The organism is Oceanicella sp. (assembly GCF_056449545.1).
Map to the genome: position 1 here is coordinate 1 of NZ_JBWOMN010000112.1, position 48213 is coordinate 48213.

43 protein-coding genes are annotated in these 48213 nt (G+C 68.8%); 14 read left to right on the plus strand and 29 right to left on the minus strand.

Features of this window, described 5'->3' with window-relative positions; translation table 11 throughout:
* On the plus strand, window positions 1-726 hold a 726-nt coding region (locus AC1HC7_RS14445; protein ID WP_479499162.1), incomplete at its 5' end, for a peptidoglycan-binding domain-containing protein.
* Window positions 727-857: 131 nt separating this feature from the next.
* Here AC1HC7_RS14445 and AC1HC7_RS14450 read toward each other — a convergent pair.
* From AC1HC7_RS14450 to AC1HC7_RS14480, 7 genes are read right to left on the minus strand one after another with little or no spacing between them, the layout of a single operon-like run.
* The gene (locus AC1HC7_RS14450; RefSeq protein WP_479495146.1) at window positions 858-2129 is read right to left on the minus strand and encodes an ABC transporter substrate-binding protein; all 1272 of its coding nucleotides are present in this window, start codon (window positions 2127-2129) and stop codon (window positions 858-860) included.
* Window positions 2126-3103 (minus strand): branched-chain amino acid ABC transporter permease, encoded by a 978-nt coding sequence (locus AC1HC7_RS14455; RefSeq protein ID WP_479495145.1) that lies wholly within the window; start codon window positions 3101-3103, stop codon window positions 2126-2128. Before AC1HC7_RS14455 ends, AC1HC7_RS14450 begins: the two co-directional genes overlap by 4 nt.
* Entirely contained in the window at window positions 3100-4014 is a 915-nt protein-coding gene (locus tag AC1HC7_RS14460; RefSeq protein ID WP_479495144.1) for a branched-chain amino acid ABC transporter permease, read from the minus strand. The genes AC1HC7_RS14455 and AC1HC7_RS14460 overlap by 4 nt, the downstream gene beginning before the upstream one ends.
* Window positions 4011-4742, minus strand: coding sequence for an ABC transporter ATP-binding protein (locus tag AC1HC7_RS14465; RefSeq protein ID WP_479499163.1), 732 nt, complete (start codon window positions 4740-4742; stop codon window positions 4011-4013). The genes AC1HC7_RS14460 and AC1HC7_RS14465 overlap by 4 nt, the downstream gene beginning before the upstream one ends.
* Window positions 4735-5508: an ABC transporter ATP-binding protein gene (locus tag AC1HC7_RS14470; RefSeq protein ID WP_479495142.1), complete on the minus strand. Its 774-nt coding sequence runs from the start codon at window positions 5506-5508 to the stop codon at window positions 4735-4737. Before AC1HC7_RS14470 ends, AC1HC7_RS14465 begins: the two co-directional genes overlap by 8 nt.
* Window positions 5501-6598, minus strand: a complete 1098-nt coding sequence (locus AC1HC7_RS14475) for an aldo/keto reductase (protein WP_479495141.1) — start codon at window positions 6596-6598, stop codon at window positions 5501-5503. Before AC1HC7_RS14475 ends, AC1HC7_RS14470 begins: the two co-directional genes overlap by 8 nt.
* Window positions 6595-7005 (minus strand): TIGR04076 family protein, encoded by a 411-nt coding sequence (locus AC1HC7_RS14480; protein WP_479495140.1) that lies wholly within the window; start codon window positions 7003-7005, stop codon window positions 6595-6597. The genes AC1HC7_RS14475 and AC1HC7_RS14480 overlap by 4 nt, the downstream gene beginning before the upstream one ends.
* Window positions 7006-7154: 149 nt before the next feature.
* On the opposite strand from AC1HC7_RS14480, the gene AC1HC7_RS14485 reads away from it, so the two are divergent.
* Together AC1HC7_RS14485 and AC1HC7_RS14490 are read left to right on the plus strand one after the other, a co-directional pair.
* Entirely contained in the window at window positions 7155-7820 is a 666-nt protein-coding gene (locus AC1HC7_RS14485) for a GntR family transcriptional regulator (RefSeq protein ID WP_479495139.1), read from the plus strand.
* A gap of 54 nt (window positions 7821-7874) precedes the next feature.
* Window positions 7875-9344, plus strand: a complete 1470-nt coding sequence (locus AC1HC7_RS14490; protein WP_479499164.1) for an aldo/keto reductase — start codon at window positions 7875-7877, stop codon at window positions 9342-9344.
* A 13-nt stretch (window positions 9345-9357) separates the two neighbouring features.
* Here AC1HC7_RS14490 and AC1HC7_RS14495 read toward each other — a convergent pair whose 3' ends face one another.
* The 15 genes from AC1HC7_RS14495 to AC1HC7_RS14565 form a co-directional block, all read right to left on the minus strand.
* Complete coding sequence (locus AC1HC7_RS14495; protein ID WP_479499165.1) at window positions 9358-10551, minus strand: cytochrome P450; 1194 nt, start codon at window positions 10549-10551, stop codon at window positions 9358-9360.
* An 8-nt stretch (window positions 10552-10559) separates the two neighbouring features.
* The gene (locus tag AC1HC7_RS14500) at window positions 10560-11237 is read right to left on the minus strand and encodes a DsbA family protein (protein ID WP_479495136.1); all 678 of its coding nucleotides are present in this window, start codon (window positions 11235-11237) and stop codon (window positions 10560-10562) included.
* A gap of 120 nt (window positions 11238-11357) precedes the next feature.
* Window positions 11358-12308 carry a sugar kinase gene (locus AC1HC7_RS14505; RefSeq protein WP_479495135.1) on the minus strand — a complete coding sequence of 317 codons (951 nt, stop codon included), beginning with the start codon at window positions 12306-12308 and terminating at the stop codon, window positions 11358-11360.
* A 357-nt stretch (window positions 12309-12665) separates the two neighbouring features.
* Window positions 12666-14954, minus strand: a complete 2289-nt coding sequence (locus tag AC1HC7_RS14510) for an adenosylcobalamin-dependent ribonucleoside-diphosphate reductase (RefSeq protein WP_479495134.1) — start codon at window positions 14952-14954, stop codon at window positions 12666-12668.
* Window positions 14955-15104: 150 nt separating this feature from the next.
* On the minus strand, window positions 15105-16691 hold the full coding sequence (locus tag AC1HC7_RS14515) for an FMN-binding glutamate synthase family protein (protein WP_479495133.1): 1587 nt from the start codon (window positions 16689-16691) through the stop codon (window positions 15105-15107).
* A gap of 202 nt (window positions 16692-16893) precedes the next feature.
* Window positions 16894-18534 carry an acetolactate synthase large subunit gene (locus AC1HC7_RS14520; RefSeq protein WP_479495132.1) on the minus strand — a complete coding sequence of 547 codons (1641 nt, stop codon included), beginning with the start codon at window positions 18532-18534 and terminating at the stop codon, window positions 16894-16896.
* A 217-nt stretch (window positions 18535-18751) separates the two neighbouring features.
* Window positions 18752-20251 (minus strand): sugar ABC transporter ATP-binding protein, encoded by a 1500-nt coding sequence (locus tag AC1HC7_RS14525; protein ID WP_479495131.1) that lies wholly within the window; start codon window positions 20249-20251, stop codon window positions 18752-18754.
* Window positions 20248-21297, minus strand: a complete 1050-nt coding sequence (locus tag AC1HC7_RS14530; protein ID WP_479495130.1) for an SMP-30/gluconolactonase/LRE family protein — start codon at window positions 21295-21297, stop codon at window positions 20248-20250. Before AC1HC7_RS14530 ends, AC1HC7_RS14525 begins: the two co-directional genes overlap by 4 nt.
* Window positions 21298-21301: 4 nt before the next feature.
* Entirely contained in the window at window positions 21302-23455 is a 2154-nt protein-coding gene (locus AC1HC7_RS14535) for an ABC transporter permease (RefSeq protein WP_479495129.1), read from the minus strand.
* A gap of 173 nt (window positions 23456-23628) precedes the next feature.
* On the minus strand, window positions 23629-24624 hold the full coding sequence (locus tag AC1HC7_RS14540; protein WP_479495128.1) for a sugar ABC transporter substrate-binding protein: 996 nt from the start codon (window positions 24622-24624) through the stop codon (window positions 23629-23631).
* 43 nt (window positions 24625-24667) lie between these two features.
* Entirely contained in the window at window positions 24668-25639 is a 972-nt protein-coding gene (locus AC1HC7_RS14545) for an ABC transporter permease (RefSeq protein WP_479495127.1), read from the minus strand.
* A 165-nt stretch (window positions 25640-25804) separates the two neighbouring features.
* Window positions 25805-26581, minus strand: a complete 777-nt coding sequence (locus tag AC1HC7_RS14550) for an ATP-binding cassette domain-containing protein (protein ID WP_479495126.1) — start codon at window positions 26579-26581, stop codon at window positions 25805-25807.
* Entirely contained in the window at window positions 26578-27576 is a 999-nt protein-coding gene (locus AC1HC7_RS14555; protein ID WP_479495125.1) for an ABC transporter permease, read from the minus strand. Before AC1HC7_RS14555 ends, AC1HC7_RS14550 begins: the two co-directional genes overlap by 4 nt.
* 76 nt (window positions 27577-27652) lie before the next feature.
* Complete coding sequence (locus AC1HC7_RS14560) at window positions 27653-28642, minus strand: sugar ABC transporter substrate-binding protein (protein ID WP_479495124.1); 990 nt, start codon at window positions 28640-28642, stop codon at window positions 27653-27655.
* A gap of 54 nt (window positions 28643-28696) precedes the next feature.
* Window positions 28697-29758 (minus strand): LacI family DNA-binding transcriptional regulator, encoded by a 1062-nt coding sequence (locus tag AC1HC7_RS14565; protein WP_479495123.1) that lies wholly within the window; start codon window positions 29756-29758, stop codon window positions 28697-28699.
* A gap of 101 nt (window positions 29759-29859) precedes the next feature.
* Between AC1HC7_RS14565 and AC1HC7_RS14570 the strand changes: the two genes are divergently transcribed.
* Window positions 29860-30891: a hydroxyacid dehydrogenase gene (locus AC1HC7_RS14570; RefSeq protein WP_479495122.1), complete on the plus strand. Its 1032-nt coding sequence runs from the start codon at window positions 29860-29862 to the stop codon at window positions 30889-30891.
* Window positions 30892-31020: 129 nt separating this feature from the next.
* Here the strand turns inward: AC1HC7_RS14570 and AC1HC7_RS14575 are convergent, their stop codons facing one another.
* The 7 genes from AC1HC7_RS14575 to AC1HC7_RS14605 form a co-directional block, all read right to left on the minus strand.
* Window positions 31021-31653, minus strand: coding sequence for a nucleoside/nucleotide kinase family protein (locus AC1HC7_RS14575; RefSeq protein WP_479495121.1), 633 nt, complete (start codon window positions 31651-31653; stop codon window positions 31021-31023).
* Window positions 31654-31700: 47 nt separating this feature from the next.
* A complete protein-coding gene (locus tag AC1HC7_RS14580) occupies window positions 31701-32549 on the minus strand; it encodes a sugar phosphate isomerase/epimerase family protein (protein WP_479495120.1) in 849 nt (282 codons plus the stop codon).
* A 300-nt stretch (window positions 32550-32849) separates the two neighbouring features.
* A complete protein-coding gene (locus tag AC1HC7_RS14585; RefSeq protein WP_479499166.1) occupies window positions 32850-33926 on the minus strand; it encodes an ABC transporter ATP-binding protein in 1077 nt (358 codons plus the stop codon).
* A gap of 10 nt (window positions 33927-33936) precedes the next feature.
* On the minus strand, window positions 33937-34758 hold the full coding sequence (locus AC1HC7_RS14590; protein WP_479499167.1) for a carbohydrate ABC transporter permease: 822 nt from the start codon (window positions 34756-34758) through the stop codon (window positions 33937-33939).
* Window positions 34758-35612: a carbohydrate ABC transporter permease gene (locus tag AC1HC7_RS14595; protein ID WP_479495117.1), complete on the minus strand. Its 855-nt coding sequence runs from the start codon at window positions 35610-35612 to the stop codon at window positions 34758-34760. The genes AC1HC7_RS14590 and AC1HC7_RS14595 overlap by 1 nt, the downstream gene beginning before the upstream one ends.
* Before the next feature lie 65 nt (window positions 35613-35677).
* Window positions 35678-36919, minus strand: a complete 1242-nt coding sequence (locus tag AC1HC7_RS14600; RefSeq protein ID WP_479495116.1) for an ABC transporter substrate-binding protein — start codon at window positions 36917-36919, stop codon at window positions 35678-35680.
* A 52-nt stretch (window positions 36920-36971) separates the two neighbouring features.
* On the minus strand, window positions 36972-37733 hold the full coding sequence (locus tag AC1HC7_RS14605) for an SDR family NAD(P)-dependent oxidoreductase (protein ID WP_479495115.1): 762 nt from the start codon (window positions 37731-37733) through the stop codon (window positions 36972-36974).
* A gap of 118 nt (window positions 37734-37851) precedes the next feature.
* Here AC1HC7_RS14605 and AC1HC7_RS14610 point away from each other — a divergent pair, with 118 nt between their 5' ends.
* The 10 genes from AC1HC7_RS14610 to AC1HC7_RS14655 form a co-directional block, all read left to right on the plus strand.
* On the plus strand, window positions 37852-38676 hold the full coding sequence (locus AC1HC7_RS14610; RefSeq protein ID WP_479499168.1) for a DeoR/GlpR family DNA-binding transcription regulator: 825 nt from the start codon (window positions 37852-37854) through the stop codon (window positions 38674-38676).
* A complete protein-coding gene (locus AC1HC7_RS14615; RefSeq protein WP_479495113.1) occupies window positions 38673-39476 on the plus strand; it encodes a BtpA/SgcQ family protein in 804 nt (267 codons plus the stop codon). Before AC1HC7_RS14610 ends, AC1HC7_RS14615 begins: the two co-directional genes overlap by 4 nt.
* Before the next feature lie 2 nt (window positions 39477-39478).
* The gene (locus AC1HC7_RS14620) at window positions 39479-40990 is read left to right on the plus strand and encodes an FGGY-family carbohydrate kinase (protein ID WP_479495112.1); all 1512 of its coding nucleotides are present in this window, start codon (window positions 39479-39481) and stop codon (window positions 40988-40990) included.
* Window positions 40991-41359: 369 nt separating this feature from the next.
* Window positions 41360-42808 (plus strand): hypothetical protein, encoded by a 1449-nt coding sequence (locus AC1HC7_RS14625; RefSeq protein ID WP_479495111.1) that lies wholly within the window; start codon window positions 41360-41362, stop codon window positions 42806-42808.
* Window positions 42808-43614 carry a hypothetical protein gene (locus AC1HC7_RS14630; RefSeq protein WP_479495110.1) on the plus strand — a complete coding sequence of 269 codons (807 nt, stop codon included), beginning with the start codon at window positions 42808-42810 and terminating at the stop codon, window positions 43612-43614. The genes AC1HC7_RS14625 and AC1HC7_RS14630 overlap by 1 nt, the downstream gene beginning before the upstream one ends.
* A 17-nt stretch (window positions 43615-43631) precedes the next feature.
* Complete coding sequence (locus AC1HC7_RS14635; RefSeq protein ID WP_479495109.1) at window positions 43632-44717, plus strand: ATP synthase subunit B family protein; 1086 nt, start codon at window positions 43632-43634, stop codon at window positions 44715-44717.
* Complete coding sequence (locus tag AC1HC7_RS14640) at window positions 44714-46099, plus strand: OmpA family protein (RefSeq protein ID WP_479495108.1); 1386 nt, start codon at window positions 44714-44716, stop codon at window positions 46097-46099. The genes AC1HC7_RS14635 and AC1HC7_RS14640 overlap by 4 nt, the downstream gene beginning before the upstream one ends.
* Window positions 46100-46165: 66 nt before the next feature.
* Window positions 46166-46771: a thymidine kinase gene (locus AC1HC7_RS14645; protein ID WP_479495107.1), complete on the plus strand. Its 606-nt coding sequence runs from the start codon at window positions 46166-46168 to the stop codon at window positions 46769-46771.
* 210 nt (window positions 46772-46981) lie between these two features.
* Window positions 46982-47452 carry a transcription elongation factor GreA gene (greA, locus tag AC1HC7_RS14650; protein WP_479495106.1) on the plus strand — a complete coding sequence of 157 codons (471 nt, stop codon included), beginning with the start codon at window positions 46982-46984 and terminating at the stop codon, window positions 47450-47452.
* Window positions 47453-47537: 85 nt separating this feature from the next.
* Window positions 47538-48213: hypothetical protein (locus tag AC1HC7_RS14655; protein ID WP_479499169.1), on the plus strand; the 676-nt coding region annotated here is incomplete at its 3' end.

The following is a 48213-nucleotide window of genomic DNA, read 5'->3' on the forward strand; positions in this document are numbered from 1 at the left end:
CGGCCCGCCGCCACGCGCCCGGCGAAACGGCCCGCCGCCACGCGCCCGGCGAAACGGCCCAACGGCAATCGCCCGAACCGGCCCGACAGGCCCGGGATCAACCCGCCCAACGGCAATCGCCCGAACCGGCCCGACAGGCCCATCGCGGGGCATCCGGGCGGCAGACCGCCGAACTGGCGCCCGCCGGGGCATCGCCCGCCGAACTGGCGCCCGCCCTACTACCGCCCGCCCTATTACCGCCCGCCGCACAATCACTGGGGCGACTATTACTGGGGGCCGACCTGGGGCTGGTATTTCACCGGCGCCGTCGCCGGGGCGACGCTGGTCTACATCGTCACCCTGCCCGAGGACAAGACCTGCGAGGAGGTCAAGTCCGGGGATGAGACGCTCTTTGTCTGCGACGGCGTGCTGTACCGGGCGACCTATTATCAGGATGAACTGGTGTATGAGATCGTCTCGGACGATGACGACGCGGGCGCGGCCCCTGCGGCCGCTGGGGATGACGCGGCCGGGGGCGGCGCGCTGCGCCTGACCTCGCCGCTGATGAAAGGCGACGCGGTGCGCGACCTGCAGAACGCGCTGATCGCCAAGGGACTCGATGTCGGCGGCGCCGACGGGGTGTTCGGAGGCGGCACCGACAAGGCGCTGCGCCAGTTCCAGGACAGCATCGGCCTGCCGGTCACCGGCGAGCTCGACCCCGCCACGGCAGCGGCGCTCGACCTCTGACGCCGCGCCGGGGGCAAGCCCCGCCCCGGCGCCGCAAAACCCGAAAAAAACGCCCCGCGCCGGGAAATCGGCGCGGGGCGTTCCGTTTGGCGCGGGCGCAGCCAGCCTGCGCCAAACCCGATGGGCGGGGCCTAGTTCACCGAGGCCATGAACGCGTCCACTTCCTCAAGCGTGATGTATTGCTTCTCCTCGATGCCGTCGGCGGTGAACGCCCAGGTCACCGCCGGGGCCGACACGTCGCCATTGACGTCAAAGCGCACATTGCCGGTGGCGCCCTGATACATCACCGAGCCGCCGCCCTTCAGCACCTCGGCCGCCTGCGCAAAACCGGCGGCGTCGGCGGAGACCGGCGTGCCCGCGGGGTCGGTGACCCGGCCCACATTGGCGGCGATGTCCGCGCCCTTGGCGCCGGGGCCGGCGGCCTCCATGGCCAGCAGCGCGATCATGGTCGCGTCATAGCTGTTGGACAGGCCCGGCCCGTTGGGCGGCCCGCCGAAACGCGTCGTGTATTGCGCAACGAACGCATCCGCGGACTCGCTGCGCGGCGAGGCGGTGTCGGTGCCCAGCGTCTCGCCCAGGTATTTCAGCCCCACATTGTCGCGGAATTCATCGGATTTCAGCGAATTGGCCACGATCATCTTCTGCGTGCCGCCCAGCGACAGCCATTCGCGAACCGCGGCGACGCCTTCCTTGGGATAGAGCGCCAGATACAGCGCCTCGGGCTGGCCCTTCAGCGCCTCGGTGACCTCGGCGCGATAGGACGGCTGGCCGTCATTGAGCGCCACCGAGGCGGTGACCTCGATGCCCAGCGCCTTGAGATTGCCGGCGGTCAGCTTGCCGATGTCCTGCCCCCAGTCATCGTTCTTGTAGATGATCGCCACCGACTTGTAGCCCTGATCGCGGGCCACCATGGCCCCCACGGCGGCCTGCACGCCGCTGGTGGCGAAGGTGCGGAACCACAGCCCCTTGGTCTTGCCCTCCTCGGCCAGCACGGTGAAGGCGGTGGAGGACGAACAGCAGGACATCTGCATCACCCCCGACGGGGCGGTGACCGAGGTCAGGATCGGCATGGACACGCCGCTCGACACCGCGCCGAGCAGCAGCTGCACCCCGTCGAGATCCACCAGCGCCTTGGCGGCGTCGACGCCGACCTTGGGGTCGACCTGGGAATCGCGCAGCACCATCTCGATCTTGCAGCCCGCCGCGCCGCCGGCCTCGTTGACCTGATCGACCGCGTATTGCGCGGTCTCGGCGATGGGCCGCCCCCAATCCACCGAGGTCGGCAGCACCGCGCCGATCCTGGTGGTGCATTCCTGCGCCGCGGCGCCGCCGCCCATCCCCGCAAGCCCGACCGCGAGACCCAAGGCAAGGCCGCGGCGTTTCAGCATGTTGGTCCGTTTCATCCTGTTCTCCCTGTTGGATCGGTTCTTTCGGGTCGCCCCGATTGCGATACGACAAGCTTTTCCGGGAACAGCCCCTGGGGCCGCCACAGCAGCATGCCGACGATGACCAGCCCGATCAGAATGAACTGAAGCGACCCGGTGTAAAGCTGCAAGTCCAGCGGCGCGAAGCGCGACAGCGCCCAGCCGCTGGCGCTCCACGCCCCCCATATGAGAAACGCCCCGAAGACGGCGCCGCGATTGTTGCCGGCGCCGCCGACGATCAGCATGGCCCAGATCTGGAAGGTGAGGATCGGCAGCACGTCCTGGGGGCTCATGAAGGCGTAGAACGTGGCGTAGAGCCCTCCCGCCAGCCCCATGATCGCCGACCCGGCGACAAACGCGGTCAGCCGCACCCGCGACGGCGCCTTGCCCAGCGACCGGGCGGCGATCTCGTCTTCTCGGATGGCCCGCAGCAGCCGCCCGAAGGGCGACCGGATCAGGCGTTCGAGAAACAGGTAGACCGCGATCAGCGCAACCAGCGTGAAAGCCAGGAACAGCGCGTTGTAGAGAAACCCGTCGCCCAGCGCCGCGCGCAGCGGGCGCTCGAAACCGCGAAACCCCTTGGCGCCGCCGGCGAATCCCTCGGCGTTGCGCATGACGTTCTCGAACGTCACGGCGACGCCGAAGGTGGCGATGGCGAGGTAGTCGTGACGCAGGCGCAGCGTCAGCATCCCCACCACCCAGGCCAGCGCCGCCGCCGCCAGCACCCCCCCCGCCAGCGCCAGCGGATAGGCCAGCCCGAAGCCGCCCAGATGGCCCGATTGCGGCGCGCCGCCCAGCATCAGCGCGCCGTAGCCCCCGGCCCCGAAAAACGCCACCACGCCGCCGTTGAACAGCCCGGTGTTGCCCCATTGCAGGTTCAGCCCCATGACCGCGATGGCCAGGATCGACGCGATGGTGGCGAAGAACACCAGATAGGACATCGCGCCGATCACGCGCGGTCCTCCCCGAACAGCCCGTTGGGGCGGATCATCAGCACGATGATGATGATCAGGAACGGCATCGACGGGCTGTAGCCCGAAGGCAGGACCGCCAGCGCCAGATTCGACGCCACCCCCACCAGGAACCCGCCCAGCGCCGCGCCGTAGACGCTGCCGATGCCGCCGACGATGGTGGCGGCGAAGATCGGCAGCACCAGATCGCGCCCGATCACCGGGCTGATCTGGTTGGAGAGCCCGTAGAACACCCCCGCCGCCGCCGCCAGCCCGCCGCCGATCAGCCAGATCAGCGTGACCATCCGCGACAGGTTGATGCCGGACACCTGCGCCAGCGCCGGATTCTCGGCCACCGCGCGCAAGGCGAAGCCGAAAGTGGTGCGCGACAGCGTCAGATGCAGCGCGCCCATGATCGCCAGCGCCGCGATCAGCGCGAACACCTGATCGGGCTTGACCAGCAGCATCGGGTCGCGGCTGAGCGCCACCGCGAACACGATGTCGTCGGAGTAAAGCTGCGAACGCAGCCCGAAGATCAGCCCGATCACGTTGCGGATCACCATGGCCACGCCGAAGGACGCGAACACCATGGACAGCTCGCCGCCCTTTTCGCGCACCCGGCGAAACACAAGCCGGTCGATCGCCGCCGCCGAGCCCCCCGCCACCGCCATGGCGGCGATTGTGGCCAGCGCCAGCGCCCAGGTGAGGCTCAGCGGCGCGATGGCGGCGGCCAGCGGCGGCAGCATCCCCGCGAACAGCGCGTCGAAGACCAGCGCCGCATAGGCCCCGATCGACAGCAGCTCGGCATGGGAGAAATTGGCGAAGCGCAGCATGTGCATGCTCATGGTCAGGCCGATCGCGCCCAGCGACAGGATTGCGCCCACCAGCACGCCGTCCATCAGGTTCTGGATCATGCGACCGCCACCCGCTTGCCGCCGAGATAGATCTGCCCGACCACCGGATCGGCCAGCAGATCCGCCGCCGCGCCGTCGATCTGATTGCGCCCGTCGGCGAGGATGTAGCAGTGATCCGCCAGCCGCAGCGCCTGCTTGACGTTCTGCTCCACCAGCAGGATGGTCACGCCCTGTTCGGTCAGCTGGCGCGTGTGCTCCAGCACCGCCTGCGCCGCCTTGGGGGACAGTCCGGCCGAAGGTTCGTCCATGAGGATCACCGAGGGCCGGATCGCCAGCGCCATGGCCACCGCCAGAAACTGCCGCTGCCCCCCCGACAGCGCCCCGGCCTTTTCGCGCTGCTTTTGCGCCAGCGGCGGGAAGCGCGCGAACAATTCGTCAAGCCGCGACGGCGCCGCGCGCCCGGCCCGGCGCAGCACCAGTTCAAGGTTCTGGCGGATGGTCAGGCTGCGGAACACGTTGTCCGATTGCGGCACATAGGCGACGCCGCGCGCGCCCATCGCGTCGGGGCGCGGGTTGGTGATGTCGCGCCCGTCGAGCAGCACCCGCCCGGCGCTGACCCGCGCCAGCCCGGCGACAGCCTTGATCAGCGTCGATTTGCCCGCGCCGTTGGGGCCGATGATCACGGTGATCTCGGCCTTGCGCGCCGTCAGCGACACCTCGCGCAGGATCGGCAGGTCGGGGGTGTAGCCCGCCGACAGCCCCGCGATGCTCAGCGCCGGCTCAGCCATCGGCCTGCGCCCCCAGATAGGCGTCGAGCAGCACCGGATTGGCCTGCGCCTCCTGCGCCGTGCCGGTGAACATGATCTCGCCCTGGGCCAGCGCGATCACCGGGTCGCAGTGGCGCATGACGAAATCCATGTCGTGCTCGATGATGACGAACGTCTTGCCGTCGCGGTTCAGCGCCTCGATCCGCTCGATCAGGATCCGGGTCAGCACCGGGTTCACGCCGGCGGCGGGTTCGTCGAGCAGGATCACCGCCGGATCGCCCATCAGCACCCGGGCCAGTTCCAGCAATTTCATCTGCCCGCCGGAGATCTTGCCCGCGGCGCTGTCGGCGAGCCGCTCGAGCGTCACGAAATCCAGCACCTCCATGGCCCGGGCGCGGATCGCCGTTTCCTGCGCGCGCATCCGCGCGGGGCTGAAGAACGGCCCCGACAGGCGCTCGCCGATCTGGCCTCTGGGGGCCAGCATCAGGTTTTCCAGCACGCTCATGCGCGCGAAGGGGCGCGGGATCTGGAAGGTGCGCCCGAGCCCCAGCCCGAACAGCCGGTCCGCCGACAGGCCCGTCACCTCGCGCCCGTTCAGAAAAACCTGCCCGGCGCTGGGTTTCAGATGCCCGGTCAACAGGTTGAACAGCGTCGACTTGCCGGCGCCGTTGGGGCCGATCAACCCGGTGATCGACCCGGGCCGGATGTCAAGCGACACCGCGTCCAGCGCCCGGAACGGCCCGAAATCCCGCGTCAGGCCGCGGGTGGAGAGGATCGGCTCATCCATCGCCGCCGCCAAGCGTCTTCGCGTGCACCGGGTCGTCGGGCCGGGCGTTGAGATTGTATTTCATGATCCGCCCGTGGCGGCTGCCGCGGTCCCGCTCCAGCCCGAAAACCGGGCCCTGCGGACCGCCGGCGCCGGCGAGCGCCGCGTCGATCCCGGCGCGATCCGCCGCGTCCAGCGACAGGGCGAAAACCTCCAGCGTCTTGGGCAGGTGGCTTGCATAGCGGGCGCCGACGATGGCGGCGCCGACTTGCGTCTGATCCAACACCCAGCGCGTCGCCACCGAACTCAGCGAAACCCCGTGACGATCGCCCACCGTTTTCAGCGCGCCCAGCAGCGCCTGAAACCGCGCCCAGGGGCCGAATTCGTCGATGATCAGCCGGTATTTGATCAGCGAGCGGTTTTGAAACGCGAATCCCGGATCGGGCTGGCCGAGCCAGCGCTCGGTCAGAAACCCGCCCGCCAGCGTGCCGTAGCACAGCAGCGTCATGCCGCGTTCGGCGGCCCAGTGCGCCAGCCCCCGGGCCGGGCGGCGGTCCAGCAGCGAATACTGCACCTGCGCCGACACGATGTCGTATCCGGCGTCAAGAAACGGCGCGATGTCGTCCCGGTCCCAGTTGGTGACGCCGAGATTTCGTATTTTACCTTGTTCTTGCAGCGTCTTGAGCGCCTCCAGCGCCGCAACGGCGTCGCCCGCGCCCAGATCCCACCAGTAGAACTGCACCAGATCCAGGCGTTCGACCTGCAGGCGCTTCAGGGATCGATCGATGATCGCCGTCACTTCAGCCGGGCGCAGATCGCCGAGCCGGGACAGGTCCGGCACCAGCTTGGTGTGAATGCGGACCCGATCGGCCACGCCGCCGCCGCGGCGGCGCCGGAGATCGGCGATGAATTCGCCGATCATCTCCTCGACGCCGGTGTAGATGTCGGCGCAGTCGAAGGTGGTGACGCCGGCGTCGAGAAACGCCTCCATGTCGCGGATCGCCGCGTCGCGATCCACGGCGCCGTGATCCCCGGCCAGTTGCCAACCGCCCTTGATGACGCGCGAAATCCGGTGGCCGGGGCGCAGATCGGCGGTCTCGACCGGGGTCATGCGCCCCCCTCCCCGGTGTCCGCGTCCTGCCAATACGGCGTATCGCGCGCATCGGGCAGGCCGGTGGTCCGCGCATGGGCGAACCAGCGTTTTTCAAGCCGCGTCACCCGGAATCGCCCGCCGCAATGGGGATCGGGACAGGCGATTTCCGCGTCGGTGGTCATCCAGTCATGGGGCGAGGTCTCGCGCTGCTTGGCGGGCAGCAGCGGCAGCAGCGCCGCCAGCGCGTACATCGACACCCGCTGCATGTTGTCAAACACCAGCGTCTCGCCCTCGACGCGAAAGCTTTCGCCTTCGACATGGCGGCACACGGCGGCGCGATCCCCGATCACGGTCTCGACGCGCAGATCATGCAGCCAGAAGCCGGCCTCGCCGCCCGGCCCCCGCGCATCGCCTTCCCCCTGCATGTCGCGCCTTTCCAAATCGAACTGGACTCGATCCTGAAATATCTGTGATATGTTATCTTAGGTATGTTACACCTTATGTCAATCACCCGCCGCCAGACCGCGCGGCGCAGGGAAAAGCCCGGACAAGGCCCACCAGGACAGACAGCAGCATGAACGCCCTCAAGATCACCAGAATCGACCAGACAAAGCTGCGCGAAAACGTCTACGAAGAATTGCGCGGCGCTTTCACGCGCGGCGAATTCGGCCCCGGCGACAGGGTCAGCCTGCGCGCGCTCGCCGACATGCTCGGCACCTCCATGACCCCGGTGCGCGAGGCGGTGCGCCGGCTGGTGGCGGAGGGCGCGCTGGTGGACACGCCGAGCCGCACGCTGGCGGTGCCGCCCTTCGACGCCCGACGGGCGCTGGACCTGAAGCGCGCGCGCGTCGCGCTGGAGACGCTGGCGCTCGACATCGCCATGGACAGCGTGGATGACGGCTTCATCGACGGGCTGGAACGCATTCTCGACCGCGGCGACCTCATGGCGGGCGGCGCGCCGGACCTGCAGCAGAATTACGATTTCCACCTCACGCTCTATCGGCGCAGCGGCTCGCAGGTGCTGCTGCCCCTGATCGAGGCCCTGTGGCTGCAATACGGCGCCTATCTGCACCTGATCATCAACCATCAGGACGTGGCCAGCATCGCCCAGCACACCCATCACCGCGAGATCATCGCCGCCCTGCGGCGCGGGGACGGCCCGGCGGCGCAGGCGGCGCTGAAACAGGACATCGAACGCAGCTTCAACGTGCTGGTCCCCGGGCTCGCCGACGGCGTCTGATCCGGACCGCCCCCTCTCTCGACAAACCCTGGCGAACAACATGGCGCAAACATCATGACCCGACCCCGTCCCGACCGCATCCGACTCGGCGACAGGCTGGAAATCAGCCGCGCCCTGACCGGGCTCTGGCAGGTCGCCGACATGGAGAAGGACGGCGCGGTCATCGACCCCGAAACCGGGGCCGATCATCTGGAGGCCTATCACCGCGCCGGGTTCTCCACCTTTGACATGGCCGACCATTACGGCAGCGCCGAGATCATCGCCGGGCGGCTGCTGGCGCGCCGTCGCGGCGCCGACGCGCCGGTGATCTGCACCAAGTGGTGCCCCGAGCCCGGCCCCATGACCGCCGACGCGGTGCGCCGCGGCGTCGAGGCGCGGCTGACCCGCCTCGGGACCGATCGGGTCGATCTGCTGCAGTTTCACTGGTGGAGCTTCGAGCATCCCGCCTGGCTCGACGCGCTGCATGAACTGACGGCGCTGCGCGAGGCGGGGCTGATCGGCGAGATCGGCGTCACCAATTTCGACGCCGCGCATCTGCATCTGGCGCTGGCCGACGGCGTGCCGGTGGTCAGCAACCAGGTGTCGTTCTCGCTGCTGGACCGGCGCGCCGCGGGGCCGCTGTCGATGCTGTGCGCCGACGCCGGCGTGCGGCTGCTGGCCTACGGGACGCTGTGCGGCGGGTTTCTGTCCGACCGCTGGCTCGGCAAGCCGGACCCGGCGGGCGTCGCCGACTGGAGCAAGATGAAATACCGCCGCTTCATCGACGTCGCGGGCGGTTGGGACGCCTATCAGGCGGTGCTGCAGGCGGCGGCGCGAATCGCCGCGAAACACGGCGTGTCACTGTCCAACGTGGCCACTCGCTGGGTTCTGGACCAGCCCGCCGTCGCCGGGGTGATCATCGGCGCCCGGCTGGGCGAGGCCGAGCACATGGCCGACAACGCCCGGCTGTTCGGCTTCGCGCTCGACAACGACGACCGCGCCCGGCTCGACGCCGCCTTCGCCGGCACGCGCCCGATCCCGGGCGATTGCGGCGACGAATACCGCAAGCCGCCCTTTCTCACCGCCTCGGGCGATCTCAGCCATCACCTCGGCGAGATGCCGTCGTCAGTGTCCGTCGCCCCGGTCCCCGGCCGCCCCGGCGCGCGCCGCGCCCTGTCCGGCAGCAAATGGGAGGATATCGCCGGCTATTGCCGCGCGCAGCGGATCGGCGACCGGGTTCTGGTGTCGGGCACCACGGCGATCGCGGGCGCGGACCGCGCGGTGGCGCCCGGGGACGCGGCGGCGCAGACCACCTTCATCCTCGACAAGATCGCCGCCAGCCTGACCGCGCTCGGCGCCTCGCTCGAGGACGTGGTGCGCACGCGGGTGTATCTGAGCGACGCGGCGGACGCGCTGGCGGCGTCCCGCGCGCATGGGCGGGCGTTCGGCGACGTGAAGCCCGCAAACACCCTGCTGGCGGTGGCGCAGCTGATCGGCGAGCACAGGGTCGAAATCGAGGCCGAGGCGCTGATCCGCGCGCCCTGAGGCCGGCGCGGCGTCAAGGCGCCGCCTTCAGCCGCTCAAGCCCATGAAAATGATAGCGATCCGCATAGCGCGGCGGCTCGGTCAGGCGCAGTCCCGGCAGGCGTTCGAACAGCACGCGGAGCGCGATTTCGATCTCCAGCCGGGCCAATGGCGCACCGATGCAGAAATGCAGCCCGGCGCCGAAGCTCACATGCGCAGAGGCGTCGGCCCGGTCGAGCCGCAGCGCCCCGGGATCGCCGAACCGCGCCGGGTCGCGATTGGCGGCGCCCAGCAGCAGCCCCACCACCTGGCCCTTTTTCAGCGCCAGCCCATGCCAGTCGAGATCCTCCAGCACGTATCGCGTGAACATGTGCAGCGGCGGGTCGTGGCGCAGGGTCTCGTCGACGCCGTTCGGCGTCGCCAGCGCGGCGCGCGGCAGGTCCAGGACCAGCGCCGCGCGGATGGCGTTGCCGATGGCGTGGACCGTGGCCTCGTGCCCGGCGTTCATCAGCAGGATGCAGGTGGTGACCAGTTCGTCATGGCTGAGCCGCTCGCCATCCTCCTCGGCGGCGATCAGCGTGTCGATCAGCGCGTCCCGCGGCGCGCGGCGGCGGCGCGCGATGACCCCGGTCATGAAGTCGGAAAACGCCAGCGTCGCGGCGACGGCCCGGTCCTCGACGGCGCGGGATCGGTCGAACTGATACATGGCCACCATGTCGTTGGACCAGGCGCGCATCTGCGGCGCGGCGTCGAGCGGCGCGCCGAGCAGCTCGGCGATCACCGTCACCGGCAACGGTTCGGCATAGGCGGCGAGCAGGTCGCATTCGCCGTCCATGCCATCGATCAGCCGATTGCACAGCGCGGCGATGCGCGGCGCCAATCCATGTATGGCCCGTGACGTGAAGGCCCGGTTGACCAGCTTGCGCAGGCGGGTGTGGGTCGGCGGTTCGCGATCCAGCAGCGAATGGCGTTCGAAGGCGTGGAACGGCGCCAGCCGCGCGGGGATCGGCGGCCAGCCCAGGTCCTCGCGACTCGCCACATGCAGGATCTCGCGCCCGAAACGGCGGTCGCGCAGCAGCGCCGCCACATCGGCGTAATGGGCAAACACCAGATGGCCGTAATCGCGCCACTGCACGGCGCGCCCCTGCGCCCGCATGCGGTCATAGGCCGGATACGGGTCCTGCACGAATGCCGGGTCGGTCGGGGATTGACTGAATTCCGGGGTCATGGGGCCGCCTAGGCCGGTTCGGGCGCGGGCGCGAGGCCCTTCTTCTCCATGGTCCAGATCGCCAGGTCGATGCGATCCTGCCCGAAAAACGGTTCGCCGTCATAAAGCAGGCAGGGCACGCCCCAATGCCCGGCTTTGGCGTGCGCCGCCTGATTGGCCTCGATCTCGGCCTCCATCTCCGCGTCGCGCCCGGCGATGTCGGCGTCGAGATCGGCAAGGTCCAGCCCGGCGCGCGCGGCGATGCCCGACAGGTTTTCGGGCCTGTCCCAGTCCTTGAGCCCGCCCCATATGGCGCGCGAGGCCTCGTCGATGAAAGCCAGCCCGCGGCCCCGGCGCGCGGCGGCCTGGCCCAGCCAGGTGATGCGGCGGATATGGGGCTGCTCGGGCGCGATTTCGCGGGTCTGCATGTTCATGACCACCGGGTCGGGGTCCGGAAAGGCCAGCGGCAGCCCATGGAACGCCGCCAGCCGCTGGATGTCGCGCAGCAGGTAGGGGATCCACAACGGATTGGCGTGCTTGAAGAAATCCGGGTCGCGGATGGCGATCGGATAAACCGGGCGCACCAGGATGTCCACATCCCGGGTTTCGGCCAGCTTGCGGTAGCGGCTTGCGGCGAAATAGGAATACGGGCTGCGAAATGACCAGAACAGTTCGGCTGAATGGGCGATGTCCGGGCCCTCCGTCATCGGCCGGACTGCGTTGTTCCGGCGCCGTGGCCGGGGCGGCCCCCCGGGCGCGTCCGGCATCGGCGCGCGGGCGAAGTCTGCGCCATTGCCCGACGGCAATGCAAGGGCTGGGGGATCAGGTCACGAGGCGATGTCTTGGGCGTCGTCCCGCGTCTGGCTGCTGCGGGCGAGAAACGCCTCCACATCGGCGCGGCGCGGCATCGGGGCCACGGCGCCGTAGCCCTCGGTGGAATGCGCCGCGGCGGCGTTGGCGTAGAGCGCGGCGGCGAACGGGTCGCGCCCCGCCGCCATTTCCGCCAGAAACGCGCCGTCGAACACGTCGCCGGCGCCGGTGGCGTCGACCGCGACCACGTCGAAGGGGGCGATGCGGCGGCGTTCGGCGCGGGTCGCCACCAGCACGCCCTCGCCGCCCATGGTCAGGGCGACGATCGACGGCCCCAGCGCCAGATAGAAATCGACGATGGCGTCCGGCGTTTCCAGCCCGGTGAGCATCACCGCGTCGTCAAACCCCGGCAGCGCGATGTCGGCGCGCGCCATGCCCGCGTGGATCACCTTGCGCGCCTTGTCCAGCGACCACAGCGGCAGGCGCAGGTTGGAATCGTAGGAGACCAGCACGCCCGCGTCGCGGGCCACGCCGATGGCCTCGCTCACCATGTCCGCGGCGCTGTCGGAAATGCCCTGGCTGATGCCCGAGACATGCAGGATTCGCGCCCCGGAGATGGTCTCGCGCGGCAGATCGGCCGGCGACATGCGGCTGGCCGCCGAGCCGGCGCGAAAATAGTTGAACTGATGATCGCCTTCGCCGTGATGCACGAAATAGACGGCCGTGTAGGCCTCGGGGTCGCGGGTCACATGGCTGGCGTCGACGCCCTCCGCCGCCCACAAATCCATGAACCCGTCGCCAAACGCGTCGGCGCCGATGCGGGTGACATATCCCACCGACGCCCCCTGCCGCGCCGCGGCGATGGCGCAATTGGAGGTGTCCCCCCCGTGGCCCGACACGAATCGCCCGTCGGGTTGCTGATTGAATTCGAGCATCGGCTCGCCAAGGCAGATAATGTCTGGCTGCATGACCGGGCATTCCATTTCTTTGCGCATTTCAATGCGCCATGTTCGTGTCGAATCGCGTCGCAGCGCGCCGAATTCGCCTCTGGACGCGGTCTGACGCGAGGCATTCGCCGCCAGACGCGCATTGTCGCGCCGCTTCCGCGCAACCCTTCCGCGCTCCGCCGCCGATGGGCCGGCAAAGCGCCTGTCGCCGCCAACCGCCGCCATCGCGACGCAGTGCGAGACATGGGCCGTGGCCCGGGCGGAATCGATTCGCTGAGCGATTCGCCAGACAAACCTAGAACGCGCGTGTCACCCGATTGTTAAAACCACGAGCTTCCAGCGGCAAGCGGCGTGATAAATTCATAAAATCCGCCCATGTCAGGCGCATTTCGAGAACCCGCATTCCGCGCAGATCAGGCAGCCTTCCTGCATGCGCATGGCGAACTGGCCGCAATTCGGGCAGGCCGGGGCGCGCGGGCGGGCGGTGGATTGCGCCCCGGCCTCGGGGTCGGATTTCAGCCCCTGTCCGGCGCCGGCGATGAAGCCGATATCGATCATGTGCCGTTCGATCACCCCGCCGATGGCGGCGAGTATCGAGGGCACGTAGCGCCCCTCCATCCACGCCCCGCCGCGCGGGTCGAACACCGCCTTCAGCTCCTCGACCACGAAGCTCACGTCGCCGCCGCGCCGAAACACCGCGGAAATCATCCGGGTCAGCGCCACGGTCCAGGCGTAATGCTCCATGTTCTTGGAATTGATGAACACCTCGAAAGGGCGCCGGCGGCCGCCGGCGATCACGTCGTTGACGGTGATGTAGATGGCGTGCTCGGATTCCGGCCACTTGATCTTGTAGGTCTGGCCGTCGAGGGTCTCGGGGCGATCCAGCGGTTCGGCCAGATAGACCACCTCGCCGGCGTGGCCGGAGGCCTCGGTTTCGGGCAGCGCCGTGACCTCCTCGACCGCCGGCGCCTCGGCCGCCGCGGTCAGCACCGACCCGGTCACCGCGTTGGGCCGGTAGGTGGTGCAGCCCTTGCAGCCGCTGTCATAGGCCGCCTGATAGACCTGCTTGAAATCCTCGAACGAGATGTCCTCGGGGCAGTTGATGGTCTTGGAAATCGACGAATCCACGTGTTTCTGCGCCGCCGCCTGCATGCGCACATGGTCAAGCGGCGCCAGGGTCTGGGCGTCGGTGAAATGATCGGGCAGCGGCGCGTCGCCGAATTTTTCGCGCCAGAGCGCGACGGCGTAATCCACCACCTCCTCCTCGGTGCGCGAGCCGTCATTCTGCAGCACCTTGCGGGTGTAGGCGTAGGCGAAGACGGGCTCCACGCCCGAGGACACGTTGCCCGCGAACAGGCTGATGGTGCCGGTGGGCGCGATCGAGGTCAGCAACGCGTTGCGGATGCCGTGCTTGGCGATGGCCTCGCGCACCTCCGGGTCCAGGCCGGCCACATGCGGCGCGGCCAGAAAGGCCGCCGCGTCAAACAGCGGGAAGGCGCCCTTTTCACGCGCCAGCCCGGCGCTGGCGAGATAGGCCGCGCGTTCCAGCGCCGCCAGCCAGCTTTCGGTCTGCGCCGCCGCCGCGTCCGACCCGTAACGCAGCCCCAGCATCAGCAGCGCGTCGGCGAGCCCGGTCACCCCGAGCCCGATGCGCCGCTTGGCCTTCGCCTCCTCCGCCTGTTGGGGCAGCGGAAAGCGCGAGACGTCCACCACGTTGTCCATCATCCGCACCGCGACGGCGACCAGATCGGCAAGCTCCGCCTCGTCGAGCCGGGCGTCGGGCTCGAACGGCGCCTTCACCAGCCGCGCGAGGTTGATCGAACCCAGCAGGCAGGCGCCGTAGGGCGGCAGCGGCTGCTCGCCGCAGGGATTGGTGGCGGCGATGGTTTCGCAGTAATTGAGATTGTTGAGCGCGTTGATGCGGTCGATGAAGATCACGCCCGGCTCGGCATAGTCATAGGTGGCGCGCATGATCTGATCCCACAGCGCCCTTGCGCGCAGGGTGCGATGGGTCTTGCCGCCGAATGTCAGGTCCCACGGGCCGTCGGATTTCACCGCCGCCATGAACGGGTCGCTGATCAGCACCGACAGGTTGAACATGCGCAGCCGCGCCGGATCGCGCTTGGCGGCGATGAATTTTTCGATGTCGGGATGGTCGCAGCGCATCACCGCCATCATCGCGCCGCGTCGCGAACCGGCCGAGATGATGGTGCGGCACATGGCGTCCCAGACATCCATGAAACTGACCGGGCCGGAGGCGTCGGCGCCCACGCCCTTCACCGGCGCCCCCGCCGGACGGATGGTGGAGAAATCATAGCCGATGCCGCCGCCCTGCTGCATGGTCAGCGCGGCTTCCTTGAGCATCTCGAAGATGCCGCCCATCTCGTCGGGGATCCGGCCCATGACGAAGCAGTTGAACAGGGTGACGGCGCGCCCGGTGCCCGCCCCGGCCAGAATCCGCCCGGCGGGCAGGAAGCGGAACCCGTCGAGCGCCGCGAGGAACCGGTCCTCCCAGTGCTTCGGCTCGGTCTCGACGGCGGCCAGCGCGCGGGCGACTCGTCGCCAGCTGTCCTGCAGGGCGCCATCCAGCGGCGCGCCGTCCGGGGACTTGAACCGGTATTTCATGTCCCAGATCTGTTCGGCGATAGGCGTGGTGAAAGGGGGCATGCCTAGGGGGTCATCCCGAATTGAGCACTAGATGTGGAAGCGATACAAGATAATGCATCTCGGACTGACGTCAACGCCGAAAGCTGTATCCCGCCATGAACCGCGCCACGCCGGTCGCCTGACCCGGGTTCGGGCTTTCCGGGCCGACGCTCACAGAAAACTGTCGGCGCGGGCCCGCTCCATCACCCGCGCGAACCGTTCGGGACAGGGGGAATCGAGCAGGCGCCCCGGCGCCTCCATGCCGGGGTAGATCTGGTCATAGCTGCGCACCTCCTCGGCGCTGACGCGCCGGTTGATATGGCTGCGCGACAGCTTTTCGGGGTCCGCGAGCCCGGCGGCGGCCAGCAGCTCCGCCACCGAATGCACCGTCGCCCGGTGAAATCCGGCGACGCGACCGATCTTGTCCGCAGGCGCCAGGCCTTTGTAAAAGCGCGGGTCCTGGGTCGCGACCCCGGTCGGGCAGGTGTTCTTGTTGCACTCCAGCGACTGGATGCAGCCAAGCGCCAGCATCATGCCTCTGGCGCAGTTGCACATGTCCGCCCCCAGCGCGAGCAGGCGGATGACGTGAAACCCGGTGAGCACCTTGCCCGCGGCGATCACCTTGACGTCCTTCTTCAGATCGAACCCCACCAGACAGTCGACAACGAAGGCAAGGCCCTCGCGCAGCGGCATGCCCACCGAATTGGAATATTCCAGCGGCGCGGCGCCGGTCCCGCCCTCGCCGCCGTCGACGGTGATGAAATCCGGCCTGACCCCGGTTTCGATCATCGCCAGACACAGCGCGACGAATTCGCTGCGCCGCCCGATGCACAGCTTGAAGCCGATGGGCTTGCCGCCGGACAGATCGCGCAGCTGCGCGATGAAGCGCATCATCTCCAGCGGCGTGGAAAAGGCGCTGTGCCGCGGCGGCGAATTGACGGTGGTGAACGGCTCGACGCCGCGGATCCCGGCGATTTCCGGCGTGTTCTTCACCGCCGGCAGGATCCCGCCATGCCCGGGCTTGGCGCCCTGGGACAGCTTGATCTCGATCATCTTGACATTGGGCCGCGTGGCGTTGCGGGCGAATTTCTCGGCCGCGAAGCCCCCGTCCTCGTTCCGGCAGCCGAAATAGCCGGCGCCGATCTGCCAGATCAGATCGCCGCCGCCCTCCAGATGGTAGGGGCTGAGGCCGCCCTCGCCGGTGTTATGCGCGAAATTCCCCAGCTTGGCGCCGCCGCTGAGCGCCAGGATGGCGGTCTTGCTCAGCGCCCCGAAGCTCATGGCGGAGATGTTGATGACGCTGGCGCTGTAGGGCTGCGCGCATGACGGGCCGCCCACCTGCACGCGCAGATCGGTCGCCGCCTCGTCGGGATTCAGCGCCGCCATCGAATGATCGATCCATTCATAGCCGATGCGATAGACATCCATCTTGGTGCCGAGCGGCACCGTGTCCAGTTCCCCCTTGGCCCGCTGATAGACCACCGAGCGGAACATCCGGCTGATCGGCGCGCCGTCGATCTCGGATTCGACGAAATACTGCTGGATCATCGGCCGCAGCCCTTCCATGAGCCAGCGGCCCCGGCCGATGACCGGAAAATTGCGGAAGATCGAATGCCGGGTTTGCCGGAGATCATGGACCCCCACCAGCGCGAGCCCGACGACGACGCCCAGCAGCGCGACGGCCGGCGCCCACAGCCAGGTCAGGCCGGCGGCGATCAGAATGCTGACGGCGCAAAGCAGATAGAAACGTTTCGACATGGCAGGGCCCCTGATGTGGTCGGTTCTTGCGTTCGTTTTTTCGGCGTGACGGCGGTTCACGGCGCCGGAGACCGGATCGCCGGCGCCTTTTCGACCCGGGTTTCGCGACCGGCGCGCGGCATGCCGCCAACCCCGCATCCCGACTGGCGCGCGCCGGTGAACGGCGTCCAGTCGGCGTGAAACGCCGTGTGGTCGCTGAGCGTCAATCCGGGCAGACCAGGCGCCCGAGCCTCTCGGTCAGTTTCATGTTCTCGCGGTAATCCACCGGCACGTCGATCACCACGACGGTGTCGTCGGCGAAGGCCCGTTCCAGGGTCGGCAGCAGGTCGTCGGCCCGTTCGACCCGATAGCCTTTCGCGCCGAAGGATTCCGCGTATCTGACGAAATCGGGGTTGGAGAAGCCGATATCGCCGCTGCGCCCGAAACGCCGCTGCTGATGCCACTTGATCAGGCCGTATTCGCTGTCGGTCCAGATCATCGCCACCAGCGCCAGCTTGTGACGCAGCGCGGTTTCGATCTCCTGCGAATTCATCATGAACCCGGCGTCGCCGGTGATGGCGAGCACGCGACGGTCAGGGTGGACCAGCTTGGCCGCCAGCGCCCCCGGCAGGGCGATGCCCATGGCGGCGAAGCCGTTGGAGATGATGCAGGTGTTGGGCCGCTCGCAGCGATACAGCCGCGCGATCCACATCTTGTGGGCGCCCACGTCCGACAGCAGGATGTCGTCGTCGCCCATTGCGCGGCGGGTGTCGTGCAGGATCCGCTGGGGCTTGATCGGAAAGCCGTCATCCCCGGCGTAGTCGTCCAGTTCGGCGATGATGCGGCGGCGCAATCCGCCGATCTGCGGATCGGGGCGCGGGTCGGCCGCCTGCCCGACGCGCGCCAGCGTCTCGCCGATCTCGCCGATGACGCCGACCTCCAGCATGTAGTTGGCGTCCACCTCGGCATAGGTCTGGTCGATGTGGATGATCTTCTTGTCGGCGTCGGGATGCCACAGCTTGGGGTGATATTCGACCATGTCAAAGCCGACGCAGATCACCATGTCGGCCTGGTCAAAGCCGAAATTCACGTAGTCATGCGCCTGCAGCCCCACGGCCCCGAGGCTGAGCGGATGCGAGAACGGAATGCAGCCCTTGGCCATGAAGGTCTGGGCCACGGGAATGTTGAGCCGTTCGGCGAAACGGGTCAGCGCGGCGCCGGCGCCGGCGCGAATCACGCCGTTGCCCGCCAGCACGATGGGGCGGCGCGCCCGGGAAATCGCCCTCGCCGCCTGCGCGACCTTCGCCGGCGACGGGTGGGGCGGCGCGGCGCTTTGCGCCTTCAGCGGGCGCAGGTCGTCGGGCGCCGGCGCCCCGGCGATGTTTTCGGGAAAGCTGATGAAGGCCCCGCCGGGCTTTTCCGCCTGCGCGTCCTTGAACGCCTTGCGGATGATTTCGGGGATGATTTCGGGGGCCGGGATCTCGACGCTGTATTTGGAGATCGGCGCGAACAGATTGACCAGATCGAGGATCTGGTGGCTTTCCTTGTGCATGCGCGTGGTCGCGCCCTGCCCGGCCAGCCCGACGATCGGCGCGCGGTCCATGTTGGCGTCGGCGAATCCGGTGATCAGATTGGTCGCGCCGGGGCCAAGGGTCGCCAGGCAGACCCCCGCGCGCCCGGTCAGCCGGCCATAGACGTCGGCCATGAAGGCGGCGCCCTGTTCATGGCGCGTGGTGACGAAACGGATCGGGCTGTCGCGCAGCGCGTCCATGACGTGGAGGTTTTCCTCTCCCGGGATGCCGAAAACATGCTCGACGCCCTCGTTTTCCAGGCATTCGACGAATAACCGGGCCGCTGTCGCCATGACTTGCCTCACGAAGTCTTCATGTTTCCGCCGATCGTTCGGCGTCGGGACGCCGCCTTGCCACGCCGCGACTTGCAAGTCCGACGCGGCCGGGATGGGATTGACTGCGCCCAACCCGTCCGCCGCGCGCATCGTCTATGCTTGATCGCCCGCCCGGCGCGGTCAATGCCGTTCCCGCGGCCGGACCGAAGCGCCACGCCCCGGGGCGGCGGCGCGGTCAGTGTATGGCCGCGTGAAGAATCTTTTCCGACGTCGCCTCCTCGCGGGTGAATTCCGCCACGATCGCGCCGCCCTTGGCCACCAGAATCCGGTCGGAAACGTCCAGAATCTCCGGCAGGTAGGATGAAATGACCACCACGCCGGCCCCCTGATCGGCGATGCCCCGGATGATGGCCCGGATCTCGGCGATGGCGCCGACATCGACGCCGCGGGTGGGTTCGTCGAAGATGACCAGCGTCGGCGCCTGCACCAGCGTCTTGGCGATCACCACCTTCTGCTGATTGCCGCCCGACAGCCGGTGCACCGGCTGGTCGAGACCGGCGCCCCGGATCGACAGCGAGTCCTCCAGCGCCTTCGCCCTGGCGCGCAGCTTGCCCCGGCGCGGCGAAAACACCCCCCTGGCCCATTTCGCCAGCCAGCCCAGCGAGATGTTCTCGGCCACCGACATGGTTTCGAAGAACCCGTCCGCCTTGCGATCCTCGGTGACGTAGGCGACGCCGTCGCGCACCGCCTGCGCGGGCAGGCGATACCTGATCTCGCGATCGTTCAGATAGATGCGGCCGCCGCCGAAATTGCGCCGGATCTGCCCGACGATGACCTTCGCGACCTCGCTGCGCCCGGACCCGATCAGCCCGGCGATGCCCGTGACCTCGCCCGGATAGACCGAGAAGGACATGTTGTTGACCACGGCGCCCATGCGCAGCCCCTCGACCCGCAGAACCGGCGCATTGGCGCGGGGGGGTCTTGCGGCGCGGCGGCGCGGCGGCGCGGCGGCGGCCACGTCCTGGCCGATCATGTGCGCGATCAGGCCGTCGCGATCAAAGCCGGAGGCGGCGCCGGTGACGATCCTGCGGCCGTTGCGCAGCACGGTGATGCGGTCGGCGTGGCTCAGCGCCTCCTCCAGCGCGTGCGAGATGAAGATCAGCGCCACGCCCTGCCGGCGCAGATCGTTCATCAGATAGAACAGATGGTCCGTTTCCTCCGGGGTCAGGGCCGCCGTGGGTTCGTCGAGGATGACCACGCGGGCGTTGTTGTAGACGGCGCGGGCGATCTCGACCATCTGCCGCTGGGCGGCGCCCAGCGCGCCCGCCTGGCGCGCCGGGTCGATGTTGAAATTCAGCGAGCGCAGCAGCTGGCGCGCCTCGTTGCGCAGCGCGCGCCCGGAATTGAACAGGCGCTCGCGCCCGAGCACCAGATTCTGCGCCACCGAAAGCTGGGGCACCAGGCTGGTTTCCTGATGCACCATGGAGATGCCCCGATCAAAGGCGTCGCGCGGCGCCCTTGGCGAAAACGGCGCCTCGTCAAAGACAAGATCCCCCGAATCCAGCGGGATCACCCCGGCGATCGCCTTGCACAGCGTCGATTTTCCGGCCCCGTTTTCGCCGACCAGCGCGTGAATTTCGCCCCGGCGCAGATCGAAATCGACGTCCTCGATCGCCGGAACCCCGCCATAGGTCTTGGTGGCGCGGGTCACGCGCAGGATCGGGGCGCCCGTCATGTCCAGCGCGCCATCGCCGTGACGTTGAGCAACAGGCCGGCGCCCTTGCTGAGGGCGATCAGATCGCCCCGCCATTCCAGCGCCGCGACGATGCCGTGGCGCCGGCCGTCGGCGCGCGACTGCGCGCTCGTCACCGGGATGAAATCCGCGTCGAGGCGCACCACCAGCCCGTAGGACGGCGACGGCGCCCAGGGCTTGGTCTCGCCGAACAGCCGCGCCGCGCCGAGCTGGGTGGGGATGCGGTGATCCCTGTCCGCGGCGAGCCGCGGGGCGATCCAGTGTTCGGGATCGACCTCGCGGGTCATGCGGGCCAGAAACGCCGGCTCGGTCAGCAGGAATTCGATCAGCGGATCGCGGCGCGCGAAACAGGACAGGACATAGCCGCCCCCGGCCACGGGCGCGATGCGGGCCGGATAGCCGGGCGCGTCGCGCAGCACCGGGTCGAGCCCGGCGCCGGTCGCCGCGCAAAGCCGCGCCGCCCAGCTTTCGCTGATCACAAGGCCCCCGGCGCCGGTCTCCGCCAGCCCGTGGGGAAAGCGCAGCCCGGCGGCGATGGTCTCGCAGCCGCCATCCGCGTCGAGGCCCAGCACGCGGCCGCCGCCGGTCGGGCGGAAAAGGTCCTGAAGGCGGTCGCCCTCGCCGGCGTCGGCGACCGCCAGCGACCCGTCGCGCCGGAACAGGCAGGCGCGAATGTCCCGGGCGGCATCTTCAAGCGTCGCCCAGCCCGGCGCCGCGCCGCCGCCCGCCGTGAGCACCCGCAGCCCGGCCCCGCGCAGCCCCACGGCGACAAGCCCGTCCGCGCGGCAAGCCAGGGCGCCGACATCCGCGTCGAATTCGGCGACCGGCTCGAACGCCCCCGCCCCCCAGTCGCGCAGCCGCAGCACCGCGCGCCCGCTCGCAACCAGCAGCGCGCCGTCCGGCGCGACGCACATGTCCTCCGGGCGCTCCAGCGGGCGCGCGTCGGCGGTTTCCAGCAGGTCGTTGGGCCGCATCGGCCCGTCCAGCAGCAGAATCCGCTCCGGATCGGTTTTTTTCAGTCCGAACACCGCGTTACGCTCCCTTTGGCCAGTAGCTTTCGGGCCCGCTCCAGCGCCGATCGGCGCCCGGCAGCGCGACGCGCCCGATCTTGTCATTGGTCACGCCGCCAAGAAACAGCGCCCCCCGATGTTCGCGCATCGAGGTGATCATGTAGAGCGGGCCGTCGCTCCGGTCCCAATAGGCATCGACGATCCGCCCCCCTGAATCGGCCTTCAGCACCCCGCCGATATTGAGGTTGCCGAACAGCCAGTTGGACGGCGCGATCCGCTTGGCCATGCGCAGCCGGAAGCCCGGATCCTCCATGGCCAGATCGATCACCGGCGCGCGCATGCCCGCGAGCGCGATCCAGTAGCCGCCGTCGGAGGCGCGGTTGATGTTGTCGGGATAGCCCGGCAGGCCGCGGATGAACCAGCGCGGCCCGTCCCGCAGGCGGGCGAGGTCGAAAACCATCACCGAACAGGTCCAGGTGCTGCAGACCAGCAGCCGCAAGCCGTCATGGGTCACGCAGACGCCGTTGGGAAAATAGAGGTGGTCGCAGATCGTCTGCGTGGTTCCGCGCGCCGGGTCGTAGCACAGCAGGCGCCCGTTGGGGCGGCCCTCAAGCAGATCAAGGCCCCAGGTCTCCATCTCGTAGCGCTTGGTGGCGTCGGTGAAGAAGATGCGCCCGTCCGGCGCGATGTCGAGATCGTCGGCCATGCGGATCTGGCGGTCGTCCTCGAGCGAGGTCAGGCTGCGGCGGGTCTGGCTGGTCAGGCGTTCGATGCGGTCCGGGCCGTTGATGCGATACAGCCCCATGCCGGCGACGCAGACCACCAGCCGGTCCTCGGCGTCGAACGCCAGCCCCAGCGGCCGCCCGCCGGTCTTGGCGTAGGTCTCCACGCGCGTGTAATCCGGCGCGAACAGCCGCATGACGCGCCCGTCCCGGGTCCCGCAATACAGGTGGCCGTCGCGATCCAGGATCACGTCCTCGGGGCCGTCGACCTCGCCGGTCCCGAGCAGGTCCGCGCCGTCCAGCTTCGCCGTTCCGGCCTCCAGCGCCAGCGGCCCCAGATCCATGGCCGGATCGAGTTTCAGCGCCGCCGGGTCGAGATAGGCCCGCGCCAGCATCCGGTGGCGCTCCTTGCGGTATTTCATGTCGACGGCCAGCACCGTCACCAGGATCAGCCCCATGACGCCGGAGACGAAATCGCCGCGAAACCCGGCGTTGATCAGCGCGTTGCGCAGGATGAATATGGTGGCGAAGCCCAGCAGCGCGCTCACCACCTTGCCCCGCCCCGGCACGAAGCCGCCCAGCCCCAGGACCAGCCCGGTCAGCACGAAGAATTCCAGCCCCACGCCGGTGTCCGACCCGGCGCTGTTCTGGCGCGCCGCGAACAGGAAAGCGGCGAGCCCCACCAGCGCCCCCGCCAGGGCGTAGGTCAGCAGGATGGTGCGTTTCAGGCGGATGCCGCCATGGCGCGCCGCCTTGCGGTTGCCCCCGACGGCGAGGATATGCCAGCCGAAGCGGGTGCTGCGAAACATCACGTAGATCGCCGCCGCGACCGCGATCAGCACCCAGAAACCGACCGGAACCCCCAGGAAGCTTTCGTAGCCGATATAGTCCCAGGCGTCGTCGAAACGGTCGCTGCCGGCGATTTCGACCAGATAGGCCTGCGACACGATCACGAAGACGCCGCGCACGGTGATCATGGTCCCGAGCGTGGTCAGCAGCGCGCCGCAGCCGAGCACCCCCGCGAGAAAGCCGTTGACCAGGCCGATCGCGGCGCCGCAGAGCAGCGTCAGCAGGAACACCAGTTCCAGCGGCAGGCCGGCGATGTGATACAGATACAGCGTGACGAAGGCGGACAGCGCGAAGGACGAGCCCACCGACAGGTCGATGCCCCCGACCGCCACCACCAGCAGCATGGCGAGCGTGACGATCGCCGCATCCGACGAATACTGCGCCAGCGTCGTGAGGTTGGACAGCGAGAAGTAATCCGGATCGACCGCCAGCAGGGTCGCGGTCAGGGCGAAGAAGGTCAGGAACGGAATCGCGCCCTCGATCCAGTTGCGGTTCAGCAGATCCGCGACCACGCGCCGGGGCGACAGCACGAAACGCTGCCGCGGGACCGGGGCGGGGGCCGGGGCCGCCGTGTCGGCGAAATCTTCGTCAGTGCTCGACGTCATCTGGTCCCGCCCGCATTCCTGCCCGCATGTTCAAGGCTCCGCCCGCCCGCAAGGCGTGTCGCGGCTGCGACGCGCCTTGCGGGCGGGCGGGCGAAAATCGCCGCGCCCGGGCGCGCCGCCGCCAGCGGCGCGCCCGGCGATGTCGGCCGCATGGGCCGCAGGACGCCCGCCGGTCAGGATTTCTCGGGCAGATCCCAGCACTGGCTTGGCGAATAGCTTTCCCGCTTGATGACGATCAGCGGCGATTCCACGGTCATCATCTCGCCCTCGGGCGCCCTGGCGCCCTGCAGCATCAGGCGCAGCATGGCCCCCGCGTCGCGGCCCTGACCATCGGCGTTGTAGCTCCAGTAGCGATCGATGATGCCGCTTTCGAAGGCGTCGCAGATCAGCCGGTTGCCGCCGCCGGTGGCGTAGACCGTCACGCTGTCGGATTTGCCGGCGTCCTTGACGGCGTTGCCGGCGCCGATGGTGTGCACGCCCCAATGGCCGAACACGGCGCAGAGATCGGGGTTCTGCTGCAGCACCGTGGCGGTGATCTGGCGGGCCTTTTCCGGTTCCCAGTTCGAGGCCTGATTGGACACCACCTTGATTTCGGGATGCTTTTCGAACACCGCGAAGGCGGCCTCGTTCATCATCACGCTGTCGGCGGCGGTCAGCTGGCCGGGGATGATCGCCACCTCGCCCGACCGGCCGCTGCCCGCGCCGCAGCGCTTCACGATGTCCTCGGCGATGTCGTTGCCGATGCGGGTCCAGTTGGCGCCGACGAAGGCGGTGGATTTGCGGTTCGATTGCAGATTGATCTGCATCACCGCGATGCCCTTCTTTTCCGCCTGCCGGATCTGGCGCGCCAGCAGCTGCACCGTCGGGTTGTGGGCGACGATGATGTCCGGCTTGTCGTTGATCGCCTTGGCGAAGATCTCCGACATCGCCTTCATGTCAAAGCCGGCGTCGCGCACCTCGAAGGAAAACCCCATCAGGTCCGCCTGTTCGGCCATGCGCCGCGCCCAGCCCTCGGTCAGCGTGATGCCCATGGCGATGGGGATGAAGATCACCTTCTTGCCCGCGTAGACGTCCTCGGCGGCGGCGGCGGCGCGGGGCGCCGCGATCGCGGCCGCCAGCAGCGTCGCCGCCGCGCCCAGACCCGCCAGCCGTTTCAGAATTCCAGTCATTTTCGTTTCCTCCCGTCATTGATGTCCGAACCGCCACGACCGCTCAAAGATCGCCCTGCGTGTCCGTCTCGGTGTCTCTGGGGTTGAAGTGATTGTCGATTGCGATCGCCGAGATCAGAACCATCCCCTTCGCCAGATCCTGGACCTGGCCCGACAAATTCATCAGGGTCATGCCGTTGCGCAAGACGCTGATCAGCAGCACGCCGATGATGACGTTGACCACCCCGCCGCGCCCGCCCCGAAGCGGGATGCCGCCAAGCACCACCACCATGATCACCTCGAACAGCAGCGCGCCGTTGGTGACGATGCGAAAATCCACCGTGCCGCTGGCGCTGGCGATGACGATCCCGGCGATCGCCGCCGCCAGGGCCGAATAGACATAGGCCCAGATGGTCGCGATCCGCACCGAAAACCCGGTCAGGCGCGCGGCGACGAAATTGTCGCCCATGGCGTGGAACACCCGCCCCAGCACCGTCCTGGTCAGCAGGACATGGGTGATCGCCAGCGCCAGCGCCGCGATCGCCGCCGGGACCGGCAGGAACAGGATCTTGCCGGTCGACAGGAACGTCATGATCGGCAGATCCTTGGGGATCAGCACCAGAAATTCGCCCTGCAGGATGCCCCATCGCCCGAACCCGGCGATCAGCATCGCCGTCGCCAGGGTGCTGAGCAGGGCGGGGATCTCGATGAAGGCGATCAGCCAGCCGTTCAGCGCGCCAAAGCCGATCGCCAGCAGAAACGTCGCGGCCAGCGCCGCCCCGTAGCCCGATCCCTGGCTCAGCATCAGGCCGAACACGGAGGAGACGGCGACCATCACCGCCACCTGCGACAGGTCGAGCCCGCGCGTGATGATCACCACCGCCATGCCGCAGCTCAGCACCGTCAGCGCGGCGGAGTTGCGCACCATGTTGGACAGGTTCCCGAGCGTCGCGAAGCCGTCGATGGTGGCCGAGAACAGCAGGATGAAGACAAGCGTCAGCGCCAGAACGATGACTTCCAGCCGCCGCCGGACCAAAAGCCGCGCCGGCCCCTGCGCCGCGCCGGGCCGGGCCGCGCGGCCCCCGGGGGGGGGCGTCGGGCTCCGGCCGGGGCGGGATGACGCGGCGGGCGTGTTCAATGGGTGTCCGCCCGTCTGATGTCGGGGCCGCTCTCGCGGCGCGTCGCCCGGGTTCTCATCCCGTCACCCGGCGGTTTCATGGGCGGCGGCGGCGGCCATGCCGTCGCCGCCGACGATGGCCCCGATCACCTCGGTCATGGTGGTCTGGGCGGTGGTCAGCACCGCCGCCGCGCGCCCGTGGCGCAGCACCACGATGCGGTCCGTGACGCTCAGCACGTCGTTCAGACGATGCGAGATCAGGATCACCGCGATGCCCTGGGATTTCAGCTTGCGGATCAGGTCGAGCACCCCCTGAACCTCGCGCACCGCCAGCGCGGCGGTGGGTTCGTCCATGATCACCACGCGCGGATCGAAGGTCAGCGCCCGGGCAATGGCCACGGTCTGCTGCTGGCCGCCGGAAAACGACCCCACGGGGCGGTTGATCGAGGGCAGGGTCGCGCCCAGCCCGTCGATCATCGCCTGCGCCCGCGCATCCATCTTGCGCTTGTCCACCATGCCGGGGATCAGGCCCAGAAACGACTTCGTCGGCTCGCGGCCGAGGAAGATGTTGCTGGACACGTCCTGCTGCCGGGCCAGCGCCAGATCCTGATAGATCATCTCGATTCCCCGGGACCGGCGCGCCCCCGGATCGAGATGCAGGATCGAGTCGCCGTCCAGCGTGATCGCGCCCCGGTCCGCCCGATAGATGCCGGTGACGGTTTTCATCAACGTGGACTTGCCGGCCCCGTTGTCGCCCACCAGCCCCACCACCTCGCCCGCGGCCACGTCGAAGCCGACCCCGTGGAGCACGTCCACGGACCCGAAGCTTTTATGAACGTCTGATATGGACAGGAGCGTCATACGTTGGCCGCCTTGCGAACCTGATACTGGTCGATGAACACCGCGAAAATCAACACCGCGCCGATGGCCATGGTCTGATAGTAGGACTGGACCGCCAGAAGGTTCAGGCCGTTTTGCAGCACGCCCATGATCAGCGCGCCGATCACCGAGCCGAGAATCGACCCCCGCCCGCCGAACAGGTTGGTGCCTCCGATGATCGCGGCGGTGATCGCGGTCAGTTCGTAGCTGATGCCGGCGGTGGGGTCGCCGGAATTGATCCGCGCCATGAACAGCATGCCCGCAAGCCCCGCCAGCCCGCCGGACAGGGTGTAGAGGATCACCCGCAGCCGCGCGACCTTGATGCCGGCGGTGCGCGCGGCGTTTTCGTTGTCGCCGATCGCCAGGGTGTGCTGGCCGAACCGGGTGAAGGCCAGAATGAAATGGGTGATCGCCGCCACGCCCAGAAAGATCACCACCGGCATGGGGATGCCGAACGGGCGCCCCTGCCCCAGAAACAGCAGCCCGTCGGGCAGGCCGTAGATCACCCGCCCGTCCGAGATCACCAGCGCCAGCCCTCGCGCCAGCCCCATCATGCCGAGCGTGACGATGAAGGCGGGCACGAAGGCGCGGGTCACCAGCTGGCCGTTGACGAAGCCCGCCGCGGCGCCGGCCCCGATGCAGGCGGCGACGCTGACCACGGCGGGCAGCCCCAGATTGACCGCCGCGAAGGCGCCGACCACGCCGGACAGCCCCATGACCGAGCCCAGCGACAGATCGAGCCCGCCCGACCCGATGACGAAAGTGGCCGCGATCGCCAGCACGCCGATGGTCGAGGTGGCCAGCAGGATGTTGAGAAAATTGCTCACCGACAGGAAATACGGCGACAGGATCGACATGGTCACGCCCAGGCCGATCAGCACGATCAGCGATTCCAGCCGCACGCGCAGCCGGTCCTCCGAGGCGGTCTGGGCGCGGCGCCACAGGCTGGGTTTGTTGGCGACGGGTGGCGCGGTCATTCCGGTCTCCGGTCCTGGGGGGGGGGTGGGGGCGGGATCGCGGGCGCACGCGGCGCCCGCGATCCCGCGATTCGGCTTACTTGACGAATTCCAGCATCGGCTCCGTGCCGGCCTCCAGAATCGCCTTGGTCAGCACCATGGTCGGCACGTCGACATTGGCGGGGACGGTTTCGCCGGCCAGCGCCTTCTGCACGTTTTCGACCGCCTGCTTGCCGACCAGATAGGGCAGCTGCGCCACCGAGGCGCTCAGCCGCCCGGCCTTGATCGATTTCACCGCGTCCGAGTTGCCGTCGACGCCGATGATGACGATGTCGCCGCCCTTGCCCGCCGCGAACACCGATTCGACGGCGCCCAGCGCCATGCCGTCATTGGCGGCGAAGATGCCCTTCAGATCGGGGTTGCGGATCAGGATGTCATTGGTGATCGACGCCGCCTTGCCCCGGTCCCAGTCGCCGGGCAGCGAGGCCACGATCTTCAGCCCCGGCGCCAGTTCGGCCAGCCGGTCGGCGAAGCCCACCGCGCGCTTCTTGCCGGTGACGTTGCCGGAAAGCCCTTCGATCACCAGAACGCCGCCGGTGGCGTCGGCGCCCAGCTGGGACACCATGTAATCGGCGCCCTGCGCGCCCGCGGCCACATTGTCCGAGCCGATGCGAAAGGTGATGGCGATGCCCTCGGCCTTCAGGATGGCGGGGTCGAGATTGCCGTCCAGATCCACCACCTTGATGCCGCTCGCCTGCGCCGCCTTCAGGCAGGGCAGCAGGTTGGTGGAGTTGATCGCCGCGGTGATCATCGCCACCGGCTTGCGCTCCAGCATGGTGTTGCAGACGTTGAGCTGGGATTCCGCCGCCTGGTCGCTTTCCACCGCCTGCACGAAATACGGCACGCCGGCGGCGGCGGCGCCTTCCTCGACCCCCTGCCCCATCGCGCCCCAGAACGGGTTGGCGAGGGTCTTCATCAGCACGCCGTATTCGCCGCCCTCCGCTTGCGCCGCCGACGCCGCGCCAAGCGTCAGGGCCACCGCGGTCGCGGCGGCGAGTTTCGTCGCCATGTTCGAGATGCACGCCATTTCTTTTCTCCCATTTGCCAGAATGCCCGCCCTGCGGGCGATTGCCGCGAGGTATTACGGTCCTCGCTGTTGGTTTCGGGGCCGATCAGCCGGATCGGCCCCGACGATGCTCAGGGACTCGCGTTCCTGAAAGTCACAGGGTTCAAGTCGCCCCACCGGGGCGCCGTCTTCGCCGTCGATGCGCAGGATCAGGCGCTCGAAGGCATGCTCGGCCATTTGCGCCACCGGCTGCACCACCGCCGCCACCGACGGATAGGTGGCCTGCATCCATTCCGCGTCGTCAAAGCCCACCAGCGAAACGTCCTGCGGGCAGCGCAGACCGCGGCGGCGGAACTCCGACACCGCGACCAGCGTCGCCTTCTGGGACAGCGCGAACACCGCCGTGGGGCGGCTGCGGTCCAGATACGCGGACAGCGCGGCGCGAAGATCCGCCAGCGGGCCGTCGGCCAGCGCCACGTCAACGCGCATCTGCGGGCAGCGGGACGCCGCCTCGCCGCTGAACCCGGCGATGCGGGCGCGGATGTTCTTGGACAGGTCGTCGGGCCCCAGCAGCAGCGCGTGGCGGTGACCGCCGGCGATCAGCTCGGCGGCGACCCGGGCGCTGGCGTCGGCGTTGTCGGCGGTGACGGTGTCAAAGGCGTCGTTGGCGATGGCGCGATCGACCAGCACGCCGGTCATGCCGAAATCCTTCATGGCCGCCGCCCCGGCCCCGCGTTCGCTGCGCACCGGGGCGAGAATGGTGCCGGCGACCCGCCAGTCATGCATCCGTTCCAGCAGCCGGCGTTCGCGGGCCTCGGATTCGTGGCTGGAGGCGATGACCAGGCTGTAGCCGGCGTTCTCCGCCAGGATCTCGATGCGCGAGGTCAGGCGCCCGAAAAATTCGCTTTCCAGCTCTGGCACCACGATGCCGATGATCCGGCGGGTTTCGCGGCGCAGGTCGGAGGCCAGCGGGTCCACGCGGTAGTTCAGGTCCTTGACCGCGAGGCGCACCTTCGCGGCGTTGGCCGGCTTCACCGTCTTGTCGCCGCGCAGCACCTTGGACACGGTCGCGGCGGACACCGCGGCGCGGCTGGCCACGTCGTGAATGGATGCGCGCCCCTTGTTCCTGCCGACCACCTGTGCCCCCCCGCATGTCTTGCCGAAAAAAATAAATCGATTTACAACTTTTTGTAAACCGATTTATTTTGACCCGTGTCAGCAGATCCCCCGGAGGAGCCATGCCCGATTCCCGAAAACCGCTGGTTGTTTCGGCGCCCCATCCCCGCACGATCGACCTGATTTTCAGCCCCCCGCAAAAGGCGAAGCTGTTCGCCGCATACGACATCCTCGAAACCACGCCCGAGGCGGTCGCCGGCCTGCCGCCCGAGACCCTGAACCGGACCCGCTACATCCTGGGTCAGCCGGATCTGTCGCTCGAAGCGCTGAAAAACATGCCCCGGCTCAAATGCGTGTTCAACGTCGAGACCAATCTGTTCGACAACATGCCCTACGACCACCTGTTCCGGACCGGCGTGCATGTGGTGACCACCGGCGCGGTGTTCGCCCAGCCGGTGGCCGAGATGGGGCTGGCCATGGCGCTGTGCCTGGCGCGCGGCGTGATCGACGCGGATCTGGATTTTCGGGCCGGCCGGGAATTGTGGGGCGGCGAAGGCAACGCCGGGGCGCGGCTGATCGCGGGCGCGGAGATCGGGCTGATCGGCTTTGGCGATCTTGGTCAGGCGCTGGCCAGGACGCTCGGCGGGTTCTCGCCGAGGATCAGCGTGTTCGACCCATGGCTGCCGCCCTCGATGCTGGAGGAGCAGGGCGTGCGCCCCGCAAGCCTCGACGCGGTGCTCGCCGACAGCGATTTCCTGTTCGTCGCGGCCTCGGTGACCACCGAAAACAGGGGGTTTCTCGATGCCGAGGCCTTCGCGCGGATGAAGCCGGGCGCCGCGTTCATCCTGCTCAGCCGGGCCGATGTGGTGGATTTCGACGATCTGATCGCGGCGGTGGCCAGCGGGCGCATCACCGCCGCCAGCGACGTGTTTCCGCAAGAACCCCTGGCCGCGGATCACCCGGTGCGCGCCCTGAAGGGGTTCGTGCGCTCGGCGCATCGGGCGGGGGCGCTTGATTCCGCGTTCCTGAAAATGGGCGACATGGTGCTGGAGGACATGGATCTGATGGATCGCGGCCTGCCGCCCATGCGCTGCAAGCGCGCGGAGCGCGAAACCGTGTCGCGCATGCGGTCGAGGCCGGTGACCCGGAACTGATCCGCCCGGGCGCGACGCCGCGCGGCAAGGGCGTCAGGTGGCAAGGGCGTCAGGTGGCAAGGGCGTCAGGTGGCGAGGGCGTCAGGTGGCGAGGGCGTCAGGTGGCGAGGGCGTCAGGTGGCGAGGGCGTCAGGTGGCGAGCGAATAATCCGCGGCGCGGCTGTTGGCCGTCACGAACCGGCCATTGGGCATGTCGTTGTTCTCGACCTTGCGCGCCGCCTCCGCCGCCGGAACCCCCAGCCGCGCCCAGCGCCGGGTCAGGCGCTCGCGCAGGACCGCGGCGTCGGTCTCGATCATCACCGTGATGTCGAAGCCCGCCGCCAGACCGCCCCAGGGCGGCTGGTCGAGCAGCAGGTAATTGCCCTCGGCGACGATGATCCGGCTGTCCCGCGGGATCAGCCGCGCCCCGGCGCGGGCGATTTCGATGTCGCGATCGAACACCGGCGCCGCCACGACATCCTCGTCGTCGGCGCGCAGGCGGGCGAGCATGTGAACCAGCCCGCCAACGTCGAAAGTGTCCGGCGCGCCCTTGCGGGACAGACGGCCCAGATCGCTCAGAACCCGGTCGTCATAGTGATAGCCGTCCATCTCCAGCAGCGCGGCGACGCCGGGGCGCGCGCGGTTCAGCGCCGCCGCCAGCGCGCCGGCGACGCTGGATTTGCCGGATCCGGGCGGGCCGGCGATCGCCACGATGACGCGCCGGTCGCCCGGGCGGGCCAGCAGCCGGGTTCTCAGGTCCTCGATATCGGTCTTTCGCGTCATTCGGGATCACCCGTTCGCCGCCCGGGCCTGCGCGCCGCGCCCATGCCTCAGATCAACCGATACTGACGCGCCTTGTTGCGCAGGAACGGCAGGCCGTCGCCCATCACCTCGGCCTCGTCGCGCGCCACCGGGCGCCAGACCGACAGGCCGAAGGCGATCTCCGGCGGCATGTTGATGAAGCTTTCCATGGCCAGCCCGCCCTTGAAGCCGATCGCCGCCAGGGTGGCGAAGATCTCGTTCCAGTCGCAGGTGCCGGCGCCGGGCGTGCCGCGGTCGCTTTCCGACAGGTGAATGTAGCGCAGATGCTCGCGCGCATCGAGAATGCCGTTGGCGGCGCCCTTTTCCTCGATATTCATGTGATAGGTGTCGAGATGCAGGAAAATATTGTCCGAACCCACCTTCTCGATCATCGCGACCCCCTGCCAGCCGGTGTTGATCAGGTGGTTTTCATAGCGGTTCACCGGCTCGATCCCGAACGAAATCCCCCGGGATTTCGCGTGTTTCGCGGCGGCGCCCAGCGCGCGCGCCACGTTGTCGAGCTCCGCCTCGCTCGGCGGATGCCCGGTGCGCTCGCCGATCCCGCCATAGGTCACGCCGCTGAGCGCCTCGGCGCCCATGTCGGCGGTCTTGTCGATGGCCGCGATCAGATGCGCGACCGCCGCGTCGGGATTGCGCGAGGGCCAGGCCGCCTCGGGCAGCCCCAGCGAACAGACCGCCCGCAACCCGGTCCCGTCCAGCAGCGCGCGGGTGTGCGCCGCATCGACGGACGGGGCGTCGAGCAGGGCGATCTCGATGAAATCCATCTTGTGGCCCACCGCCGCGGCAACCGCCTTTTCCGCCCCGGCGCGGTCCCATTTCATGGTCCACATGCTGGTGTGAACGCCAAAGCCTTCCATGTCTGAGCCCCCTCGATTGGCCACGGGTTTCCGGGTTTCCGATCTGGGTCCCGGTCTGGTGTCTGGGCGGCGCGGCACGCGCGGGATCCGCCCGGCGGCGGTTGCGCCCTCGCATGCGCGCCGTCATTGGCGCTCAGGCAATGAAAGGCGCGCAGGATAGTCAAGGCAATTCGCGCCGCGCTCACGGTCGAGGCGGAGGCGGGCGGCTTGCAGGCCGGGAACGGGACCGTCCCGGGCAGCGGCGGCCACGCCGGGAAAACGCCGATGAAAGCCGGGGCCCCGCGGACCGGACCGCCGCGCCTACAGGCGGCGACCGGTGTCGGCGTCGAACAGATGCAGCGCGCCGTCCCGGATGCGGAACGCCGCGCGGGCGCCGATTCGCAGGCCGCCGAGCGCCTCATGGGGCGCCACGGATTTCCAGAATGCGCCGTCGTCGGAGCGCATGTGCAGGATCGCCCGCGGGCCGAGCAGTTCGATCAGGGTGATTTCACAGGAAAACCGGTTGCGCCCCGCCGCCCCGCCGCCCGCGACCAGCAGCAGGTCGTCGGGGCGCACGCCCGCGACCACCGACTGGCCTTCGCGCCCCGCGGCCGCGCAGTCGAGCCTGCCCACCGGCGTGGCGACGCAGCCCGCGCCTTCGATCGCGCCGGGCAGGAAATTCATCCCCGGGCTGCCGATGAACCCCGCCACCATGCGGGTCTCGGGGCGAAAGAAGATGTCCTCGGGCGCGCCCTGCTGTTCGATCCGCCCGGCATTCATGATCACGATCCGGTCGGCCATGGTCATGGCCTCCTCCTGATCATGGGTCACGTAGATGGTGGTGGCCTTCAGCCGCTTGTGCAGCTGCAGGATCTCGGCGCGCATCTCGACGCGCAGCTTGGCGTCGAGATTGGACAGCGGTTCGTCGAACAGGAACGCCTTGGGTTCGCGCACGATCGCCCGGCCGATCGCCACGCGCTGCTGCTGACCGCCCGACAGCGCGCGCGGCTTGCGATCGAGCAGCCCGGCGATGCCCAGCATCTCCGCGGTTTCGCGCACCTTGCGGCGAATCTCGTCGGGCGGGACCTTCCGCGCCTTCAGTCCGAACCCCATGTTCCGCTCGACGCTCATGCTCGGATACAGCGCGTAGTTCTGGAACACCATGGAGATGTCGCGCTCGCGCGGCTCCAGCGCGGTCACGTCGCGCCCGTCGATGCGGATCTCGCCGGCGCTCACCGGCTCCAGCCCCGCCAGCAGGCGCAGGGTCGTGGACTTGCCGCAGCCGGAAGGCCCCAGCAGCACGGTGAATTCGCGCGCCGCGATGTCCAGATCGATCCCCTTCAGGATCTCGACCGCGCCGTAAGTCTTGCGCAGCCCCTTGAATGAAACATAACCCATGCGCCCGCCCCTAGTATTTCACCGCGCCGCCGCCAATGCCGCGCACCAGATGTTTCTGGATGAAGAACGACAGGATCAGCACCGGCACGATGGCGATCAGGATCGCCACCGCCATCTTGCCCATGTCCACGCCGCGAAAGGTCCAGTAGCCGGCGATCGCCACCGGCAGGGTGCGGCTGTCGTTGCCGGTCAGCAGCAGCGCGTAGAACAGGTCGTTCCACGACAGCACGAAGCCGAACACCCCCGCCGCCGCGAGGCCGGGGCGCACCACCGGCAGGATCACCTGGCGGAAAGCCTGAAAGCGGGTGCAGCCGTCGATCATCGCCTGGTTTTCCAGATCCTTGGGCACCTCGTCGAAGAAGCCGATCAGGAACCACGTCACCACCGGGACCACGAAGGACAGATGCGCGGCGATCACCCCGGCGAGCGAATCGATCATCTGCAATCGGTAGAGCGCCAGGAAGAACGGCAGGATCAGAATCGCCGGCGGCATCATCTCGGCGGCCAGGATCGAATACCGCGCGCCCCGATAGCCGCGATAGCGCGAGAACGCATAGGCGGCCGGACAGCCGACAAGCAGCGCGATGGCCACCGTGACGACGGCGACGATGAAGGAATTCAGGATGTTGACCGGCGTCTTCGACTGCACCAGCACCTCGGTCCAGTTCGCCCATGTCGGCGTGAACAGCCAGATGTCGGGCCGCGCGCCCAGCTCCGGCGGCTTGATCGATTCCAGAAACACCCAGAGAAACGGGAACAGCACCGCCGCAAGCGCCAGCGTGACGGCCAGGACGGCGGCGACGCGCGCCAGCGGTCGGGGGAAATCGAACATCAGTCCCGCGGCTCTTCGCGCCGCGCGGCCCTGACCAGCGCGATCACCAGACCCATGGTGACAAGGATCAGCAGGAAGGCGGCGGCGGCGGCCTCGCCCATGCGGAAATAGCGGAATCCGGTCTTGTAGATGAAGAACATGATGGTTTCGGTGGCGTCGCCGGGGCCGCCGCGGGTGATGGCGAACACGTATTCGAACACCTTGAACGCGTCGAGCGCCCGGATGATCAGCGCCACCGCGATCACCGGGCGCAGCATCGGCAGGGTCACCTGCCGGAAGGTCAGCCAAGCGCCGGCCCCGTCGACCCGCGCCGCTTCGAACGGCGCCCTGGGCAGGGATTCCAGCCCGGCGAGGAACATCAGCAGCATGAAGGGCGTCCACTGCCAGACATCGATCAGGATGATCGAGAACAGCGCCAGGTCGGGGCCGAACCAGTCGATCGACACCCCGATCCGCCCCAGATAATGCGTGATCACCCCCATTTCGGAATTCAGCATGAAGCGGAACATCAGGCCGACGGCGATGGGCGTGATGAACATCGGCGCCAGCAGGATCGAGCGCACGAAATTCCGGAACCGCACCAGCTTCTGAACCAGGACGGCCAGCGACAATCCCAGGATCAGTTCCAGCGTCACCGCCCCGAACACGAAGACCAGCGTGTTGCCCATGGCGTTCAGAAACGCCGGGTCGGCGGCGATGTAGGCGTAGTTCTCGATCCCGCGCCACTGAATGTCGTTCAGCCGGGTCAGGCGATAATCATGCAGCGAGATCCAGGCGGAAAACGCCAGCGGGTAGAGCATCACCGCCGACAGAACCAGCGCCAGCGGCAAGACCAGTCGGTGTTTGAGCTGCATCGCGCCCCCCCTCGGCGATTGGTCCGCGCCGTGCGTTTCGCGCGGCGCGGCGGTTCAGGCGTTGCTCAGCGGTTGGCCCGCGCCACGGCGGCGGCGGCGTCGTCAAGCGCCTGCTGCGGGGTCTTCTGACCCGCGACGGCGGCGCTCAGCTCGGCGCCGACGATGTCGATCAGTTCTTCGGCGTGATCGCCGGTCGCCAGCGGCGCGGCGTCTTCGAGAATGCCCTTGAGCGTGGTGTAATAGGCCTTGCCGTAGCCCTTTTCCCAGACCTGCGGATCGTCGAGCACGCTGTTGCGCACCGGGGCGCCGCCCATGACGGCGCGGCGCTTTGCGACCTCGGGGCTGGTGATCCAGGACACGTATTTCCACGCCGCCGCCTTGTCGGTCGCATTGGCGGTGATCGCCCAGGACCACAGCCCGAGCACCGCCTTGCCGCCGGGCGCCTCATGCAGGGCGAACTTGCCGGCCAGGTCGCCCGACATGCCGCCCTTCCTGTTCAGCGCCGGCAGCATCCAGTTGTAGGACAGCATGGTCGCCGCCTTGCCCGAGGCCACGGCGCGCAGCGCCTCGTCAAAGCCCCAGTTCAGCGAATTGGCCGGCGCGGCGTTCTGGTAGGCGTCGATGTATTGCTCCAGCGCCCGCTTCGCGGCGGCGTTGTTGATGATGATGTTCCCGTCATCGTCGAACAGCTCGCCGCCGTTGGCATAGAGCCAGTTCTTCCACTCCTCCATGATCTTGTAGCCCTTCTGGGGCTGCATCGCGGCGCCGTAGAAGCCGTCCCCGGTCAGGCCTTTCACCGTCGCGACGTATTCTTCGATGGTGGTCGGAACCGCGAGGCCCCTTTCGTCGAAGATGTCCTGACGCACGATCAGCCCGAGCGCGTAATTGTAGTAGGGCACGCCGTAGGTCTTGCCGTTCACCACGCCGATCTCCGCCAGCGCCGGGATGAAATCGCCGTAATCGTAGCCTTCGGTCGCGGCGATCAGGTCGTCGAGCGGCGCCAGATAGCCGGCGCCGGAGAATTCCTCGGCCCATGGGTTGTCGATGATGATCACGTCATAGGTCGCCGACGGCGCCAGTGACGACGTCAGGATCTTGTCGCGCATGGCGTCGAAGGGCATGGCGTCGAAATTCACCGTGACGTCGGGATTCTCGGCCATGAAATCGGCGGTCAGGGCCTTGACGACGTCGTAGTCGGGCACCTCCTCCATGATGACGTTCAGTTCGGCCGCGCCGGCCTGCCCGGCGCCCAGCGCCGAGGCCAGAAGCAGCGCCGCCAGCGGCGACGTTTTCAGGTTTCCTGTCATTGCGTTTCTCTCCCTGGATTGATTTTCTGGTCGTCAGGTCGTTTTCCGGTCGTCAGGTCATGTAGACGCCGCCGGTGACGTTGACCGCCTGCCCGGTCATGAAGCGCGCCGCGTCCGAGGCCAGGAACAGCACCACGCCGGCCACGTCCTCGGGATCTTCCAGCCGCCCCAGCGGCGTCTGGTCGATATAGGAGCGGCGCACCGCGTCGGGGGTGCTGCCCAGCAATTCGGCCTCCCAGTCGACCTCGCGATCCTGCATCGGCGTGCGCACGAAACCGGGGCAGACGGCATTCACGCGGATGCCGTCGGCGGCGTGTTCGCGCGCCAGCGCCTGAGTCCAGCCGACGACCGCGAACTTGCTGGCCGAGTAATGCGCCAGCATCGGCGCGCCGACCTTGGCGGCCAGCGAGGCGGTGTTGACGATCACGCCCTTGACGCCGTGATCCAGAAAGTGCCGCACCGCGACCTGGTTGGTCAGGAACACGCCCCTGGCGTTGACGTCGAAGTTGAAATCCCAGTCCGCCTCGGTCAGATCCAGCGCCCGCTTCATGCTGGACACCCCGGCATTGGCGTGCACCGCCCCGACCGGCCCGAAGGCCTCGCGCGCCGCGGCGAAGGCCGCCTCGATCGACGCCTTGCGCCGCACGTCGATCTCGCAGCCCATGGCGCGCGCGCCCAGCGCCGCCGCCGCCCGCGCCGCCGCGTCGCCGTCCAGATCCGCGATCGCCACATTGTCGCCGGCGCGGTGGAAGGCTCGCGCCGCGGCCAGCCCGATTCCGTTGGCGCCGCCGGTCACGATTACGGTTCTGGTCATCGAATCCTCCCTGATCAGCCGGAAAATACGATCCTTTTCACACATAAAGCAACAGCTTTTTGTTTGATTTTGTTTGTTTGCGTTTGTATAAGCCAAATACCAACAAGGGAGCCCGGCCATGTCAGGCAAGCGGATGCCTGCCGTCATGCGGCACGAACTGATCCTCAAGAAGCTGGACGTGAAGGGATTCGCGACCACGCTGGACTTCGCCCGCTGGCTGTCTGTGTCGGACATGACCGTGCGCCGGGATTTCGACCATCTGGCCGACAAGGGCCTGCTGACGCGCACCCATGGCGGCGCGGCGTCGCTCAAGCGCGGGGCCGGCCAGGCGGTGGACCTCGTCGAACCCAAGGTGTCCGAACGCGAACAGCGCGCCAGATCGGCCAAGGCGGCGATCGCGCGCTGCGCGCTGGCCATGATCGAACCCGACCAGACCGTGGCGCTGGACATCGGCACCACGACATTCGCGCTGTCCCGGCTGATGCATGACGCCCGCGCGACCGTGTTCACCAGCAGCCTCAAGATCGCCGCGTCGCTGGCCGAGACCCGCCCGCAGGTCTATGTGCCCAGCGGCCGCATCAACGGCAGCGAACCCTCGGTCGTGGGCCCGCAGGCGGTTGATTTCCTTCGCGGATTCTATTTCGACATCGCCTTCATCGGCGCCTCGGGCCTGACCGCCGAGGGGCTGTTCGACTATTCGCTGGACGACGCCGAGATCAAGCGCGCCTTCGTCGAGCGGTCGCGCACCACCGTCGCCCTGCTCGACAGCACCAAGTTCGACCGCATCTCGGTGGCCGCGATCTGCGCGCCGCCCGCTCTCGACGTGATCGTCACCGACGCCGAGCCGCCCCGCGCCCTGCGCGACACGCTGACCGCCGCCGGGGTGCGCGTCGAGGTGGCCGTTTCGCAAGCACTGGCAAGCACTGGAAGGAACCCGGAATGATCTTTGACTTCTTTGGCGACAGGAAAAAGGCCGTCATCGCCATGTGCCATATCGGCGCCCTGCCCGGATCGCCGCTGTATGAGCCCGACGGCGGCATGGACAAGCTGATCGAGGGCGCGCTCGCGGATATCGAAAAGCTGCAGGCCGGCGGCGTCGACGCCATCATGTTCGGCAATGAAAACGACCGTCCCTATCTGCTGAAGGCGACCCCGGAAAGCGTCGCCGCCATGACCGCCGTCATCGCCGCCTGCCGCCCGGCGCTCAAGACGCCTTTCGGCGTCAACTACCTGTGGGATCCCGACGCCTCGGTCAGCATCGCCGTCGCCGCGCAGGCGCAGTTCGTGCGCGAGATCTTCACCGGCGTCTTCGCCTCGGACATGGGGGTCTGGGCGCCCGATTGCGCAACGCCCGCGCGCAAGCGGCGCAATCTGCACCGCCCGGACCTGAAGATGCTGTTCAACATCAACGCCGAATTCGCCCATTCGCTGGATCGGCGCCCGATCGGTCTGCGGGCGAAATCGGCGGTGTTTTCGTCCCTGGCCGACGCCATCCTGGTGTCCGGGCCGATCACCGGCCAGCCGGCCGAGGCCTCGGACCTGCGCGCCGTCGCGCAGGCCGTGGGCGACATGGCCCCGGTCTTCGCCAACACCGGCGTCAATCTCGACAACGTCAAGGATGTGATGTCGGTCGCCGCGGGCTGCATCATCGGCACCCATTTCAAGATCGACGGCGACACCTGGAACCCGGTGGACGGCGACCGGGTCAAGCGGTTCATGGATGTCGTGAACGCGGCGCGCTGAGCATGGATTGCGTGATCGGCCTCGACATCGGCACCACATCCACGATCGGCATCCTGATCGCCCTGCCCGATCGGGCGCTGGCCATGGCCGACAGGCCCGTCGCCTTCAGCGCCCCGCGTCAGGGCTGGGCCGAGGAGGACCCGAACGAATGGTGGCGCAACGTCTGCGCCATCGCGCCCGAACTGATCGCGACCGCGGGGATCGACGCGGCGGCGATCCGCGCCGTCGGCGTCACCGGGATGCTGCCCGCGGTGGTGCTGCTGGACCGGGAGGGCGCGCTGCTGCGCCCCTCGATCCAGCAATCCGACGGGCGTTGCGGCGCCGAAGTGGCCGAACTGGCCGGCGAACTGGACGAAGCCGCCTTCGTGAAACGCGCCGGCAACGGCGTCAATCAGCAGCTGGTCGCCGCCAAGCTGCGCTGGATCGAACGCCACGAACCCGACGTGTTCGCCGGCATCGCCACGGTGTTCGGCTCCTATGACTTCATCAACTGGAAGCTCACCGGCGAACGCGCGGTGGAACAGAACTGGGCGCTGGAGGCGGGGTTCACCGATCTGTCCGACAACGCGCTGTCCGACGAACTGATCGCGCTGGCCCATATCCCGCGCGCCGCCGTGCCGCGCCGCGCGGTCTCGCATCGGGTTCTGGGCCGCGTCACCCCGGAGGCCGCCGCCGCCACCGGCCTGCCGGCCGGGATTCCGGTGGTGGGCGGCGCCGCCGATCACATCGCCTCGGGCTACGCCGCCGGGGTGATCGCGCCGGGCGACGCGCTGCTGAAATTCGGCGGCTCCACCGACATCCTGATCGCCACGTCCGAGGCCCGCCCCGATCCGCGCATGTTCCTCGACTACCACCTGCTGCCGGACATGTTCATGCCCAATGGCTGCATGGCCTCGGGCGGATCGGCGCTGAACTGGTTCGTCGAACGGCTCGCCGGGGGCGAACGCGACGCCGCGGCCGCCGCCGGGCTGAGCATGCACCAGCATCTTGACCGGATCGCGGCCGAAACCGCGCCGGGCGCCGACGGGGTGCGGATCATCCCCTATTTCCTCGGCGAAAAGACCCCGATCCACGACCCGGCGGCGCGCGGCGTCATCGCCGGGCTCAGCCTCAATCACGACCTGCGCCACATGTGGCGGGCGCTGCTCGAGGGCTTTGGCTACGCGTTTCGCCACCATATCGAGGTTTTTGGCGACATGGGGCGCCCGGCGACGCGCTGTCTGGCCTCCGACGGCGGGGCGAAATCGGGCCTGTGGATGCAGATCTGCGCCGACATCCTGCAGACGCCGATCCAGCTGCTGCGCGGGCATCCCGGGTCCTGTCTCGGCGCGGCCTGGATGGCGGCGATCGGCGCCGAACTGACCGAAGACTGGGCCGGGGTCACGCGTTTCGTGTCCTATGGCGACATCATCGCCCCAAACCCGGCGAACGCCGCGCTCTACGACGCCGGATACCGCCGGTTCCGCGCCGAATACGAAGCCCTGAAAGCGGCGCGGCCCGAACCCGGCGCCTGACGGCCGACGCACCGGCCCCGGGCGCGGCGCCGGCGCGCCTTCCCATGATCAGCGAGTCCATCTACACTGGCGGGGAGCGCATCGCGCCTCGCCCGGGGCCCGCCGGGGATTTGCATGCGCCTCGGCCTGACGACCGGCCCTGACGGGCCCGTCTGTTCCCGCGCGCCGCACGCCGCTGCATCGGCGCCGATTTTCCCGGAACAGACGCAAGCGTTGGCGTTCGCGTGGCATTGTCTGGCGTCGGCTTGCGTTTCAGCGACATGCCGGTCCGCCGCGATTTCAAACGCCCGCGGACCGCCCGTGGCCGCCGAATGGCTTGCCGTATTGCTTGCCGTATTGCTTGCCGTATTGTTTCAGGAGAATTCAACCATGTTCGGACTGTTCCGAGACCTGTTTTCCCGCCTGAAGCCACGGCGGTATTCGCCATCCGAGTCCGTGTTCCCCGATCTCGACGTCGACGGGCTGATCCGCCAGATCAGGCCTGCGGACAAGGGCGCCGAGCGGGGCGCCCGGGATCTGCCGCTGTCGGAAGTCGACGGGCTCGACCCCGTCGAGACCGAAATCATCGACGTGGTGAGCGAGCATCGCCGCCACGGGCTGAACAGCTACGATCAGCACATGCAGGTCTACGCGCAGCGCCTGGCGCGCGCCGTGGACGCCCGCGCGCGGATCGAAACCGAAGCGGAAACCGCGCGCACCGATTTCATCGCAAGCGCCAAGACCTGGAACAACCATCTGGCCGATCTGCGCAGCGCGCTCGATGACCGGAGTCACGAATACACCGCCTTCCGCCGCCGCCACCGCCTGACCGAACGCACGGCGCGCAATCCATGGCCGCTGATGCTCACCCTTGGGCTGGTGACGATCATGATCGTCGTCGAGGCGGCGATGAACGGCTATTTCTTTGCGCAAAGCAACGTGCTGGGGCTGCTTGGCGGCGCGACGGTGGCCCTGGTGATCTCGGTGGTCAATGTGGGCGTCTCGATCATCCTCGGCTGGTTCGGGCGCTGGATCGGGCATCGCGGCGCGTTCGCGACGCTGGTCGGGCTGGCGGTCATCCTGCTTTGGGTGGGATTCGCGGCCGGATTCAACCTGTCGGTGGGGCATTTCAGGGACGTGGCCGACGGGCGGCCGTGGAACGACGCGGCGATCGCCGCCCTGCGCAACCTTCAGGCGGCGCCGTTGCGCCTGCAAAGCCTTGAATCCTGGCTGCTGATCGGATTCGGCGCGCTGATCTCCTTTCTCGGGTTTCTCAAGGGGTTCAGTCTCGACGACCCCTATCCCGGCTACGGGCAGGTGGCGCGCCGGCTGCAGGCGGCGCGGGAAGACTACGCCAATGAGGCCGAAGCCGCCCATGACGAATTGCTGGAAAAGCGCGACGAGGCGAAGGAAAACCTCGAACACGCCGGCAGGCAGGCCCGGGACGAGATCAACGAGGCCGTGGACGTGGGCTGCGCCCGGCAGGGGCTCGCGGCGCAGCGGGATGTGTTTCTCGGCCATTGCGACGACGCGGCCATGCGGCTGCTGACGATCTATCGGGAGGCCAACGCCACGGCGCGCGACACCCCGGCCCCGGCGCATTTCGCCCGCGATCACCGGTTCCCCGCGATCGAGGACGGCCATGGGCGCGATGCCCGACGCAGCCGCGCCCAGGACGCGATCGACCGGATCGAAACCGCCGTCGACAAGGCGGTGCGGGATATCTTCAAGGCCTTCGACGCGGCGATCGGATCGCATCCTTCGGTGGACGAGATCGAGCGTCAGGCCGCGCGACGCAACCGCCCGGACACGCCCGCCGCCGCGGCCGAGGCGGTGTGATGGCGCGCCGCGGGCGCGGATCCCGGCGCCGCCGCGGTTTCGGCGCGAACGCGCTTGGCGCCGCGTTGCTGGCGCTGGCGCTCGCCGCGCTCGCCGCGCTCGCCTGGGTCAATTTCACCGTCAGGCCGGAAAGGCTCGACCCGGTCACCCTGTGCCCCGACACGGGGCCCCTGGCGCAGATGGCGATCCTGCTTGACATGACCGACCCGGTGTCGCCGACGCAGCTTGCCGCCGCCCGCGCGCTGATCGAGCGGGAGATCGACAACGCCGCCCACGGCGCGCGGATTTCGCTGGCGCTGGTCAGCCCGGACCCGGCGATGCGCGGCAAGGCCCGCTTTTCGCTGTGCAAGCCGCGCACGGGCGAAGACGCGAACGCGCTCTACGAAAACCCGGCCCTGATCGCGGCGCGCTATCGCGACGGCTTCGCGGCGCCGCTGCAAGCCGCGCTGCGCGGGCTGCTTTCGGCGCAGGGCGCGAAATCCTCGCCGATCATGGAATCGATCCAGGCGCTGGTCGCCGACGCGCCGGGGTTTCGGGTCTTCGAGGGGCCGCGCAAGCTGGTGATCTTCTCCGATCTCATGCAGCACAGCGAGGCTTTCAGCTTCTACCGCCGGCAGGACTGGTCCGATCTTGAACGCTCCGGCGCCACGGCGCGCTTCGCCCGCAGCCTGAACGGCGTGGAGACGGTGATCCTGCGCATCCCCCGCCGGAACGCGCCCGACGCCGACATCGACGATTTCTGGACCCGCTATCTCGACGCCCAGGGGGCGGCCTCGGTGCGGCTCCACGTCATCGGCGACCTGTAGGCGGGGGGAGGACGCCCATGACCAAGACCGATCGCCCCCGCGCCGTCCACGGGCTCGCCATGCGCGAGGCGCTGGACAAGATCCTGCTGCTCGCGGCCGGGATCCTCGGCGTCGCCGGCGGGCTGGCGCTCAAGGCCCTGAACGCCCCGATCCTCGCCCCGGCGCTGTTCTCGGCCGGCGTGCTCTTCGCCTATGTCCTGCTGACCTGGGCCATCGGCAAACTGAAGCTCGATCCCGAAACCATCGGCGACAATTGCTACTATCTGGGGTTCATCTTCACCCTGGCGAGCCTGGCCTACACGCTGTACGGGCTGTCCAGGACCCCCGAGGACATCACGCTGATCAGCGACATCGTGTCGGGATTCGGCGTCGCGCTGAGTTCGACCATCATCGGCGTGATGCTGCGGGTGTTCCTGCTGCAGTTTCGGCCCGACATGGTGGCCAAGGACCGCGAAACCCGGATCACTTTGCAATCCGCGACCCGGGATTACCGCACCGCGCTGGCGCAAAGCACCACCGCGCTGAAGCAGTTTTCGCTGGAAACCCAGCAGAAGCTCGCCGAGCATCATGAACGCATGCGCGCCGACGGCGCGCGGGCGACGGAGGACCAGCGCCGCCGCATCGCCGAGGACGCCAGGCAAAGCGGCGAGGCGCTGCAAAAGGCGGCCATGGACGCCGCGCGCCAGTCGATCGGCGCGATCGAGGCCGTGGCGCGCGCCTCGGCCGCGCGCTCCGAGAAGGCCGCGCTGGACTCGGCCGAGCGCACCCGAATGATCCTGCAGGGTTTCGCCGTCGACATGGCCCAGGTGATCGACGCGCTGAATGTCAGGACGGCCGCGCTCGCCCGCGCCGGCGACGAGGCGGGGGACTCCGTCTCGGCGGGGGCCGAACGGCTTCAGGAGGCCATGGAGCGATTCACCGCGAGCATCGAGACCGCGACGCCGGGGATCGAGGACTCGGCCCGCCGGATGGCCGAGGCGACCCGCGCCGTCGCGGCGGCCGCCGAGGAGGCCGCGCAGCGCGATCCGGGCGCCGCATCGCGCGCGGCGGCGCGGACATCCCGTCGTCGCTGGCCCTGGCGCTGGTTCGGCGGCGACCGATGAGCCCCGTCGATCGCCATATCGGCGGCGAGGGCGCCCAGTATCGCCGCGGCGCGCTGATGGGCTTCACCGTGGCCGAAAGCTTCATGCTCATCGCCTTCGCCCTGCTGCTGCTGCTGGTGCTCTGGCGCTATGACGCCGCCGAACGGGACCGCGCCATGGAGGATCTGGCGCCGGCCCAGCGCGCCGCCATCGCGCGGGCGGCGCTTGAGGGAACCCTCGACGGCGTGCTCGCCCTGCCCCGCGACGCGGGCGCGCGCGACGCGCTGCGCGCGGGGGCGGTGATCGCCGACAAGGCGCGCCTGTCCGAACTGGAGGCCGCAACCCGGCTGGTGGCGGCGCAGGACATGCGCCGCCTGGCGGAGGCCGCCGCCATCCTGCCCGAGGACGCGCGGCGGCGCCTGACCGACCTGGTGCGGCTGGAGGATTTCCGCGACCTGCTGGAGCGCCTCGAGGCCCTGCGCGGGCTCGACGATGCGCCCGGCCTCATCGAAGCCGCGTCGCGACTGCCGCCGCGGACCAGACAGCGATTGCTGAAGGCCATGCGCAGCCGGGACGGCCGGGACGCGCTGGCGGATATCGACAGGATCGCCGCGCTGATGTCCGACCCTTCGGCGCGCCGGCTGGCCGAAGCGGCCGCGGGACTGGCGCCGGAGGCGAGTGACGCGCTCGCCGATCTGGCGCGGGACGACGCGCTTCTGGACAAGCTGGCGGCGGTCAGCGCGCTGGAGGCCGCGGGCGATCCGGCGCGGGCGATCCGCGAGGCGATGGAAACCGCGCGCCAGGTGGCCGACATCCAGGCCGCCGTCGGCGGGATCGAACGCGAGGTGGCGGACCGCATCCGCAAGCGCACCGGCGAGCTGGTCGCCGGCATCGACGGCGAGATCACCCCGACCGGCGACGTCGTGCTTCCGGACGCGCTGCTGTTCGGACCCGGCTCCGCCCGGCTTCAACCGGAGATGAAGCGGTTTCTGAATGGCTTCTGCCGTCCATGGTTCGAAATCCTGTACAGAGTCGGACCTTCGCTCGCCTCGGTGCGGATCGAGGGGCACGCGTCCTCCGAATGGCAGGGACTCGGACCGCGGCAAGCCTATCTCGAAAACCTCCGGCTGAGCCAGGAACGCGCGCGGGCGGTGTTCTCGTTCTGCCTGCAACGGGTGGGGGATGACGCGGTGGGGGTCTGGGCCCGCGACCGGCTGGCCGCGATCGGGTATTCTTCCGCGCGCCGCATCATGAAGGACGGGCGCGAGGACCGGGCGCGATCCCGGCGCGTGGTGTTCAACATCGACGCCAACCGCGACATCCTGTTCCAGCGCATCGACGCGGCGAAGGCGGATGGCTATCTGGCCTCTCCGAAGGACCTCTCGGGGATTGCCGAGGATTAGCCCGCCCCGGGGCCGCCATGGCCGCCGCCCCCTTGCCCGAAGCCCGCCAAGCGGCGACAAAGCCCCATGGCAAAGCTCTATTTCAACTACTCGACCATGAACGCCGGCAAATCGACGATCCTGCTGCAGGCGTCGCACAACTACCGCGAACGGGGCATGCAGACGCTGCTGCTGACCGCCGCGCTCGACGATCGTGACGGCGAAGGGCGCATCGCCAGCCGCATCGGCATCGGCGAATCGGCCGACCGGTTCCGCCCCGGCGACGATCTGTTCGCGCGCATCGCCGCACGGCTGGACCAGGGGCCGCTGGCCTGCGTGCTGGTGGACGAGGCGCAGTTCCTTGACCCCGCGCAGGTCTGGCAGCTGGCCGACGCCGCGGATGATCTCGGCGTGCCGGTGATGTGCTACGGGCTGCGGGTGGATTTCATGGGCGCGCTGTTCCCGGGATCCGCCGCCCTGCTGGCGCTGGCGGATTCCCTGCGCGAGATCCGCACCATCTGCCATTGCGGGCGCAAGGCCACCATGGTGGCGCGGATCAACGCGGCGGGCGAGGCCCAGACCGCCGGCGCCCAGGTGGAAATCGGCGGCAACGACCGCTACGTTTCGTTGTGCCGGCGCCACTGGCGCGAGGCGGTGGGCCGCCGCCCGCCGCCCACCCCCCGCCAGGGCTGAGACCCGCCGCCCCGGACCCGGCGGCGCAACCGGCACTTGCAACCCGCGATCCGGGCGCCTAGTCTTTCAGGACTTGTCACAGCCGCGCTCTTCGCAGCGCGGCTGCATATCGTTTCAACGACGCCCCGCGGCCCAGCCGCGTTACCAGGGGGCGACCGCCAGAAGGGAGCGCCCAGAACGGGCGCCGCCCCGCACGAAAGGAGCGGAGGCATGCAGAAGGTTCCGATGACCGCCAAGGGGTTCAGGTCGCTGGAGGTCGAGCTGAAGCAGCTCAAATCCGTGGAGCGCCAGGCCATCATCAAGGCGATCGCAGACGCGCGCGAACACGGCGACCTGAGCGAAAACGCGGAGTACCATTCGGCGCGCGAGAAGCAATCCTTCATCGAGGGGCGGATTCAGGAACTCGAAGGTCTCATCAGCCGCGCCGACGTGATCGACCCGACCAAGCTGTCGGGCGGGGTGAAATTCGGCGCCACCGTGGGGCTCATCGACGAGGACACCGAGGAGCAGAAGACCTACCAGATCGTCGGCGAGGTCGAATCCGACATCTCCCAGGGCCTGCTCAACGTGAAATCACCGCTGGCCCGCGCCCTGATCGGCAAGGAAGAGGGCGACAGCGTCGAGGTGATGACCCCCGGCGGGGGCAAATCCTACGAGGTGGTCCAGGTCAGATACATCTGACCCGGACAGGCGGCCCGCACATGTTGAAAACCGGCGGGATCCGGCCGCTGGATTAAAGCGCGAAACGGGGGGCGATCAGGGCATCATGAGCGCATCAGGCGACGCCGGACATACCCCCGAACCGCCGCGCCCGGACCGCTACGGCCTGGGGCGCGGCCCCGGCCCCGCATCGGGCGCCGACCGGCTTGACCCGCTGCCCGCGCCGGGCGGCGGGCTGGTCCCGGCGCTGATCTGGCTCGGCGCGCTGGCGCTGAGCGGCGGCGCGCTGTGGCTGGCGTTTGACGCGTCGGGCTGGCTTGGGCCGCGGACCGGCGTCGCCGGGACGGCGGCGCAGCTGGGCGGCGTCGCGGCGCTGGCGCTGGCGCTCACCACGCCCTTCGCGCTGCATTTCGGGTTCGCCCGCCAGGCCCGACGCGCCGAGGCGCTGGACGCGCGGCTCGCGGCGCTCGCCCGCGACCAGGCCGCCCATGCCCGGAACCTGCCTCGCATCGACAAGCCCGCCGCCGATGCCGCCCCGAACACCCAGGATCTGGCCCGCGCCGTCGCCGCCGCCGCGCGCGCGGCGCTTGACGGCGAACGCGCCGCCATCGCCCGCCAGATCGCCGAAATCGGCGAGGCCCAACGCCTGCTGGGCCAGAAGATCGACGCGCTGCCCGCCCTGACCGCGCCGCCGGGCATCGCCGCGCCCGCCCAACCCGCGCCCGCCGCTGCCGCTGCCGCTGCCGCGCAAGCCCCGCCCGCGCAAGCCCCGCCCGCGCAAG

Bases quoted from the DNA above. Each gene is read 5' to 3' on its own strand.
- AC1HC7_RS14645 (WP_479495107.1), top strand. From the start codon at position 46,166: ATGGCAAAGCTCTATTTCAACTACTCGACCATGAACGCCGGCAAATCG.
- AC1HC7_RS14635 (WP_479495109.1), top strand. From the start codon at position 43,632: ATGACCAAGACCGATCGCCCCCGCGCCGTCCACGGGCTCGCCATGCGC.
- AC1HC7_RS14480 (WP_479495140.1), bottom strand. From the start codon at position 7,005: ATGCAGGGGGAAGGCGATGCGCGGGGGCCGGGCGGCGAGGCCGGCTTC.
- AC1HC7_RS14580 (WP_479495120.1), bottom strand. From the start codon at position 32,549: ATGGAAGGCTTTGGCGTTCACACCAGCATGTGGACCATGAAATGGGAC.
- AC1HC7_RS14515 (WP_479495133.1), bottom strand. From the start codon at position 16,691: ATGTCGAAACGTTTCTATCTGCTTTGCGCCGTCAGCATTCTGATCGCC.
- AC1HC7_RS14470 (WP_479495142.1), bottom strand. From the start codon at position 5,508: ATGGATGAGCCGATCCTCTCCACCCGCGGCCTGACGCGGGATTTCGGG.
- AC1HC7_RS14475 (WP_479495141.1), bottom strand. From the start codon at position 6,598: ATGACCCCGGTCGAGACCGCCGATCTGCGCCCCGGCCACCGGATTTCG.
- AC1HC7_RS14540 (WP_479495128.1), bottom strand. From the start codon at position 24,624: ATGACTGGAATTCTGAAACGGCTGGCGGGTCTGGGCGCGGCGGCGACG.
- AC1HC7_RS14485 (WP_479495139.1), top strand. From the start codon at position 7,155: ATGAACGCCCTCAAGATCACCAGAATCGACCAGACAAAGCTGCGCGAA.
- AC1HC7_RS14510 (WP_479495134.1), bottom strand. From the start codon at position 14,954: ATGCCCCCTTTCACCACGCCTATCGCCGAACAGATCTGGGACATGAAA.
- AC1HC7_RS14620 (WP_479495112.1), top strand. From the start codon at position 39,479: ATGGATTGCGTGATCGGCCTCGACATCGGCACCACATCCACGATCGGC.
- AC1HC7_RS14605 (WP_479495115.1), bottom strand. From the start codon at position 37,733: ATGACCAGAACCGTAATCGTGACCGGCGGCGCCAACGGAATCGGGCTG.
- AC1HC7_RS14560 (WP_479495124.1), bottom strand. From the start codon at position 28,642: ATGGCGTGCATCTCGAACATGGCGACGAAACTCGCCGCCGCGACCGCG.
- AC1HC7_RS14460 (WP_479495144.1), bottom strand. From the start codon at position 4,014: ATGATCCAGAACCTGATGGACGGCGTGCTGGTGGGCGCAATCCTGTCG.
- AC1HC7_RS14505 (WP_479495135.1), bottom strand. From the start codon at position 12,308: ATGCAGCCAGACATTATCTGCCTTGGCGAGCCGATGCTCGAATTCAAT.
- AC1HC7_RS14615 (WP_479495113.1), top strand. From the start codon at position 38,673: ATGATCTTTGACTTCTTTGGCGACAGGAAAAAGGCCGTCATCGCCATG.
- AC1HC7_RS14585 (WP_479499166.1), bottom strand. From the start codon at position 33,926: ATGGGTTATGTTTCATTCAAGGGGCTGCGCAAGACTTACGGCGCGGTC.
- AC1HC7_RS14570 (WP_479495122.1), top strand. From the start codon at position 29,860: ATGCCCGATTCCCGAAAACCGCTGGTTGTTTCGGCGCCCCATCCCCGC.
- AC1HC7_RS14520 (WP_479495132.1), bottom strand. From the start codon at position 18,534: ATGGCGACAGCGGCCCGGTTATTCGTCGAATGCCTGGAAAACGAGGGC.
- AC1HC7_RS14495 (WP_479499165.1), bottom strand. From the start codon at position 10,551: ATGACCCCGGAATTCAGTCAATCCCCGACCGACCCGGCATTCGTGCAG.
- AC1HC7_RS14575 (WP_479495121.1), bottom strand. From the start codon at position 31,653: ATGACGCGAAAGACCGATATCGAGGACCTGAGAACCCGGCTGCTGGCC.
- AC1HC7_RS14550 (WP_479495126.1), bottom strand. From the start codon at position 26,581: ATGACGCTCCTGTCCATATCAGACGTTCATAAAAGCTTCGGGTCCGTG.
- AC1HC7_RS14555 (WP_479495125.1), bottom strand. From the start codon at position 27,576: ATGACCGCGCCACCCGTCGCCAACAAACCCAGCCTGTGGCGCCGCGCC.
- greA (WP_479495106.1), top strand. From the start codon at position 46,982: ATGCAGAAGGTTCCGATGACCGCCAAGGGGTTCAGGTCGCTGGAGGTC.
- AC1HC7_RS14625 (WP_479495111.1), top strand. From the start codon at position 41,360: ATGTTCGGACTGTTCCGAGACCTGTTTTCCCGCCTGAAGCCACGGCGG.
- AC1HC7_RS14630 (WP_479495110.1), top strand. From the start codon at position 42,808: ATGGCGCGCCGCGGGCGCGGATCCCGGCGCCGCCGCGGTTTCGGCGCG.
- AC1HC7_RS14500 (WP_479495136.1), bottom strand. From the start codon at position 11,237: ATGACGGAGGGCCCGGACATCGCCCATTCAGCCGAACTGTTCTGGTCA.
- AC1HC7_RS14465 (WP_479499163.1), bottom strand. From the start codon at position 4,742: ATGGCTGAGCCGGCGCTGAGCATCGCGGGGCTGTCGGCGGGCTACACC.
- AC1HC7_RS14490 (WP_479499164.1), top strand. From the start codon at position 7,875: ATGACCCGACCCCGTCCCGACCGCATCCGACTCGGCGACAGGCTGGAA.
- AC1HC7_RS14640 (WP_479495108.1), top strand. From the start codon at position 44,714: ATGAGCCCCGTCGATCGCCATATCGGCGGCGAGGGCGCCCAGTATCGC.
- AC1HC7_RS14590 (WP_479499167.1), bottom strand. From the start codon at position 34,758: ATGTTCGATTTCCCCCGACCGCTGGCGCGCGTCGCCGCCGTCCTGGCC.
- AC1HC7_RS14595 (WP_479495117.1), bottom strand. From the start codon at position 35,612: ATGCAGCTCAAACACCGACTGGTCTTGCCGCTGGCGCTGGTTCTGTCG.
- AC1HC7_RS14610 (WP_479499168.1), top strand. From the start codon at position 37,852: ATGTCAGGCAAGCGGATGCCTGCCGTCATGCGGCACGAACTGATCCTC.
- AC1HC7_RS14535 (WP_479495129.1), bottom strand. From the start codon at position 23,455: ATGACGTCGAGCACTGACGAAGATTTCGCCGACACGGCGGCCCCGGCC.
- AC1HC7_RS14450 (WP_479495146.1), bottom strand. From the start codon at position 2,129: ATGAAACGGACCAACATGCTGAAACGCCGCGGCCTTGCCTTGGGTCTC.
- AC1HC7_RS14600 (WP_479495116.1), bottom strand. From the start codon at position 36,919: ATGACAGGAAACCTGAAAACGTCGCCGCTGGCGGCGCTGCTTCTGGCC.
- AC1HC7_RS14525 (WP_479495131.1), bottom strand. From the start codon at position 20,251: ATGACGGGCGCCCCGATCCTGCGCGTGACCCGCGCCACCAAGACCTAT.